We start from the raw sequence: 53990 nt of genomic DNA, 5'->3' as shown, positions 1-53990 counted from the left end.
GTGTTCGGGGCGAGCCCGGTCAGCGTCCTCGAGGTCGCGCCGCCCGGCGCCTCGCCGATCTTGTTGCCGTGTTCGTAGAGGTCGTACGCCGCGACGCCCACGTCGTCGGTCGAAGCGCCCCAGGAAAGGGTCAGGCGGTCCTCGCCGATGTCCGAGCAGGAGGGCTGCCCGGGGCGGGTCGGGGCCTGGGTGTCGCTCGGCGTGCCGAGGCTCATGCGGTCGAGGTTGGGGCCGCCGTTCGCCGTGGTGGCCGTCGCCCGGATCTTGTTGCTGCCCGCCTTCAGGGTGACGTCGACGGACTTGGCCGCCCAGGTGTTCCAGTCCGTCGTGGCCGGGAAGGAGACGGCGGGCGCGACGACGGTGCCGTTGACGGAGAGGTCCATCGGCCGGTCGGCTGGGGTGCCGTTGGCGTACCGCAGGGTCAGGGACGCGGGGCCGGCGGCGGCCGCGCTGACCGTGAACTCCACGTAGGAACCCTTGACGTTGGTGTAGTCGACGAAACCGGTTCCTGTGAAGCCGGTGTGGTTGCCGGCGACTGTGCCCTGGGAGATCAGGGCGTCCTCGGCCTGGTAGTCGGTGGCCGCGGAGGCCGTGCCCTGGCTCAGACCGAACAGGGGCAGTGCGAGGGCCGCGGCGAGGCCGTACGGCAGAACTCTCTTGAGACGCATGGGTGTTTCCCCTTGTTTCCCCTCAGCCCGTGTACTGGGTGAAGACCTTGAGGTAGTCGTAGGGCTGCTGCGGCACGCCGCTGCAGGCGTCGCCGTCGGTGCCGGCGCCGCAGGGGCGGTCGCGGTTGGCGGACCAGTAGGTGAGGCGCGCGATGTGGTGCTGCCGGGCGTAGGAGAGCATCGTCGTGAAGTCGGCGACACGGACCCGTTCACCGGAGTCGTCGGTCCTGCCGTTCATGGAGGACAGGCCGATGTGGGCGCAGGCGGTGGCGGCGCTGTAGCCGTAGGCCGCCTGGACCCGGGCCTTGAGGCCCTCCATGGCCCGGGTGGCGAGGGTGCCCATGTTCGTGGTGCCGCCGCCGAAGTCGAACGGCATGACGCACCAGACGTCGTTGGCCAGACCGGAGGCGGCAGCCCGCTTGATCATGTCGGCGCCGGTCGCGTCGGGGCCGGACGTGGTGGTGCCGAAGGTGATGACCGTCTTCAGGCCGGGGTTGTTCGCCTTCACTGTCTTCAGGGCGTCGACGACGCGCTGGCGGACGGTGGCGTTCGACCATTCGGTGTTCTCGATGTCGATGTCGATCGCGCGGAGACGGTATGCGGTGATCACCTTTTGGTATGCAGTCGCCAGCTTGGCCGCGCTGGAACACTTCTCCCCCAGCTTGGCGCCGCTCCAGCCGCCGACGGAGACGATCACATCGCCGCCCGCGGATCGTATACGGTCGACCGTCGACTGGTCACTGACACCGGTCAGCGGCCGGGTGCCGTCCCACTTGGGGTTGCAGGTGCCGTCGGACAGGACGAAGGCGAGGGTGAACCACGTGACGCCGGTCGCCGACATCACCTTGGCCGGGTCCGGTGGATCGCCCCAGCCCAGGTACTCGTACGGGGCGACGGCCATGCCGGGTGACGCCGCGAGCGCCGTGGCGGAGGCGGTGGGCCTGACCCGGACGAGCCGGCTCTCGCCGGGGCGGAGGGTCGCGCTGTAGGAGCCGGCGACCGTGCCCTGGTGGGAGCCGGACCACAGGTCGGTGACGTCACCGGAGCCGGTGAAGCCGACCTGGGACCAGTTCACGGTGACCGTGGCGCTGCCGGAGGTTCCGGTGTTGAACAGGGCCACCACGTGGTCGCCGTTGCTCTCGCGCTTGCTCCAGACCTGCTTGACCCCGCTGTTCACGATCCGTTTCGCCGCGGCCCCGTCCTGGTCCACGCCGATCAGCCGGTCGTTGGTGAGCATCGCCGTGTCGACCGGGTCGAGGTGGGTCAGGTCGGTGCCCAGCAGCAGCGGTGCCGCCGCCATCGACCACAGCGTGAACTGGGAGCGGCGCTGGTCGGCGGTGAGTCCCGCCTGGTCGCCGTTGCCGATCTCCAGGGAGTCCAGGTCGTTCCAGCCGCCGGGCCCGGCGTACGGCTGCCAGGCGGCGGCCGAGTCGAAGCGGGTGGAGACATGGGACCAGTTCGTGAGCGGGTAACCGCTTCCATTGGGGCCGGGCCCGCAGTAGCACTCGACGTCGCCCTGGGTGCGCCAGCTGTTGGCGAGCGCGCGCCAGGTGGTGGCGTGGTCGAGGGGGAGGTTGTTGGACAGGGCGAAGGTGATGGGCCGCCCGGTGGCACGCAGGGCCTTGTCCCAGGCCTGGACGTCGGGGATGTCCCGGCTGCCCACGCCGTCGATCTTGAGGTAGTCGACTCCCCATGAAGCGAACTGCGAGGCCCACGAGTTGACGAACTCCTGGGCGCCCGGCCGGGAGTAGTCGATGGCGTACATGTTCTTGCAGTTGTAGTTCTTCTCCGTCTTCGAGGTGTCGGCGATGTCCTTCGCGTGGTACGGCGTGCCCTCGATCGGGGTGTTCTTCAGGACGGCGTTCTTCGCGATGCCGGGGGTGACGTAGAAGCCGAACTTCAGGCCCTTGGCGTGGACGTGGTCGGCGAGGGCCTTGATGCCGTCGGGGAACTTGGTTCTGTCCACGGCCCAGCGGCCGTGGGAGTCGACCGTGAAACCGTTTGCATCGCATTTCTGCCAGAAGTCGTCGAGGTTGACCTGGACGAAGCCGTGGTCCTTCAGGCCGCTCGACGCCAGCGCGTCGGCCTGGGCCTCGATCTTCGCCTCGGTGGGCTGGCGGCGTACGAAACTCCAGCTGCTCCAGCCCATGGCGGGCCGCAGGGACTGGCCGTTGTCGGAGGCGGCCGCGGGGTGGGCGGCGCCGGCGAGGGGCACGGCGGCGACGACGAGCAGCCCGGCCGCCGCTGTCGTGAGGGTTCTGAGCCGGGTCATGGGCGTCGTCCCTTCGGGGCGGGTGTGGCGTAGGAGGTGCCGATCCAGGTCTCGTCGATCCGCAGCAGCTGGTAGCGGGTGGTGTCGGTGGAGGCGGCCCAGGTGGTGTCGACCTCGAGGCGGACATAGCGGGCCGTGCTGCCGGGCAGGTCGATGCCCTGGATGCCGCGGGCGCTGGGGAGCTGACCGGTCTTGACCGGGCTGCCCCAGTTCTTGCCGTCGTCGCTGAGGTAGACCTTGTAGGCCTTGATCCGCGCGGACTGTTCGGTGGCGGAGCGGGCGTAGGCGACGGAGTCCTCGCGCTGGTTCAGCCCGATGTACTGCGCCTTCCGCGCCGTGCCGAGGTCGAAGGTGAGGCTGACCGGGAGCGTCTTGCCGTTGTCCCAGTAGGTGAGGTGGTCGCCGTCGCCGGCTGCGGAGCCCGGGTGGCTGCTCGCGGACGCGTCGGCGGTGACCTTGACACCGGTCGCGATGCCCTGGCGGCCGGCGGTGACCACCTTGAAGACGGTGTCGTACGGGTCCCAGCCGCCGAGGCCGGTGAGGGTGAGCACGCCGCCGGACTGCGACCAGGAAACCGGCGCGCCGGTGCGGAGGTTGGTCACGGAGGCGATGCGGTAACCGTTGTCGCGGATGCGCAGGGTGCCGGTGCTCGGCGGGGTCAGGACGTGGAGGTACTGCCGGTTCGGGTCGTCCTTGGCGATGGTGGTGACGCCGTGCGCGCCGTCGTTCCAGAAGCCGGGCTTGAGGCCGCCGTACATGTAGCCGCCGCCCTCGGTGCCGTGCAGAGACTCCCAGATCTTGTCGAGGTAGGAGTTCGCGAAGGTGTTGAAGTTAGCCTGGTTCGCCGGGAACTTCCCGTTGGCCTGGGCGGTCTCCGCCATGAGGGCCTTCACCGAGGAACCGGCGTTGGTGATCAGCCGGCCGAGCGTGAGCATCTTGTCGACGGTCGGGTTGGAGCCGTCGTACCACCAGGCGCCGGTCGACGGCAGTTTGAAGTCGGCCTCGGTCAGGCGGGGTTGGGCGGTGTAGATCGCCTGCGGGTAGTCGTAGGCGGGCGTCATTCCCGTCTTCTGCTCATTGCTGATCATGTCCATGATCGGCGTATCTTCGTTGTTGTTGCTGAGCGTGTAGTCCGGACGCTTCTGATAGATCTGCGCGTAGAGGTTGTGGCTCTCCCAGTACGCGTTGTCGTTGTCGATCCAGAAGCCGCCGAGGTCGGGGTAGCGGTCCATGACCTCGAAGAAGTTGTCGTACGAGAACTGCCCGAAGCCGTCACGCGTGGTCAGGTCGACGTTCTTGCCCTTGTAGGCGGAGTACGCGGCCGAGTCGAGCCACTCGTGGCCGCCCTCGTCGTGCCACTGGGGGTCGTCGGTCATGTAGAGGATGACCTTCATGCCCTTGGCCTTCGCGGCGTTGATCAGCTCACCGAGGAAGTCCCGCTTGGTGGAGCAGGAGCCGGGGATCTTCGACGGCCACGGGCGGGCGTAGCCGAGCCGGCTGTGGAAGGTCGCCAGCACGATGTACTGCGTGTGCAGTTTGCGCGCCTCGTTCACCCAGTAGTCCGGCGTCCAGCCGCCGCTGGTGACGTCCTTCTCCCAGGCGGTGCAGCTGGTGTGGGCGGGGGCGGTGCGCAGGCCCCAGTGCAGGAACAGGCCGCCGACGGAGGCGCGGAGGAAGGCCTGGCGGGGGTTCTCGACGTCGCGCGGGCGGACCGGGGCGGCGCAGTTCTGGCTGGATCCGGTGGCCGAGACGCGGAGGGCGCCGCCGTGGGTGGTGTGGCTGTCACTGACGCAGTAACCGGTGACGGACCGGAAACCGAGGTCGTGAGGCGAGTTGCCGCCCTTCTGCGCTGTGAACCGGGTCAACCGGATTCCGCTCGCCGCGTGGGCGATGAGGGCGGGACGGCCGTCGTCCGCCGCGAACTTCACGGAGCTGTCGGTGAAGGTGACACCGTCGGCATCGTGCAGATACCAGCCGTACGCCGGCCGGGTCCCGATGCTCTTCGGGTTGTAGTCCCTGGGGTCGTTGCTCGGCACCCCGGTGGACATGGTGCCGTTGCCCCCGGGGACGGTGATGTCGACGTGGTTGAAGGTGATGTCGCTGATGCGGTGGCCGTCCTCGCCCCACAGGGTCGGACTGAAGGACGGGCTGTTGCCGGTGGCCGTGACGTTGTCGTAGGTGACGTCGCTGATCGAGCCGACGCCCGGACTGTTTCCACACCGTTTACGAGTGCCGATCTTCTCCATGATCGGCGAGTGCACGTTCGTCATGGTGATGTCGCGGTAGTGGACGTCGGAGATCTTCGCACCGTCCATGGAGACCATGCCGAGTCCGGACTTGTCGGCACCCTCGATACGGATGTTCTCGAACTGGTAGTCGGAGAAGTCGCCGCAGGTCTCGGAGCCGAACATCAGGGCGTTGCAGCAGCGCGCCGACAGCACCGAACCGCTCACGCGCACATGGCCGTTGGGGAGCTTGGCGCCGAGGGCGTAGTCGCTCTTGAAGACCAGGGCGTCGTCGTTGGCGGCGATGTGCGCGTTGGTGATCGTGACGCCGGTGGTGGAGATGACGTTCCAGCCGTCGCGGTCGCTCGCGGTGTCGATGGTCAGGTGGTCGGAGACGACGTTGGTGCAGCCGTTGACCAGGGCGGCGAAGTGGCCGCCGCGGCGCAGGGTGAGACCGTCGCCGAGGCGCAGTCCGTCGCAACGGGTCAGCGAGAGGATCTTGTCGGCCTGCCCGGACTTCGGGTTGCCCGTGATCAGGTTGCCGGCGCCGTCGATGACCCCGCCGCCGGTGAAACCGATGTCGGTCAGCCGGTCGCCGTAGATCATCGCGTTGTGGAAGTGGCTGTGCCCGTAGTCCTGGTACTTGTCGTTCGGGTTGGACTCGGGCGGGTCGTAGGTGCCGGCGGAGGAGCCCTGGAGGGTGGCGCCCTTGTCGAGCTGGAGCGTCACATGGCTCTTCATGTGGATGGTGTTCCTGGACTTGTAGGTGCCGGCCGGGAAGCGGACGGTGCCGCCGCCCGCCGCGTTGGCGGCGGTGATGGCCTTGTCGACGGCGGGGGTGTCGTTGGCCGAGCCGTCGCCCTTGGCGCCGTAGTCGCGCACGTCGTAAACGGTTTCCGGGCGGGGCGTGGCGGGGTGCGGGGCCGCGAGGGCGGCGGGGTGGGTGAGGCCGAGGACGACGGCGAGGACGCACAGCACGATCGCCGCCGCCCGTCTCGGGTCGGCGATGGCGGGTTTCACGAGGACCGCTCCTCTAGGCGAGTTGGTAGCCGCGGAGGTTGGTGAGCAGCAGGTAGGTGTCCTGCAGGGATCCGGAGGTGTCGCCGAGGGAGCGGTAGACGCCCCACTTGGGGCGCACCCGGTCGGCGAGGAAGGTGTCGACACCGGACCTGGACCTGTCGACGACGGTGGTGGAACCGCTCCTGAGGATCCAGCGGACGGAACCGGCCGAACCGTTGCCGATCTCGATCTGGAAGTCGACGTCGGTCCACTTGTCGTGCAGCGGGCCGAGGTTCGTGCGGCCGACGAGGATGTCGTCGACGGCGAGCCGCAGTTCGATGGTCTGCACGCCGTTCACGCGCCGCAGCGACTGCACGACGATCGGCGGGGTGCCGGTGCCGGGCTGCTTCATCTGCATGACGTGGGTGAAGGTGGTGGTCGCCTTGAGCGTGCCCGGGATGTACATCGCGTACGTGAGCCGCCAGGTCTGGCCCTCGGTCCACTTCAGATAGCTGTCGGCGCCGGTGCGCAGCCCGGTGACCTCCTGGCGCTGGCGGTCGGTGGAGGTGTCGCGGTCGACCGTGTGGATGTTGAAGCGCCAGTTGTCGCCGGTGGTGAAGATGTGCGGATGCCCGGCCGGGTGGGAGTGCGCGCGGTCGTCCTCGACGGTCTCGAAGGCGCCGAGCCCGTCGGTGCGTGCCGACGGCGACCACTTCAGCTGCCAGGGGGCGGCGTGGGCCTCGGTGACCGGCAGGCCGGTCACGGCTGCTGCGGCGCCGCCGAGCGCGGCACCGAGCACCCCCCTTCTAGACGTGCTCATGACACCAAATCACCTCGCAGTTGCTCGTTCATGATCAGGAAGGCTCCGAGTCCGTGGAAGTCGTTGGTGGCCCGGGTGCGGCCGGCGTAGTACGCGTAGTCGCCGACGTTGGTGCCGACGGAGATGTCGGCGAGGTTCGTACGGCCGTCCGCTCCGACCGACAGCCGGGCCAGCACGCCCTGGTGGCCGCGCCGGGCGACGGCGTTGAAGTGCGGGTCCAGATAACCCTGTTGGACGCCTCGGGACAGGGCGTAGGCGAACATGCTGGAGCAGGAGGTCTCCGTCCAGTCGTCCGGGCGGGAGCCCTTGTCGATCACCTGGAACCAGCGTCCCGACGCAGGGTCCTGGTACTTCTCCAGCGCGGACGCCAGCGTTCGGAAGATGCCGAGCAGTTGGGGTCGGCGCGCCTGGTTGGCGGGGATCGCGTCGAGGACGTTCACGAGCGCCATGGAGTACCAGCCGACGGCACGGCACCAGTGCTCCGGCGCGAGACCGGTGGCCGGGTCGGCCCAGGTGGCCGACCTCGACTCGTCGTAGGCGTGCCGCAACAGGCCGTTGACGACCTGCAGGTGGCTGCCGTAGACGGACAGCTGCTGGGCGGCCTCGTCGTTCGTGTACGCGCTGTCGGCGAACTCCTTTCCGTACTCGACCAGGAACGGGTTCACCATGTAGGCGCCGTCCGCCCACAGCTGGTGGGCCCGGCTGCTGGTGTCGGCGTGCCAGAAGCCGCCGTCGGAGGTGCGCGGATAGCTGTTCAGGCGGTCGCGGATCTTCTGCGCGGCCTTGCGGTAGCGGTCCTGTCCGGTCTCGTGGTGCAGGATCACCAGCAGCCGGCCCGCCTGCATGCTGTCGAGGCTGTTGAAGGACTGGTCGATCGTGCCGTCGCTGTGCACGAACCGGTCGACGTAGGCCTTGATGTACGACAGAAGGCGCGGCTCGTGGGTGCGCCGGTAGACGAGGTACTGGCCGTAGAGATAGAGGCCCACCGGGTACGACCAGCCGCCGATCGTCGCCGGTGTGTAGCGCGCCATGGTGGAGTCGACGACGGCCGTGGACCAGTCACGGGCGGTGGGAACCCGGGCGGCAGGGAGTGCGAGGGCGGCGCTCGCGGGGGGCACGGCGGCGGGCAGCGCGGCCAGGGTGGCGGTGGCGAGCGCGGCGGCGGTCAGCGCCGCCCGCAGGCGTACGCGTCGGCTTCGGCGTCTCATGCTCCTCCTTCTCGATGGGCGTACGCGGGCCGGTCTGCGGCCCGGGCGGCGCCGCGCACCACCGTCTCGACGAGGTGGTGGTCCGGGGCGTGCCGGCAGGCGGGGTCGGTGCGGGCGGCGTCGCCGGTCAGGGCGTACGCCTGGCAGCGGCAGCCGCCGTGATCGACGGCGCGCAGGGCGCAGCCGCGGCACGGCTCGGGCATCCAGGCCTCGCCCCGGAAGGCGTTGAAGGCTTTCGACTCCCGCCAGATCCATGCCAGTGGGCGGCTCTTCACGTTCGGCGGGTCCAAGCCGGGGAGGGTTCCTGCGGCCGGGCAGGGCAGCACCGTGCCGTCGGGTGCGACGGTGAGCGAGACACCGCCCCAGCCGCCCATGCAGGGTTTCGCGGTGGCGTCCAGCAGATCGGGGGCCACCCACACCAACTCCGGTTTTCCGCCGAGCCGTTCACGCCACCACGCCACTTTGGTGCGAGCCCGCTCGACCTGGGCGGGCGTGGGCAGCAGAACGGCGCGGTTGCGGGCGGCCCAGCCGTGGTACTGGGTGTTCGCCAGCTCGATCCGGTCGGCGCCCCAGCCGAGCGCGAGCCGGATCAGGTCGTCGAGACCGTCCAGGCTGGCGCGGTGCAGGACGGCATTCAGTCCCAGGGGCAGCCCCGCCCCGCGGACGAGCCGCGCGGCGCGCTCCTTCGCCGCGAACGACCGTGCGCCCGCGATGCGTTCCGCGGTGGCGGGGTCCGCGTGCTGCACCGACAGCTGCACACTGCGCAGCCCGGCACCGGCCAGCTCGGCCAGCCTCCGCTCGGCGAGCCCCACTCCGCTCGTGACGAGCTGGGTGTACAGGCCCGCGCCGTCGGCGGCGGCCACCAGGTCGGGCAGGTCGCGCCGCAGCAGCGGTTCGCCTCCGGACAGATGGGTGTGGACGACACCGAGAGCGGCCGCCTGCCGGAAGACCTCCGACCACTGCGCTGTGGTCAACTCCTCCTGACGGTCTACCAGTTCGACGGGATTGGAGCAGTATCCGCAGCGCAGCGGGCAGGCGTGGGTGAGTTCGGCGAGCAGGGCCCAGGGGGGTGCGGCCGTCATCTCAGCCAGCCCTCCTTCCGTAACCGGGCCAGAAATTCAGGGACTTCGACGGCAATGGGGGCGGCGGGGGCGGTGGCGGAATGACGTACGGCCAGTTCGGCGACGACGGCGTCCACGTCCCGGACGCCGTCGCACAGCCGGAGCACCGCGCCCGCGCTGCCGTCGAGCACCACCACCCGCTCCGGCAGCAGCAACAGGTCGGCGCCCCGGACCCGGTCGTGCCGCAGCACCACACCTCGGGCGAGTGCGGGGCGCCATGCGGCGGCGTGGGGCGGGACCGGTGTCATGGGTCGCTCCGGTCCACCGCGTCCAGCAGGGCCCACAGCACTTCGCACTTGAACTCCAGTGCCGCTACCGCCCGTTGCTGCTCCTCGCGGGTGCGGGACCGGTCGAGGACCAGGGCGAGGGCCTGCTCGGCGTCCCGGGCGCCCTGGGTGACGCGGGTGCGGAAGTAGGCGAGGCCGGCCGGGTCGATCCACGGGTAGTGCCGTTCGAAGGCGGTGACGCGGGTACGCATCAGGGCCGGGGCGGACAGCTCGGTCAGGGAGGCCGCGACGGCGTCCAGCACCGGGCGCCGCCGGCAGAAGGTGACGTACGCCTCCACCGCGAACCGCACGCCGGGCGGCACCCGGGAGGCGTCCCACAGCTCCTCGCGGGCGAGGCCGGCCGCCTCACCGAGCCGCAGCCAGCGCTCGATACCGCCCCCTGTGCCGTCGGTACCGTCCTGGTCGTGGATGCGGCGCAGCCAAGCGCGGCGCTCCTCGGGCCGGTCGAGCCCCGCGATGATCAGCGCGTCCTTCACGGGGATGTGCCGCTGGTAGTGGAAGCGGGCGGCGATCCAGCGGCGCAGCTCGGCGGGGGTGAGCTCGCCGCGGTGCATGCGCCGGTTGAAGGGGTGGCGGTCGTGGTAGCGCGTCGTGGTGACCGCGCGCAGCCGCTCGGTGAACTCGGCGGCCGGCCAGGCGTTCCGGCCGTCGAGCACCGGTGGTGCCGCGGTCATGCGGCCGGGGGCGGCTCGGGCGGACGACGGTCGGCGAGCGCGTAGGCGGTCACCTCGAGCGCGGTCTCCACGATGTGATAGCCAGGACTTTGCCAGACGTTTTCATCCGATGTCTCGGGGTCAGAGTGGTGCGTCAGGGCAGACGGCGAAGGGCTCTCGCTCATGGGTGGGTACTCGCTTTCCCGAGGGTGGGGAGTCTCAGAAGGGAGCTGAAGGGGAGGCAGTGGCCATGGTCAGGGCCGGTTCACATGTATGCACCGGGTTCAGCGATACGTCCGGTGGCGCGATACAGAGTTGCGGCGCGGCGCGCTGCGGTCAATGGTCCGGACCGAAAACGTCGGATGCATTTCCGGCCAATCTCCGCTGCGGGCACTGACTGACGGGTCAGTTGCGGCGGAGTGCGCGGCCAGGAATGCATTGCGGCGCGTGATCGTTGACGATGGGAGTACCACCTGTCCACAACCGAAGGATCGAGAGCTCGTGAGCAGCAAGGTCCCCCCGATCATCCTCAACAACGGCGTCGAGATGCCCCAGCTGGGCTACGGCGTCTGGCAGGTGCCGGACGACGAGGCCGAGCAGGCCGTCGCCACGGCGCTGGAGGCCGGGTACCGCAGCATCGACACAGCGGCGATCTACGGCAACGAAGAGGGCACCGGCAAGGCCATCGCCGCCTCCGGCCTGCCCCGCGCGGACGTCTTCGTCACCACCAAGCTCTGGAACAGCGACCACGGGTACGACAGCACGCTGCGCGCCTTCGACGCGTCGCTGCAGAAGCTGGGCCTCGACTACGTCGACCTGTACCTGATCCACTGGCCGCTGCCGTCCCGCGGCGCCTCCACCGAGACGTACAAGGCGTTCGAGAAGCTGCTCGGCGACGGCCGGGTCCGCGCCATCGGCGTCTCGAACTTCCTCCCCGAGCACGTCCAGCGGCTGCTCTCCGAGACCTCGGTCGTCCCTGCGGTCAACCAGATCGAACTGCACCCGCATCTGCAGCAGCACGCCGCCCGCGCGCTCCACGCCGAGCAGGGCATCGCGACCGAGGCCTGGTCGCCGCTCGGCCAGGGCAAGGGCCTGCTGGAGGTGCCGGCGATCGTGGCCATCGCGCAGAAGCACGGCCGTACGCCGGCGCAGGTCGTACTGCGCTGGCACATCCAGCTCGGCAACATCGTGATCCCGAAGTCCGTGACGCCGTCCCGGATCAAGGAGAACATCGAGGTCTTCGACTTCAGCCTGGACGACGAGGACCTGGCGGCGATCAGCGCACTCAACGAGGACCGGCGCCTGGGCCCCGACCCCGCCACGTTCGACATGGCCTGACACTCCCGGCGCCCAGCCCACGCCCGCGGCCGTCCGCCCGCACAGCGGAGCGCACGGCCGTCCGCGGTTGCGGGGCCGGCACCTGCGGGCGCTCGGGCCTGGGCACCCGAGCGGTCCCATGGCCACCCGCCGTGCCGCCCGGCGGCGCCTGCCCGGACCCGTGCCCTCCGGCTCGCGGCCCCACGACCCGGCCACCCCGCAACGCGAACCCAGGCCGCCCCCGCACAGCCCGCCTCAGACCCCGCCGCCGGCACAGACGAGTGACACCCACCGGCACCCATCAGCAGCCCGACCCGGCCGGCACCCCCTGCTCGGCCGCGCGCCCGCCCAGCAGCCCGCGCGGCGGTGGGCCCGCCGCTCAGTCGGCCCGTACGTCCGCGTGCAGGATCTCGAACTCCTCCAGGGCGACCACGGTGACGTGGGCCTTGGCGGTGTTCTCGCGGCGGATCGCGGCATGGGCGGCCCGGGTCGCGGCGAGTGCGGTGCGGTCGGTGACGAGGATGGCGGACATGCCACGGCCCCGCTCGCGGTCCAGGAAGAGGTCCGCCCCGGCGAATCCGGGCAGGACCTCCAGCCGGGGCAGCACACCGGCGTGGAAGGTGTCGGCGGCGAGGTCCGCGTCCGCCGGTTCGAAGTCGAGCCGGGCGACCCGCAGCCCGCCGCCGGAAAGGGTCCGTTGCACGGCGTGGTGGACGGCGGCCTCGTAGTTCTCGACGGCGACCGTCCCGGCGAAGGGCTGCAGCAGTTCCGGCCGCCGCGCGCTCATCACCTCGTCGCTGACGCGGCGCGCGTCCGCGGACTCCCACCAGCTGACCGTGAGCAGTTTGCCGAGGTCACGGTCGACGAAGACACCCGCTCCCCGGTATCCGGGGCGCTCCTCCAGCAGGTCGTGGCCCCGGGTGTTCAGGGCCCGGACGGCCGTGCCCAGCTGTGCCGGATCGCCGGTCGCGTACACCGTGCGTACGAACATGCGCCTCGCCTCCCGGAGCCGTGACCGCGTCTGCCGACAACCGCAGACATCTCCGTAATGGCCCTTTCCTCCAGTCTTGCCACCCTCGTAAATCACCGCAATACGCGCAGGTTTCACCAGTTCGCGGCGCCCGGCTTGACGAGGACATGCACACAGGGCCACCGTGGACGGCACCTGGTAAGGAAACTTTCCTAACAGAAGGGCCCCCACTGTGCGCCTTCGAACCCTGACCCTTGCCGCGACCTCCGCGGCCGCGCTGCTCACCGCCGGAGTGCTTCCCGCACACGCGTCCGCCGGCCCAGCGGCACGTTCCGCCCCGCACTCCGCCCAGGAGGGGTCGGTCAGTGCGGCCGACCTGCTGGCCAAGGTGACGTCCTGTTCGCAGATATCGAACGGCAAGTACAAGACGGACGACGAGACATCGGCCACGGTCCCCGTGTGCGGCAAGAACGGCGCGGTGTTCTGGAAGGCCGACATGGACATCGACTGCGACGGCCAGCGCACCAGCAACTGCAACGAGGACCGCGACCCCTGGTACCAGGACGACACCGCCTTCCACCAGTCCGACGGCAAGCCGCTGAAGGCCGAGTCACTGCCGTACGTCGTGGTACCGAGCTCCAGCAGCATCTGGAACTACTCGAGCGCCGGCATCAAGGGCGGCGGCGTGGTCGCGGTCATCTACAACAACAAGGTGGAGTACGCCGTCGTCGGCGACACCGGCCCCACGAAGATCATCGGCGAGGCGTCGTACGCCACCGCCAAGGCGCTCGGCATCGACCCCGATCCGGCCACCGGCGGGGCCGACTCCGGCGTGACCTACATCCTGTTCAAGAACTCCAAGGTCTCCCCCATCGAGAGCCACAGCGCCACGGTCTCCCTCGGGGACCAGCTGGCCAAGCAGTTCCTCGCGAACAACTGAGCTGCCTCGTATGCCAGTTGGGCTGTCCCAGCGGCGGTACGGCCACGCTCAGACCGGCCGTACCGCCCGGTACACCGTGTGGGCCGCCAGCACGAACACGTCGGGGCGCCGGTGGGCGCCGCCGGGATCGGCGGGGTCGAGGAGACGGTCGAGGGTGGCGAGGTCGTCGGCGTCCAGGACGTCGGCGTGCACCTCCCGGGCCCGGGCCAGCGCGGCGACGACGAAGGCGCGGGCCCGGTCCGGGACCGGGGCGGGCACGTCGAGGAGGAAGCTGCGGGTGCCCGTGTGCTTCAGGCCCGCCGCGGTCAGCAGGGCCGGCCAGTCCTCGGTCCCGGCGACCGCGCCGGGCAGCTCGGCCCGCATCCGGGCGAAGCGGTCCTCCTGCGCCACATCGATACGGGCCTGCAGTCCGGGACGGCCGAAGCCGATGTCGCGGGGCAGGAAGCGGGCGGGCAGACCGCCCTCCAGGATGGCCAGCGTGCCGCCGGGAGCGAGCCGGGCGGCGAACGCGGCGAGCGCGGCCTCCTGGTCGCCGAGGTGGTGCAGGCTGCGGCTGGCCCACAGCAGGTCCGCCGGGTAGTCCAACTCCGCCAGGACTTGCGGAAGTTCACCGACGAGGGTGTCGAACCGGTCGGCGACGCCCTGGCGGGCGGCGCGGGCGCGGGCGCGCTCCAGGAGAGGTGCGGAGCTGTCGGCGGCGACCACCCGCGCGCCCGGGAACGTCTCCGCGATCAGGCAGGCGATCACCCCGGGACCGCTGCCCGCATCCACGACCAGACCGGGTTCGGTCACCTCCTTGGCCAGCCAGGCCAGGGCGCGCGCGTACGCCGGGCCGAACACCTCGGCCTCCGCCTCCAGCTGGGCCGCCATGGCGCCCCAGTCGACGTCGCCGCCATGACCGGGGGCATGGCTGTGAGGGGTGTGGTGGTCGTGTGCCATGGTGGTCAGCCTCTCGCTCGGATGCGGCCAGCGTGCGACGGCGCAAGGGGGCTGTGCCACTTTCGTTGCCGGTGCCGCAAAAACGTGCCGGTGCCGCAAAAAATGGGGTGCGTGGCAGCGGGCCGGGCCACCAGCATGGGGTTCTGTGAACGACGATCTTGTGACACGCTTCCTCGCCGACGGCTTCGTGAAGCTCGAGGGTGCCTTCCCTCCGCGCGTCGCCGCGGACTGCGCCCGGCTGCTGTGGCGGGAGACCGGGTACGACCCGGACGACCCGGGCACCTGGAAGGAGCCGGTGGTCCGGCTGAACGGCATGGCGCAAGGGCCGTTCGCGGCCGCCGCCAACTCCCCCGCTCTGCATGAGGCGTTCGACCTGCTCGTCGGTGCGGGCCGGTGGGAGCCGCGGTATTCGCTGGGGACCTTTCCGCTGCGGTTCCCGCACCCGGTCGAGCCGGACGACGCGGGCTGGCACATCGAGGGCAGCTATCTTCCCGAAGGCGAGCAGTGGTACTTCACCAACCTGCGCTCCAGGGACCGCGCACTGCTGATGCTGTTCCTGTTCAGCGAGGTCACCGAGGCCGACGCCCCGACCCGGATCCGGGTCGGCTCGCACCTGGACGTGCCGCCGCTGCTGGAGCCGTACGGCGAGGCGGGCGTGTCGGGGCTGGAGATCGCACCGCAGCTGGTGCGGGCCTCGGCGCACCGCCCGCTCGCGTACGCCACCGGCCGCCCCGGCGACGTCTACCTCTGTCATCCCTTCCTGGTGCACGCGGCCCAGCCGCACCACGGCACCCGGCCCCGCTTCATGGCGCAGCCGCCGCTGTCTTCGGCCGTGCCCTACGAGCTGGACCGGCCCGACGGGGCGTACTCGCCGGTGGAGCAGGCGATCCGCCGGGGACTCGGCCGCCAGGTGTGTTGATCAGCCAACTGGCGAGGTCGGCCCGGTTGTTGGTGATGCTCACCGAGCCCTGGAACGCGTCCCGGCGGTGACAGGGGACTTCAGGTCACCGTCGAGCAGGCGCCCCACGGCGTCCCGCGGCCATCAGCCCGCCGCCCCCTGCTTCCGGTATGCGCGCAGCGCGAACTCCGGGTCGGGGCGCGGGCGGTCCTGGTCCGGCAGGCGGGAGAGGCGGGCAGCGTACTCCTCCGTGCGCGGCTCTCCCGGTGGGAGCAGGGTGAACCAGCCGCGGCGCAGGTCGGCGATGGTGGTGCGGGGGCTGCGGCCCTGGCCGACTCCGGGGAACGCGGCGCTGCCGGCCGGCCGGAGCCCGTGCCGAACGGCGTGCGCGGTGACGGTGGCGTCGGCGTCCTGGGCGGGGCGGCGCGGGCGGGAGGCGAGGACGGCGTCGATGTCGCTGCCGACGTCGTGCGCCGCGGCCTTGTCGACGGTGGTGACGTAGACCCCGCCGGGGCGCAGCACACGGGCGCACTCGGCGACGATGGCGCGGACGTCCTCGGCGTCCTCCAGCAGGTGCAGCAGCCAGATGCTGGTGACCGTGTGGAAGGTGCCGGTGGGGAAGGGCAGGCGGCGGCTGTCGGCCCGTACGACCGCGCCGGGCAGCCGGGCTCCCGCCATACGGACCATGGCGGGGGTGAGGTCGGCGCCCGTCACCCGCAGCGCGGGGCGCTCGGCGGCGAGCCGGCGGGTGACGATCCCGGTGCCGCAGGCCACGTCGAGGAGCCGGCCCGGGGCGTCGGGGATCAGGCCGAGTATGGCCGCGGTGGCCGCGGCGGCGCGGGCCTCGCCGCCGCGGGACGCGTCGTAGGCGTCGGCCTCGTTCTCGTAGTCGAGCACGTCCGTCAGTGTGCACCGTGACCTGGGGCGATGTCCTCCACCCTGCGGGCGAGATCGAAGTCCTTCGCGGTGACGGCACCGCCCGCGCTGTGCGTGTTCACGCCGAGCGAGACGGTGTTGTAGCCGAGGGCGAGGTCGGAGTGGTGGTCCAGCTCGTCCTGGACGGCGGCGATGTGCATGACCAGCGCCGCCGCCGCCACGTGCGAGCCGAGGCGGTAGGAGCGGGTGAGCCGGCCGGACTCCACCGCCCAGCCGGGCAGCTCGGCGAGCCGGTCCTCGATCTCCTTCTGCGACAGCGGTTCGACGGCCATGGCCGGGGCTCCCTTCGAGGTGACGGGAAGGCGGGACACGATGTCAGCCTGCCACGCGGGCCCCCTGCGTACTCCTCTCGCGCGAGCCGCCTGCGTACCCCTTCGCGTACTCCGTTCGCCCAGGCCGCCCGCGCATGGCCCCGCGTCTGCCGCCCGCGCGCCCCTCCCGGCACTCCGCCGCGTCAGCTCTGGACGCGCCGCTCCGCGTCAGCCCGCGCACTCGGCCGCGAGATCGTCGGCGAGGGCGGCGATCGTGGCCCGGCCCTCCACCCGCGTCACCCAGGCGTGCGGCAGTCCGGTGTCACCGTGCAGGGCGCCCAGCAGATTGCCGCAGATCGATCCGGTGGAATCGCTGTCACCCGAGTGGTTGACGGCCAGCAGCAGCGCTCGTTCGACGTCCGGCTCGGCGAGCGCGCAGTAGACGCCGATCGCGAGGGCCTCCTCGGCGACCCAGCCCGCGCCGAGGGACTCCACCTTCTCCGCCGTCGGTGCCCCGTCGCCGGCGAGGTCGAGGGCGGCGCGCAGGGCGTCCGTGGTCTCGGTGTGGCCGCGGTGCCGTTCCAGCAGCCGCAGCGTGCGCAGCACCGCGCCCTCCAGCGACTCCCCGGCGACCAGGTGGGCCACGATCGCGGCGAGGGCGCCCGCCGCGTAGTAGCCGGTGGGATGGCCGTGGGTGATCTGGGCGCCGCGCGCGGCCATGGCGAACGCCACGTCGGCGGGGTTGACCAGCCCGAAGGGGGCCGAACGCATGACCGTGCCACAGCCCTTGGAGTCGGGGTTGACCTCGCCCGGGGTGCCGTCGAGCGGAAGTGCGGGGTCGGGCGCGTACATCCGGGCGACGCCGGACAGGCAGGCGTTTCCGGGGGCGCGCCGGGCGTACAGCCAGGCCTCGGTGACCAGGCCGCCGGCCGGTGCGCCAGGGTGCGCCGGTGCCGGCTGGTGCGGTGCCGGCTGCCCGGGGCCGTGCAGGGGGGCCGCGGGCTGTGCCGGGCCGGGCTTGGACTGGGTTTCCAGCCAGCGCTCGTACGCCTGGCGCAGCAGCAGTGGCCAGGCGCCGCCGATGCCCTTCTCGCGTTCACGTGCGTGCGCCTGGATGAGGGCCTCGACGGTGAACAGGGTCATCTGGGTGTCGTCGCTGATCAGGCCGATCGCGCCGGCCGCGCCGGGTACGAGACCGGTGACACCGCGCGCTCCGTGCGAGGCGCGGATGCGGTCGAGGGAGGCGAACTCCACGGGGTAGCCGAGGGCGTCACCGAGCGCGCCGCCGAGGAGACAGCCGCGGACCCGCGCCCGGTGGACGGCCGCGGTCGGAAGGGACGGTGTGCGCCACGGCTGCGACCACGGTTCGTTCATGTGCAACGGAAGCAACTCCTCAGCAACTCCTCGACTACGGTCGGACGCATGACCATTGTCGCTTCCGGCCCCTCCGCGTCCGCCACCGCCCCCGCCGCCACCGACGCCGACAGGGGCGTCGGCCCGCTGCTGCGGGCCTGGCGGGAGCGGCGCCGGATCTCCCAGCTGGAGCTGGCGCTGCGCGCCGACTCCTCGGCCCGGCACATCAGTTTCATCGAGACCGGCCGGTCGCGGCCGAGCGAGGAGATGGTGCTGCGGCTCGCCGAGCATCTGGACGTGCCGGTGCGGGAGCGCAACTCCCTGCTGCTGGCCGCCGGTTACGCCCCGCACTATCCGGAGACGCCGCTGGACGACCCGGCGCTGGACGCGCTGCGCGACGGCATGGAGCGCCTGATCCGGGGCTACGAGCCCTACCCCGCGCTGGTGGTGGACGCCGGCTACACGGTCGTCGCCGCGAACCGGGGCATCGCCATGCTGCTGGACGGCGTGCCCGAGAAGCTGCTCGGCCCGGCACCGAACGCGATGCGGCTGACGCTGCACCCGGAGGGAATGGCACCGCGCATCCGCAATCTGCGCGAGTGGCGCGGGCATCTGCTGGCGCAGATGGAACGGCAGATCGCCCTGCAGCGATCGGACCGGCTGCGCGCCCTGTACGAGGAGGTGGCGGCCTACCCGGTGCCGGCGGAGGACGCGCCGGGCGACGAACCGGAGGCGCCGGTCGCGTACTTCGCGCTGCCGCTGCGCGTCGAAATCGGCGGCCGGATCCTGTCGTTCGTGTCGTCGATCTCCACGTTCAACACGCCGATGGACGTCACGGTCGCCGAGCTCGCCATCGAGACGTTCCTGCCGGCCGACCCGGCGACCGCCAAGTACCTGCACACGCTGGCCGGTTGACTCCACCCCGTCCGCACGGATCCGGTCGGACCCGTGTGCGAGAGGGGATCACATGGCAGACTGCCCGGGTACTTCGGCGCGTAAGGGGAGGGCGTGGCGTGAGTGAGCGGCGGGCTGCCCCCACCGTGGGCCAGGTGGTGCTCGGCAAGCGGCTGCAGGAGCTGCGGGAGGCTGCGGGCCTGAGCCGTGAGGAGGCCGCCCGGGTGCTCAGGGTGGCGCCCGCGACCGTACGGCGGATGGAGATGGCCGAGGTCGCGCTGAAGATCCCCTACGTGCAGGTGCTGCTGGACACCTACGGGGTGGCCGAGCAGGAGGCGGCGGCGTTCGTGCGGCTGGCCGAGGAGGCGAACCAGCCCGGCTGGTGGCAGCGGTTCCACGACGTGCTGCCGGACTGGTTCAGCCTGTACGTCAGCCTGGAGGGCGCCGCCCGGATCATCCGCTCCTACGAGCCCCACTTCGTCCCCGGCCTGCTGCAGACCGAGGACTACGCGCGGGCGGTGCTGGAGGCCGGGACGATCGGGCAGACCTCGCCGCAGACCGTGGAACGGCATGTGTCGCTGCGCATGGAACGCCAGCGGCTGCTGGAGCGGGACGATCCGCCCCACCTGTGGGTGATCATGGACGAGACGGTGCTCAGGCGCCCGGTGAGCACGCGCGGCGAGGTGATGCGCGCACAGCTGGACCGGCTGCTGGAGTACGTCGAGCGGGACCGGGTCACGCTGCAGCTCGCCGAGTTCGCGGCGGGACCGCACCCGGGGACGTACGCGCCGTTCACGCTGTTCCGGTTCGCCGAGCCCGAGCTGCCGGACATGGTGTTCACGGAGTACCTGACCGGTGCCCTCTACCTGGACTCCCGTCGTGAGGTCTCCGCGCATCTGGAGGTGCTGGACCACATGACGGCGCGGGCGGCGTCGGCGCAGCGCACCCGGACCCTGCTGCGGGAGTTCCGCAAGACCTTGTGACATCCCGTCCGGAACGACCCTGACCCGCCCCGACCCGACCTGCCCGAACCGGCCGGCCGGCTGACCACCGACCGACTCAACTCGACTGCCCGGCCGGCCGACCACCGACCGACTCAACTCGACTGCCCGACCGACCCGGACCCGACCGGCCGACCGAACCGACCGACCCGGCCATGACCGACCTCAGGGGGAATCAGAAGTATGTCCGCACCCGATGCCGTGCCCGCGCCGATCGACACCAGCCGTCCGCACCCCGCCCGGGTGTACGACTGGTGGCTGGGCGGCAAGGACAACTACCCCGTGGACGAGGAGCTGGCGCGGAGGATCCTGGCCGCGGACGGCACGGCGGTGCGCGGTGCGCGCGCCAACCGCCGGTTCATGCACCGGGCCGTCCGGACCGCCGCCGAGGCCGGTGTACGCCAGTTCCTCGACGTCGGCACGGGCATCCCCACCGAGCCCAATCTGCACCAGGTCGCGCAGCGCGTGGCGCCGGAGTCCAGGGTGGTCTACGCGGACAACGACCCGATCGTGCTCCGGCACGCCGAGGCCCTGCTGCGGAGCTCCGCCGAGGGCCGCACGGACTACCTCCAGGCCGATGTCCGCGACCCCGGCACCATCCTGCGGCTGGCGGGCGAGTCCCTGGACTTCGGCCGCCCCGTCGCGCTGTCCCTGGTGGCGCTCACCCACTACCTGGGTGAGCAGGAGGACGATGTGTTCGGGCTGGTGAAGCGGTACGTCGACGCGCTCGCCCCCGGCAGCTTCCTGATCCTCTCGCAGGTCACCCAGGACCTCAGCCCGCAGGGCGTGGCGACGGCCGCCGAGCTGTTCCGCAGGAGCGGCACACCGTTCCACCCGCGCACGCTGCCCGAGTTCTCCCGGTTCTTCGACGGCCTGGAACTGCTCGGCCCCGGAGTCATCCCGGTGTACGGCTGGCGCCCGGATCCGGAGGACGTGGCGGCCCAGGCGGAGGGGGTCGTGCCAGTGTACGCGGGGGTTGCGGTCAAGCGGTGACGGGTGCGGGTCTGTGAACAGGTGCGCTCCCCTGCCCGGCGCACCCTCGTCCGATCTGCACGGCGTGACGCTGACCGGCGGCCGGGAGGCGGACGCCTTCTGCCGGAACCGGTGGAGCCACGGCGAGGTCGTGCACTCCACCCACGGCGTGAACTGCACCGGGTCCTGCCGGTGGAAGGTAAACGTCAAGGACGGCGTCCTCACAGAACGACCCGGAGCGGCGCCGCCGTTACCAGCGGGCGCGCGGCAAGGGCGGTCCGGTGCGGGCGGGTTGGGACGGGGCGGTGGAGCTCGTCGCCGCGGCCCAGGTGCACACCGTCAGGACCTACGGCCCGGACCGCATCGCCGGGTTCTCGCCGGTCCCGGCGATGTCGATGGTGTCGCACGCCGCCGGCGCCCGCTACCACCGCGCTGATCGGCGCTCCGATGCTCTCGTTGTTCGCCGGCGAGTGGCTGCACCCGCATCCCGGCGCGGACGGCGCGCCGGCGCTCGCGATGGGCCGTGTCGCGCGCCGGTGCCGTACCTGTTCCGGCCGTACATCGTCTACCGCCCACGGGATCGGCGGCAGTCGGGTCCCCGGCCGGAGCGGCGCGGCCGGGGAGTCAGGGGAGGCCGGGGAACGTCAGGCCGCGCCTCCCTTGCTGTCCCTGTCCTCGTCCACGATCTCGGCGTCCACCACGCCCTCGTCGTCCTGCGGTGAGGCGTGCTGTCCGGTGCCGCCGTCGCCCGGGGTCTGGCCGGCCTGGGCGTACATGGCCTGGCCCACCTTCTGGCTGACGGTGGCGAGTTTGTCGACACCGGCGCGGAGTTCTCCGGTGTCGGCGTTGCGGTCCAGGAGTCCCTTCAGTTCCGTGGCCGCTTCCTGGACCTCGGTCCTGGTGTCGGCGGGGACGCGGTCCTCGTTGTCGCGGAGGAACTTCTCTGTCTGGTACACGAGTTGCTCGGCCTGGTTGCGGGTCTCGGCGGCCTCGCGGCGTTTGCGGTCCTCCTCGGCGTACTGTTCCGCCTCCCGCATCATGCGGTCGATGTCGTCCTTGGGCAGGGCGGAGCCGCCGGTGACGGTCATCTTCTGCTCCCGCCCGGTGGCGAGGTCCTTGGCGGAGACGTGCATGATCCCGTTGGCGTCGATGTCGAAGGCGACCTCGATCTGCGGCACACCGCGCGGGGCGGGCGGCAGTCCGGTGAGGTCGAAGACGCCGAGCTTCTTGTTGTAGGCGGCGATCTCGCGTTCACCCTGGTAGACCTGGATGCCGACCGAGGGCTGGTTGTCGGTGGCGGTGGTGAAGATCTCCGAACGGCGGGTGGGGATCGTGGTGTTGCGTTCGATCAGCTTGGTCATGATGCCGCCCTTGGTCTCGATGCCGAGGGACAGCGGGGTGACGTCGAGCAGCAGCACGTCCTTGACGTCGCCGCGCAGGACGCCGGCCTGGAGGGCTGCGCCGACGGCGACCACCTCGTCGGGGTTGACGCCCTTGTGCGGGTCCTTGCCGGTGAGGTCGCGGACCAGATCGGTCACGGCGGGCATCCGGGTGGAGCCGCCGACGAGGATGACGTGGTCGATCGCGGACAGCTCGATCCCGGCGTCCTGGACGGCCTGGTGGAAGGGCTTCTTGCAGCGGTCGAGCAGATCGGCGGTGAGCTCCTGGAACTGGGCCCGGGTCAGCTTCTCGTCCAGGTGCAGCGGGCCCTCGGCGGACGCGGTGATGTACGGCAGGTTGACCGAGGTCTCCGAGGACGAGGACAGCTCGATCTTGGCCTTCTCGGCGGCCTCGCGCAGCCGTTGCACCGCCATCTTGTCGGCGGCCAGGTCGATGCCGTAACTGCCTTTGAACCGCTTCACCAGGTGTTCGACGATCCGCTGGTCCCAGTCGTCGCCGCCGAGGTGGGTGTCGCCGTTTGTGGCCTTCACCTCGATGACGCCGTCGCCGATCTCCAGCAGGGACACGTCGAAGGTGCCGCCGCCGAGGTCGAAGACCAGCACCGTCTGCTCCTCGCCGCGGTCCAGGCCGTAGGCGAGGGCGGCGGCGGTCGGCTCGTTGATGATCCGGAGCACCTTCAGGCCCGCGATCTCCCCGGCCTCCTTGGTGGCCTGCCGCTGGCTGTCGTCGAAGTACGCGGGCACGGTGATCACGGCGTCCGTGACGTCCTCGCCGAGATAGGCCTCCGCGTCCCGCTTCAGTTTCTGCAGCACCCGCGCGGACAGCTCCTGCGCGCGCAGGCGGGTGCCGTCGATGGAACCGCTTTCCGGGAAGCGCCAGCCGGCGTCGCCCATGTGCCGTTTCACCGAGCGGGCGGTGCGCTCCACGTTCGTCACGGCCTGCCGCTTGGCGACCTCGCCGACCAGCACCTCGCCGTTCTTCGCGAACGCCACCACCGACGGTGTGGTGCGCGCACCCTCCGCGTTGGTGACGACGGTGGGCTCGCCGCCCTCCAGGACGGCCACCACCGAGTTCGTCGTCCCGAGATCGATCCCGACCGCACGTGTCATGGTCCGTCCCCTTCCGCCCGGGCGCCTGCCGCTCTCCCAGCACATGACGTGCCTGCGGCGCTGTCAATGCCCGGGTTCCCGGGAACGGCGATGCCGCGCCCCCTGGAGCGGGGACGCGGCATCCGGGACGTACGGGCCTCAGGCCAGCTCGGCCGTCAGGGTGATGGTCGTGCCGGTCAGGGCCTGGCTGACCGGGCAGTTCTTCTTGGCGTCCTCGGCGGCCGAGGCGAAGCCCTCGGCGTCCAGGCCCGGCACCTCGCCGCGCACGGTGAGGTGGATGCCGGTGATGCCCTCGCCCGGCTGGAAGGTCACGTCGGCCTTGGTCTCCAGCCGGGTGGGCGGGGTGCCGGCACCGGCCAGGGCGTGCGAGAGGGCCATGGAGAAGCAGCTGGAGTGAGCACCGGCGATCAGCTCCTCGGGGCTGGTCCTGCCGTTCGCGTCCTGGGAGCGCGAGGCCCACGTGACCGGCTGCTCGCCGATGCCGGAGGAGTCGAAGGTGACGACGCCGTTGCCCTCGAGAAGGTTGCCTTCCCAGACCGTGTGCGCGGTGCGCGTGGTGGCCACGATGATTCCCTTTCCGTCGGATCCCGTTACGGGGGTTTTCCGTAGCCCTATCCGATCACATCCGGGCCCCTCGCACCCTGAAGACCGGTCCGCACGGGATGAACGGGAGGTGACGTCCCTACGGGACCGTACGGCCGGGTTTCAGGCGGCCTGCTCGTCCTCGGTGACGTCGGTGAGCGGGATCTGGGGGCCGTTCAGCTCCTCCAGCCAGCGGCGCAGTACCCGGTGCACCTGTTCGGCACCGGTCAGTTCCGCCCCGTCGCCCGCCGGTGCCGACAACTCCAGCGGGGAGAGCAGGAACGGGTGGGACTGGGCGCCGCCGAGACCGCCGTGGGAGCCGATCTGCTCCTCGAAGGCGAGGACCTCGCCGTCGGCGGTGTCGAGGGCGGAGTTCACCATGATGTCGGCGGTGTGCGGGAAGGTGTGGGTGCGGCGGACGGCGTCGGCGGCCGAAGGACCGAAGGGGGCCAGCGGGCCGGGCTCGTCGTCGAGCCGGGCGAGCGGGATCTCGGCGCCGTGGGCGCCCAGCACCACACCGTCGTGCTCCTCGCTGCGCACCAGCAGGAAGCCGATGCCGGGGTGGTTGGCGAGGGTGGTCAGCAGGGCGGGGTGACGGGCGTCGATCTCCTCCTTGGTCATGCGGTGGGGGACGTCCGGGAAGGAGATCAGGCCGAGGTTGCCCGATGCCAGCACGAGCGGCTCGGAGCCGGGGGTGGGGCGGCGCTGCTCGCTCTTCTCCTCCACGGGCCGGCGCAATGCGGCACGGACGGCGGCGCGGGCCTCGGCGCCGCTGTGGGTGCGTTCGGCGCGGCGCGGCACGTGCAGTCCGCAGCCGGCCCGGACGAGGTCGCCGAGGGTGAGGCCGTAGCGGGAACGGAAGGTCTCTCCGGGGCTCTGCCCGTGGTCGGAGAGGACGACGAGGTGGTACGGGCGCGGGGCGTGCTCGGCGACCCGCTGCAGGAGGGCGAGGGACCGGTCGAGGCGCTGCAGGACCTTCTCGGCATCCCTGCTGCACGGCCCGGAGTGGTGGGCGACTTCGTCGTAGGCGACGAGGTCGGCGTAGACGGCGGTGCGGCCGGCGAGCATGTCGCCCATCACCGCGGCGACGACGACGTCCCGTTCGACGACGGTGGCGAAGGCGCGGACGAGCGGGTACAGGCCGCCGCGGCTGACCCGGGGGCGTTTCTTCCGCATCCGGGCCCGGGTCGACTGGCCGATCTCGCGGGCCACCTCGGCGACGAAGGAGAGGGCGGTGCGGACGGCGCCCGCGGGATCGGAGAAGTAGGCGAAGTACCCGGCGCGGGAACGGTTCTCCCGGCTGCGGCGGCGGGCCGCGATGGACAGGACGAGCGCCTGTTCGCCGGCGCCGCCGCTGAAGAGGTTGCCGCGGCTGGCACCGTCCACGGTGAGCAGTCCGCCGTCGCCCGTGCGCAGCACGGCGCGGCGCTGCAGTTCGGCGGCGCTCGTCGGTCGATTGCTCACCATCACCTCGCCGCGGTCCTTCTCGTACCAGCGGAAGGCCGGCACGTCGAAGGTGCTGCCGTGGAGGATGCCGAGCTGGCTGGCGCCGGTCTGGCTGGACCAGTCGGTGCGCCAGGGGGTGAGGCGGTGGGTCGGGCGTGGTCCGTCGTCGGACGGCCGGTCGTCGGTCGGCTGTATACCGTCTGCGCTCGACAGGATGCCGTCCACCTTCGACTGTATGCGGTCGACCGCCCGCGGCCCGCCAACGGTCGACTGCATACCGTCGCCCGTCGACAGCCAGCGCCCGACCGTGGGCATCAGGCCCTTGCGGACCGCGTCCATGAGGACGCCGTGGCCGACGCCGTCGAGCTGGACGAAGACCAGGCCGGGCGTGGCGGGACAGGGCGGGTCGGATCTGCGGCGGCGTGCGGCGAGGCGGTGCAGGCGGCGCCGGTACGTCTCGTCGTCGCGGACGGCGAGGGCCGCACCGGTGGCCGAGGCGACGGCGGACATCACCGCAGCCACGATGACGGCGGTCTCGGGTGCGGCCTCACCTCGGCCGGACGGGTTGATGCGCAGGGCGAGCAGCAGCAGGGAGCCGTTGAGGAAGAAGACCAGCAGGCCGAGCACGAGGGCGGGGACGAGCAGCAGGAGCCGGACCAGGAGCGGCCAGACCACGGCCGACAGGACACCGAAGGCACCGGCCCCGCAGGCGGCGGTGATGGCGATGCGGGTGGCGCTGTCGCCGTCGGCGGACTGGAGCCGGAAGTCGGGCAGGAGCGCGGCGAGGACCAGCATGGTGAGGGTGGAGGCCGCCCATACGACGACGCTCCGGCCGATCTGACTGGCGATCCGTCGCCACCGCACTGCGCGCACGCCCCGTAACACCTCACGTCCCGGCCCGCTCGGCGCCTGGGCCACGCTCCACCCTGTCACGGGGTGCGGGGCCTGTGACGACCGGGTGCGGGCCTGTGCCCCGGCCGCCCCCTGACGGGCCGTCGAGACCGTCCGGCCCCTGGCGGCCGTCGTAACCGGCCGGCCCCTAGCGGCCGTCGTAGCCGGCCGTCGGCATGGACAGGCGGCGGTGCACGCGGGCCTTCATCTGGGCGTCGTACGACGGCTCGGCCCGCCCCACCGTCTCCACGCGCACGCCGCGCCGGGCGCACTCGGCGGTGAACGCCTCGACCGAGGACACCGCGCGCCGGAGCACGCGCAGGCTGGGCGCGACGAAGACGTCCACGCCGGGCCGGACGCCGTCCCACAGGGCGCAGTGGTCGAAGCGCAGCCCGCCGACGAGGAGTTCGCGGGCGATGACGTATCCGCGTTCGGCGGCCCAGCGGGCGCACATGGCGTGCTGGCTGCGGGAGTCGACGAGGAAGGGGTCCGCTTCCAGTTCTTCCAGGGGGGTCAGGCTGGCGATGGCGGTGACCCGCACCACCGCCGCGAGCGGGTCGGGAGAACCCCGCAGCTGTCCCATGGCGTCCCCCTCACCTCCGGGTTTCGTCGCCGACCCTACTCCTGCCCGTAGGCTTCGGGGAGTCGCGTGAAGGAGGCGAAGAAGGTGGCGGTGGAGATCACCTGGTGGGGTCACGCCACCTGCACGGTCCAGGACGCGGACACACGGCTGCTCACCGATCCCCTGTTCGCCCACCGGCTGGCGCATCTGCGGCGGCGCCGGGGCGCCCCGCCGCCGCCCGAGGCCCGTCGCGCGGACGTGGCGCTCGTCTCGCATCTGCACGCCGACCATCTGCATCTGCCCTCGCTGGCGGCTCTCGCCCCGGGCACGCGCCTGCTCGTGCCCCAGGGCGCACCACGGGCGGTGCCCGGCCTGCGCCGGCTGCGGCAGCTGCGGGTGACGGAGGTGGTGCCCGGGGACGTGGTGCGGATCGGTGAGCTGCTGGTGCGGGTGGTGCCGGCGCTGCATGACGGGCGGCGGCTGCCGGTGGGTCCGCAGCGCTCGCCCGCGCTCGGTTTCGTGGTGGAGGGTGAGGCGCGGACGTATTTCGCCGGGGACACGGGGCTGTTCGACGCGATGGCCGAGCGGGTCGGGCCGGTGGACGTGGCGCTGCTGCCGGTCGGCGGCTGGGGGCCGTATCTCGGGTCGGGGCATCTGGACGCGGGGCGGGCGGCGCGGGCGCTGGCGCGGCTGGCGCCGCGCGCGGCGGTGCCGGTGCACTACGGGACGTACTGGCCGATCGGGATGGACGCGGTGCGCCCGCACGAGTTCCATGCGCCGGGCGACGAGTTCGTGCGGCTGGCGGCCGTGGCGGCGCCGGGGGTGGCGGTGCACAAGCTGGGCCACGGGGAGAGTGTGCGGCTGAAGGTCGCGCGGTGACGTGGCTCGCCGATGCGTCGAGGGCCGTGGCGCCCGTGTCCACGCAGCAGGCGATCGGCTGTCCGACGCTGTTCCTGCTGGTGTTTCTCGGGGCGTTGGTGCCGGTCGTGCCGACCGGGGCGCTGGTGAGTTCCGCGGCGGTGGTGGCGTTTCATCAGACGGCGCCGTTCTCCTTGGCGTTGGTGTTCGTGACGGCTTCAGCGGCTGCGTTCCTCGGGGACGTCGTCCTGTACTGGCTGGGGCGGCGCGGGATGGGGTCGAAGAACGGGTCGCGGTGGCTGGAGGCGATCCGGTCCCGTGCGCCGAAGGAGCGGCTGGCGCAGGCGCGGGGGAAGCTGGCGGAGCACGGGGTGGCCGTGCTGGTGTTGTCCCGGCTGGTCCCCGCGGGGCGGATACCGGTGATGCTGGCGTGTCTGATGGCGGAGTGGCCGCTGCGGAGGTTCGCGCGGGGAAACCTGCCGGCTTGCCTCGCGTGGGCGGCCACGTATCAGGTGGTCGGCATCCTGGGCGGTTCGTTGTTCAAGGAGCCGTGGGAGGGTGTGGTGGTGGCGGTCGCCCTGACCGTGGTGATCAGTGCGGCGCCCGGTGTGTGGCGGCGGAGCCGGGCTGCCGGGTGAGGTTCACTCCAGCACCTTTGACGCACCGACCGGAAGGTCCCACAGGTCCTCCCGCTCCAGCCCCGCCTTCTCCCATGCCGCCCGCACCCTCGTCAGCGGTTCCAGGACCGGCTCGGCCGAGAGGACGAAGGTGCCCCAGTGCATGGGGGCCATGCGGCGGGCGCCTGTGTCGAGGGTGGCCTGGACGGCTTCCTCGGGGTCGCAGTGGACGTCGCTGAGCCACCAGCGGGGGTCGTAGGCGCCGATGGGCATGAGGGCGAGGTCGATGCCGGGGTAGCGGCGGCCGATGCGGGAGAACCAGTGGCCGTACCCGGTGTCGCCGGCGAAGTACAGGCGCTGTCCGTCGGTGTCGGTGAGGACCCAGCCGCCCCAGAGGCTGTGACAGGTGTCGGTGAGGGTGCGCTTGGACCAGTGGTGGGCGGGCACGAAGTCGAAGCGGACACCGTCCAGTTGGGCGCCCTCCCACCAGTCCAGCTCGGTGACGCGGGTGAAGCGGCGGCGGAGGAACCAGCGGCCGAGTCCGGCCGGTACGAACACCGGGGTGTCGCGCGGGAGTCGGCGCAGGGTGGGGGCGTCGAGGTGGTCGTAGTGGTTGTGGCTGATGACGACGGCGTCGATGCGCGGCAGGCTCTCCCAGGGGAGGCCGACGGGGGTGATGCGGGCCGGGGTGCCGAGGATGCGCTGGGACCAGACGGGGTCGGTGAGGACGGTCAGGCCGCCGATCCGGACGATCCAGCTGGCGTGTCCGGCCCAGGTGACGGCGAGGGTGCGGGAGTCGACGCGGGGCAGCGGGGCGGGGGCGCAGGGGACCCGGGACACGTCGGCGAGGCCCTCGCGGCCGGGGCGTACGGCGCCTTCGCGGGCGAAGCGGGCGAGGGCCCCCAGGCCGGGCAGCGGGGCGGTGAGCCGGTCGTGGAAGGTGCGGGGCCACACCCGGTGTTCGCCGAGGGGGCGGGGCTCGGCCAGGGGCGGGAACGGGGGTGCCGAGGGGGCGGGCGTGAGAGGGGGGCGGCGCGGTGCGAGAGTCGTGGGCGGGGCGGTCGTCGTGGTCGGTGCGGTCGTCGTGACCGATCCGGGTTCGGTCGTCTCGGGTTCGTGCGTCTCGGTCTCATGCGTCTGCTGCGTCATCGAGGAGGCTCCCATCGCTGAGCGTCGTCGCGGAGATCGTCGAGGACCGACGTCAAGGAGATCAACGCGCGTTGCACGTGTGGCAGTTCCAACGGTGCGGGTGAGGTGAGGCATTCCGTGCGCTCCTCGTCGGTGCCGCCCAGCAGGGCACCCGTGGCGAGTCGCACGCGCAGCGCCCCGAGGTCGTCGCCGAAACGGTGGCCGCCGGGGGCGGGCATGCCGAGGCGGGCGGTGAGGAGGTCCTCCAACTCCTGGGCGTCGCCGACGCCTTGTGCGGCGAGGGGTTCACGCAGGGGGCCCAGGTCGGCGTACAGGTGGCGGCCGGCCTGCGGGGGGCGGGCGAGGCCGCCGGCGGCGACGACGGCGGAGTGCGCGGCGGCGGCCACGCGGGCGTGCAGGCGTACGGCGGCCTCGCGGCGCTCGGTGACGGGCGGGGGTTCGTCGAGGGCGTAGCCGGCGGCCGCGGCGACGGGTGCGGCGACGCGGGCGCCGAGCGCGGTGAGGATGTCGAGCACGCGCGCGTGGAGGTGCGCGCCGGGTTCGGTGGCCGGGAACCGGGCGACGGCGGCGGGCCAGCCGGGCGGCAGCAGGGATCCGGCGAGGTCGGTGACGACGGTGACCTGGTCGGGCCGCATCTCGGCGGGGCTGAGCAGGACGGTGTCGTGCGGGTGGTGCAGGGTGTCGCGCCAGGTCTCGTCGCTGACCAGGTGCAGCCCTTCGGCGGTGGCGGCCTCGACGGTCTCGTGGAGCAGTTCGGGCGGGGCGACGGTGGCCGTCGGATCGTCGGCGACGGACAGGACGAGCAGCCGGGGGTCGCCGCCCTCGGCGCGGACCCGGCGCACGGTCTCCAGCAGGGCGTAGGGGTCGGGGACGCCGCCGCTCTCGGCGGGTGTGGGCACGTGGTAGGCGGGCCGGCCGAGGATACGGGCGTACGGGGCCCACCAGGCGGCGCAGGGGCGGGGCACGAGGACGTCGGAGCCGTCCGAGGCGAGCGCGGCGGTGAGGGCGAGCAGCAGCGCGGGGGCACCGGGGCCGGCGGCCACCTGGTCGGGGACGGTGGGCAGGCCGCGCCGGGTCCAGTAGCCGCAGGCCGCTTCGAGGAGGGCGGGGGCGCCGCCGACGGGCTGGGCGTCGGAGCGGCTCGCCGCGGCGGCGAGTACGGCGGTGAGTTCGGGCAGTACGGGCAGTCCGTCGCCGGGCAGGGGTGGCCCGTAGCGGACGGGGCCGTGCCCCTCGGGATCCGTCCGCCGCATGTCCGCCTCCGCGCACTCCGGGTGCCGTGTGCCGCCCGGGCGGGTGTCGTACGGCCGGGGCGGGCTGTGTCGTCGTGGGCTGTCAGGTGGTGTGTCTCGTGGGTGGTCCGGTGGTGCGTCCCCGCGGACGGGGGTGTCCGTGGCCCGTGGTGTCGGCTGGTGTGGGCGCCGCTTGCCGGTGTCCTCGTGAGGGTGTGTACCCGCCGGGCGGCCGTCCATGGGGGTGCCGGGCGTCGCGCCGGTCACACGTCCGTGGGCCGGTCCGCGGGTGCGCGGCGGCGGCCGTACAGCCGGTAGCCGGCTCCGCCGCAGGCCACGGCGATGAGGGCGGCGCCCGAGGCGAGCGCGGGGACCGAGTCGGTGAAGCTGCCGCCCCGGCCGGCCTCGACTCCGTGCTGCGCGCCGACGGGAGCGCATCCGTCGGTGTCGTGGGCCTGCCGGTCGTCGGGGCTGCCGCAGCTGTGGCCGTCGTCGGCGCAGTCGCCGCCGGCGTCGCACCCCTCACTGCCGACGTCGCCGTCGCACCGGCCTCCGTCACGGCACGGGTTCCGCCCGGAGCACGCCTCCCCGGCCTTGCAGTCCGCACCGCCCTGGCAGTCCTCCCCGGCCTTGCACGCGGCACCACCGCCCCCGCAGTCCGCTCCTTCTCCTCCCCCTCCTCCCCCACCTCCCTCTGCTCCTCCTCCCGTCTTGCACCCGGTGCCGTCCGAGCCCAGGCAGGACTCCGGACCGCACGGGCCGGTGTCGCCGCCCCGGGCGACGGCCCCGGTGGGGGACACGGGGCCGGCGGTCCGGGACGGGGACGCGGTTCCGGGGCCGGCATCGGCGGCGGGCGCGGCGTGGCCGGCCAGGGCGAACGCGGCACCGGCTATGAGGGCTGTGGACAGGGCACGGGCGGTGCGGCGCATGGTGCGGCTCCTCGGCGGGCACGGCGGGGCGGTCGGCGGCGGTGGTACGCCGGACACCGGGCAGGCGGTGCATCCGGGGTACCGGTACGCCAGGGCGTCCGGCACAGGAACGCCGGTACGTCCGGCACCGGGACCGGCGTGCGGTGGTGGCACTGCCCGGCGGTGTCGCGGCGGTACGGGGCACGGGGCGTGCCCCCGCTGCCATCACAGCGCCCGCGGCGGCGCGGCGCGCGCGGCCGGCCCCCATTCGCGGGACGGGCACGGCCGGCCGGGTGACAGACCGCGGCCGCCGGTGCGGTGGCCGGGGTCCGGCGGGGTTTCCGAGGTTTTCCGTCCCTTGCGCAGGTGACTCGGTATCTGCTGACCGGATCGTCCGCTTCGCACCTCACCGGGAGGTTCCTCCATGAGTACCAAGGTCTCCGACCACATCCTCGAGCGCCTGCGCGCTTGGGGCGTGGAACAGGTCTTCGGCTATCCGGGCGACGGCATCAACGGGCTGCTCGCCGCCTGGGGCCGTGCCGAGGACAGGCCGCGGTTCATCCAGTCCCGGCACGAGGAGATGTCCGCCTTCGAGGCGGTGGGGTACGCGAAGTTCGGCGGCCGCCTCGGGGTGTGCGCGGCGACCTCGGGGCCGGGTGCCATCCATCTGCTCAACGGCCTCTACGACGCGAAGCTGGACCATGTGCCGGTGCTGGCGATCGTCGGCCAGACCAACCGGACCGCGATGGGTGGCTCGTACCAGCAGGAAGTCGATCTGCACACGCTGTACAAGGACGTCGCGTCCGAGTTCGTGGAGACGGTGACGGTGCCCGAGCAGCTGCCGAACGTGCTGGACCGGGCGATCCGTACCGCGTACGCGCGGCGCTGCCCGACGGCGCTGATCATCCCGGCCGACGTGCAGGAGCTGGACTACTCGCCGCCGACGCACGAGTTCAAGATGGTGCCGTCCAGCCTGGGCATGAGTGACTACACGGCGACCCCGACGGACGAGGCGCTGCGCCGCGCGGCGGACGTGCTGAACGAGGGCGACAAGGTGGCGATCCTCGTCGGGCAGGGTGCGGCCGGGGCGGTCGCGGAGGTGCAGGAGATCGCCGAGCTGCTCGGCGCGGGGGTCGCCAAGGCGCTGCTCGGCAAGGACGTGCTCAGTGACGAACTGCCGTACGTCACCGGGCCGATCGGGCTGCTGGGCAGCAGGCCGTCGTACGAGCTGATGCGGGACTGCGACACGCTGCTGACGATCGGTTCGTCGTTCCCGTACACGCAGTTCATGCCGGACTTCGGCAAGGCGCGGGGCGTGCAGATCGACATCGACGCGCACATGATCGGCATGCGTTTCCCGTACGAGGTGAACCTCGTCGGTGACGCGAAGGCGACGCTGCGGCGGCTGATCCCGTTGCTGGACAGCGACCGGGGCGGGCGCGAGTGGTACGACACGGTGTGCGCCGAAGTGAAGCGCTGGCACGAGGTGATGGAGCGGCGGGCCGGCCTGTCGGCCGATCCGATCAACCCGGAGTACGTGGCCCGGGCGCTGGATCCGCTGCTGCCGGACAACGCGATCCTGACCTCGGACTCCGGGTCGGTGGCCAACTGGTACGCGCGGCACATCACGATGCGGCCGGGCATGCGCGGTTCGCTGTCCGGGACGCTGGCGACGATGGGGCCGGGTGTGCCGTACGCGATCGGCGCGAAGTTCGCGCATCCGGACCGGCCGGTGTTCGCGCTGGTCGGCGATGGCGCCATGCAGATGAACGGCCTGGCGGAGATGATCACGGCTGCGAAGTACCGGGACCGCTGGTCGGATCCGCGGCTGGTGGTGGGCGTGTGGAACAACCAGGACCTGAACCAGGTGACGTGGGAGATGCGGGCGATGGAGGGCGCGCCGTCGTTCCTGCCGTCGCAGTCGATCCCGGACGTGCAGTACGCGGCGTTCGCCCGGTCGCTGGGTCTGACGGGGATCCGGGTGGAGAAGCCGGAGGACGTCGAGGCGGGCTGGCGGGCGGCTCTGGAGGCCGACGGGCCCGCGGTGGTCGAGTTCCTCACCGACCCGGCCGTACCGCCGATCCCGCCGCACGCCACCTGGGAGCAGATGGAGGCGACGGCCACGTCGATCCTGAAGGGCGACGCCGACCGCGGCTCCATGGTCAAGCAGGGGCTGAAGGCAAAGGTGCAGGAGTTCCTGCCCGGCAAGGACAAGCGCTAGCCCCCTGGAGGGAAAGATGCAGCGAGGCAGTGACCGGCTGAGCGTCCACCGGGACGACGAGATGAAACACGAACTGCAGGGCCTGCTGAGGTCCGGCCATCCGACGCGTGTGGAGGAGTGGCACGATCCGGAACCGGCCGCGGACGACGACCCGGAGGTGTGGAGCGGCCCCGTGGGTGGCCTCGGGTCTCCGGCGTCGCTGGAGCGGGTGCGTACCGAGCTGGCGAGGACGCTGAGCCGCAGCTGCTTCCCGGCGACCGGGCGGGACCTGGCTCGGATGCTGCGCCGGCGCAACGCGCCGGCCGGGCTGGTCGACGCGGTGGGGGGGCTGCCGCACTCGGCCCGTTACGCGAACGTCCAGCAGCTGGCCGAGGCGCTGGCGGGCGGCGCATGAGGCGGGGCCAGGCGGCCGAGATCGCAAGCGGTGCCGGCGTCGACGTCGACGTCGCGACCACCCGGTTCCTGCTGTACGGGCTGCTGCCCGGCTGGTTCGTGCCGGGGCTCGCCGACTGGATGATGCACCGGCGGACCCGGATCGAGGACACGGCGGGGACGAAGGAGTCGCTGATCCACGCGCTGATGATGGCGGAGATCGGTCTGCCGATCGCGCTGACCCTGCGCTACCGGGTCAATCCGCTGCTGCTGAGCGGGCAGCTCGGGGCGGCGGCCGTGCACGAGGCGACGGCGCTGTGGGACGTGCGTACGGCCGTCGACAGCGACCGGGACGTCAGGCCCGTCGAGCAGCACATCCACAGCTTTCTGGAGGCGCTGCCGCTCGGCGCTCTCGTCTCGCTGATGTGCCTGCACGCCGATCAGGTGCGGTCGTTGCTGCGGGGCGGGCGCGGGGATCCGGACGCCTGGCGGCTGCTGCCGCGCCGGCGCCCGCTGTCGCCCGGCTATCTCGCGGGCATCGGCGTGGCGATCGGCGCCTTCGTGCTGCTGCCGTACGGCGAGGAGCTGTTGCGCTGCCGGCGGGCCGCCAAGGCGCGGAAGGGGCGTGCCCGCGCCCACAGGTCCGCGCTGAGGAAACTGAAAGGGAACTGATCATCATGCGTATCGCGTTTCTCGTGGCGCCCGAGGGCGTCGAGCAGATCGAGCTGACCGAGCCGTGGAAGGCGGCCTCCGATGCCGGGCACGAGCCGGTGCTGGTGTCGACGGAGCCGGGGAAGATCCAGGCGTTCAACCATCTCGACAAGGCCGACACGTTCGACGTGGACGAGGTGGTCGGCGAGGCGTCGGCGGGGTCGTTCGGGGGTCTGGTGCTGCCCGGCGGCGTGGCCAACCCCGACTTTCTCCGCATGGACGACAAGGCCGTGGCGTTCGTGAAGGGCTTCTTCGACCAGGGCCGTCCGGTCGCGGCGATCTGCCACGCGCCGTGGACGCTGGTGGAGGCGGACGTCGTACGGGGCCGGGTGCTGACGTCCTGGCCGAGCCTTGCGACGGACATCCGCAACGCGGGCGGCACCTGGGTGGACGAGCAGGTGAAGATCTGCGACCACGGCTCCAACCAGCTGGTGACCAGCCGCAAGCCGGACGATCTGAAGGCGTTCTGCGACGCGTTCCTGCACGTGTTCGCCGGGGAGCCCGGCTGACCCGGGCATCTCACCGACCGGGGCATCTCGTGGAGGGCCGGCCCGCGCGGGCCGGCCCTCGCGTGTGCCCGCCCCTGGTCCGGCCGGGCCGGGTCAGGTGCCGGACGCGTCCGGAGTCGCCGCCTCGGCGCAGTGGCGGTCACGGGCGCCCTCGCGGGTGCGGCCCGCGCTGACCGTGCGGCGCGGGTTGCGGCGCAGATACTCGCCCTCCAGCTGCGCCATGCGCTCGTTGTGGGTGCGCAGGGCGTCGTTGGAGCCGTAGAGGAGGGTGTCGTGGCGCGTGCGGTGGATCGTCTCCAGCTCCTTCATGAGCTGCTGGTCGTCCAGCCGGCTGGGGTCGACTCCGGTCATGTGGTGCCCCGCTCGTCGTGTCCGTGTCCGTGGGTCCCGGCCGGGTCCCGCCCGGCGTGCACCGCCCCCGAGCGGTTTCCGGGAGGAATCCGTGGAGCTCGCGTTCCTGAGTCCACTGTACGAACATCCGGGGACCCGGGCCTCCGCATGCGCGTGCCGCCCTTGCTCGCCCCTGAGCCGGCCCGGTCCGCCGGACGGGCCCTAGCGGACGCGTGACACGCGGCGCTCGTCCCAGACCGGTTCCGGGGTCTCGCGGACGTGGCCGTCGCTGCCGAAGACCAGGTAGCGGTCGAAGGAGCGGGCGAACCAGCGGTCGTGGGTGACGGCGAGCACCGTGCCCTCGAAGGCCTCCAGGCCCTCCTGGAGGGCTTCGGCCGACTCCAGGTCGAGGTTGTCGGTCGGCTCGTCCAGCAGGAGTGCGGTGACGCCCGCCAGTTCCAGCAGCAGGATCTGGAAGCGGGCCTGCTGGCCGCCGGAGAGCCGGTCGAAGGACTGCTCGGCCTGCTGGGTCAGTTCGTAGCGGCGCAGCCTCGACATGGCCGCGCCCCGGTCCTGGGCGTGGTCCTTCCACAGGATGTCGAGCAGGGTGCGGCCCTGGAGTTCGGGGTGCGCGTGGGTCTGCGCGAAGTGGCCGGGCACGACGCGTGCGCCGAGCTTCCACTCGCCCGTGTGGGTGACGTCCTCGCCGGCCAGCAGGCGCAGGAAGTGCGACTTGCCGGAGCCGTTGGAGCCGAGGACGGCAACCCGTTCGCCGTAGAAGACCTCCAGGTCGAAGGGTTTCATCAGGCCGGTCAGTTCGAGTCGCTCGCAGGTGACGGCCCGGACTCCGGTACGGCCGCCCTTCAGGCGCATGGTGATGTCCTGCTCGCGCGGCGGCTCCGGGGGCGGTCCGGCCTCCTCGAACTTGCGCAGGCGGGTCTGGGCGGCCGCGTACCGGGAGGCCAGCTCGTGGCTGACGGCCGCGGCCTGCCGAAGGCTCAGAACCAGCTTCTTCAGCTGGGCGTGTTTCTCGTCCCAGCGGCGGCGCAGTTCCTCGAAGCGGGCGAAGCGTTCCCGGCGGGCCTCGTGGTAGGTGGCGAAGCCGCCGCCGTGCACCCAGGCGTCGGCGCCGGCCGGTCCCGGCTCCACGGAGACGATCTTCTCGGCGGCGCGGGCGAGGAGTTCCCGGTCGTGGGAGACGAACAGGACCGTCTTGCGGGTCTCCCTCAGCTGCTCCTCCAGCCACCGCTTGCCGGGCACGTCCAGGTAGTTGTCCGGCTCGTCCAGCAGCAGCACCTCGTCGGTGCCGCGCAGCAGTGCCTCCAGCACGAGGCGCTTCTGCTCACCGCCGGAGAGGGTGCGGACCAGGCGCCACTGTGCCTTCTCGTAGGGCACGCCGAGGGCGGCGGTGGTGCACATGTCCCACAGGGTCTCGGCCTCGTAGCCGCGCGCCTCGGCCCAGTCGGCGAGGGCCTGCGCGTAGGCCAGCTGGGCGGCCTCGTCGTCGACGGTCATGAGGGCGTGCTCGGCCCTGTCGACCGCCTGGGCGGCCTCGCGGATGCGGGGCGGGGCGACGGACACGAGCAGGTCGCGTACGGTCGTCTCGTCGCGGACGGAGCCCACGAACTGGCGCATGACGCCGAGGCCGCCGCTGACGGTGACGGTGCCGGCGTGCGGCTTCAGCTCGCCGGAGATCAGCCGGAGCAGGGTCGTCTTGCCGGCGCCGTTCGGCCCGACCAGTGCGACGGCGGCGCCTTCGCCGACCCGGAAGGACACGTCCCCGAGCAGGGTCCTCCCGTCGGGGAGGTGGTACTCGAGGTGCGCGGCTTCCAGATGTCCCATGGGGCGGCATTCTCCGGGGTGGCCTCCCCCGCGGGCAAACCGTTATCCGGCGACTGCTGTCCGGCGCCTATCGGGTGGCGCGGGCGCCCGCGTGCTGTGATCATCGGCGGATGCTCACTCTCCTTGATGACCGCGGTCACCTTTCCTACGACGTGGCGGGCGACGGACCTCCCGTCGTCCTCGTGCACGCGGGCGTCGCCGACCACCGCATGTGGGACGCCGTCGTGCCGGCCCTCGCCGAGCGGCACACCGTCATCCGCTACGACCTGCGCGGCTTCGGTGAGTCCGCGGTCCCGACCGGCCCGTTCGACGACGCCGACGACCTGCGCCGGCTGCTGGACCACCTGGGTCACGAACGGGTCGGGCTCGTCGGCGCCTCCTGGGGCGGCCGCGTGGCCGTGGACCTCGCTCTCACCGCCCCGGACCGGGTGCGGTCGCTGGCGGTGCTCGCACCGCCGTGGCCGGGATACCACTGGTCCGCGGAGATGGTCGCCTACGACGAGGCGGAGACGGCCGCCCTCGCGTCGGGCGACCTGGACGCGGCCGTCCGGATCAACCTGGACATGTGGCTGCGCGGGCCCGCCCGGAGCTGGGAGGACGTCGCCGCCGGCCTGGCCGACCGGCTCCGCGAGCCGATGCGGACGTCACTGGCGAACCAGGAGAGGGTGGCGGAGCACTCCCGGGGGCCTGCGACCGGGGACCTGGCCGCCGTCTCCGTCCCCACGCTGGTCGGCGTCGGCAAGCTGGACATCGCCGACTTCCAGGACATCGCACGGCGCTACGCCGCCGAGATTCCCGGTGCCGCCCTGGTCGAGTTCCCCACCGCCGGTCACCTGATCGCGCTGGACGCGCCCGCCGACCTCGTCGCGGTACTGATCCCGTTCCTGGAGCGTTAGGGCCTGCCCACCCGACGCGAGCGCCTCATCCGGCCGCGTCCACCGGCACCCCCGCCGGACCGCCCGCTCCCGCCGGCTCCACCGTGGCGCCCTCCCAGGACAGGGCCTTCCAGCCGTCGGACGGGGAGCCCTCGAGGATCACCACGCCGGTGTTCTTCAGGGGGCGGGCGGCGGCGAAGGCGATGTCGACGTTGTCGGCGCGGGCCGCGGTCCACATGCGGATCGCGGCACCGTGGCTGACCAGGGCGACCGTGTCCGCACCGCTCGCGGCGGCCTCGGCGACGACCGCGTCGTACCGGGCGAGGGCCTCGTCGCCGCTCTCCCCGCCGGGGATGCGCATCGCGGTCTCGCCGGCGGCCCAGGCGAACACCGTGCGCATGTACTCCCGGCCCTCGGGGGATTCGCCGGGCAGCATCTCCAGGTCTCCCGCGGACACCTCGCGGATGCCGTCGCGGACGGTCACGGCGAGGCTCCGGGCGGCGGCCAGCGGTGCGGCGGTGAGCCGGGTGCGCAGCAGCGTGGAGGCGTAGAGGGCCTCGATGTCCTCGTCGGCGAGCGCTTCGGGCAGGGCGGCGGCCTGCGCCCGGCCGAGCGGGGTCAGTCCCGGTCCGGGCACGGCGGTGTCCAGCAGATGGTGCACGTTGGACGGGGTCTCACCGTGGCGGACGAGGAGCAGGCGCATCCGGGGGAACTCCTTACGCGCCGGTCGGCCGCCCGGCGCAGGCAGGCACAAGAAACGGGCACTTCAGGGTAACCGCACCCCATGAGCCCAGACCTGGACCTGACTGCCCGTACGACCGGCCGCAGCCCTCTGTGCCGGCTGCTCGATCTGGACGGCCGGCTGTTCGAGGCGGCCGCCGCCTGGCACTGGCCCGGCGCCGAGCAGGTGCTGCCCCGTCTCAGCCGCGGCGCGAACCACGGGGTGCTGTGGTTCGCGACGGCCGCCGCGATGGCCGCGAGCCGCACCCCGAGGGCCCGCCGGGCGGCCGCCCGGGGCCTGGCCTCGCTCAGCGTGGCCTCGCTGGCCATCAACACGATCGGCAAACGCTCGGTGCGCCGGGCTCGGCCGGTGCTGGACCCGGTGCCGCTGGTGCGGCAGCTGAAGCGGCAGCCGATCACCACGTCCTTCCCGTCCGGGCACGCCGCGTCGGCCGCCGCGTTCGCGACCGGGGTCGCGCTGGAGTCCCCGGCGTGGGGCGCGGCGGTGGCGCCGGTGGCGTTCTCGGTGGCGGCCTCCCGGGTGTACACGGGGGTGCACTTCCCGAGCGACGTGCTGGCCGGGGCGGTGCTCGGCGCGGGCGCGGCCTTCCTGGTACGGCGGCTGGTGCCGACCCGCGCCCAGATGCGGCGGCCGGCCCGGCCGCGTGCCGAGGCGCCCGCGCTGCCGGAGGGCGACGGTCTGGTGATGGTCGCCAACCGGGGCTCGGGTACCGCGGACCGGGTCCGGGCGCTGCGGGCGGCGCTGCCGAGGGCGGAGATCGTCGAGTGTGCGCCCGAGGACGTCGGTGACGAGCTGGCGAAGGCGGCGGCACGCGCCCGGGCGCTGGGCGTGTGCGGCGGCGACGGCACGGTGAACACGGCAGCCGGGATCGCCCTGCGGCACGGCCTGCCGCTCGCGGTGCTGCCCGGCGGCACCCTCAACCACTTCGCCTACGACCTGGGCGTGGAGGACGAACGGGCTCTGGCTCGTGCGGTCCGGCACGGCGAGGCGGTGCGGGTGGACGCGGCCCGGTACGGCACCGGCGACGGCGGGGGCCTGTTCCTGAACACGCTGAGCCTGGGCGTCTACCCGGAGCTGGTGCGGGTGCGGGACCGCTGGTCGCACCGGATCGGCGGATGGCCGGCCGGACTGCTGGGCGCGCTGCGGGTGCTGCGCGCGGACCGGCATCCGCTGGAGGTGGAGCTCGGCGGTCGGCGGCGGCCGCTGTGGCTGCTGTTCGTCGGCAACGGCGTCTACCACCGCATGGGGCTCGCGCCGGGCCGGCGTACCGATCTCGCGGACGGGCTGCTGGACGTCCGGGTGGTGCACGGCAGCCGCCGGCCGGCGCTGCGGCTGCTGGCCGCCGCCGCGGCGGGCCCGCTGACCCGGTCCCCGGCCCATGCGGCGGTGCAGGTGAACCGGCTCCGGCTGACCGGGATCGCGCCGGGCACCCCGCTGGCCTACGACGGCGAGGTGACGTCGGTGTCGGGCGAGGTGACCCTGGAGAAGCTGCCGGAGGCCCTGACGGTGTACCGCCCGCTGCGCACCCGCATCTGACAGTACGTCAGTCCATATCGCGAAACCTGGATCTCATTATTCGGGGTGCGCGCGTACGGTGCTGCGTACCGGCCCGCCCTGCCGCGGGCGACGAGGGTGAAGGGGAGCCGTCATGCCGAAAGCGCAGGAGACCGCCGTCTACACGCACGGGCACCACGAGTCGGTGCTGCGGTCGCACACCTGGCGGACCGCCGAGAACTCCGCGGCCTATCTGCTCGGCTCCCTGAAGCCCCACATGAAGATCCTGGACATCGGCTGCGGGCCCGGGACCATCACCGCCGACCTGGCGGAGCGGGTTCCCGACGGCCATGTCACCGGCGTCGACCACGCGCCGGGCATCCTGGAGCAGGCCCGGGCCACCGCCGCCGCGCGCGGCCTGGGCAACGTGGACTTCGCGGTCGCCGACGTGCACGCCCTGGACCACCCGGACGACACCTTCTGCGTGGTCCACGCCCACCAGGTGCTGCAGCACGTCGGCGACCCGGTGCAGGCGCTGCGTGAGATGCACCGGGTGACGAGGCCGGGCGGGTTCATCGCCGTACGCGACGCGGACTACGCGGCGATGACCTGGTATCCGGCGGTGCCGGGGCTGGAGGACTGGCTGGACCTGTACGGGCGGGTGGCGCGCGCGAACGGCGGTGAGCCCGACGCCGGGCGCCGGCTGAAGGCGTGGGCGCTGGCCGCCGGGCTGCGGGACGTCACGGCCACCTCCAGCACCTGGACGTTCGCCACGCCCGAGGAGCGGTCCTGGTGGAGCGGCCTGTGGGCGGACCGCACGCTGGCCTCCGCGTACGCGGACCGGGCCACCCGGGGCGGGCACGCGACCGAGGAGCAGCTGCGGGCCGTGTCCGAGGCCTGGCGGGAGTGGGGGCGGCGGGAGGACGGCTGGTTCGCCGTCCTGCACGGAGAGATTCTGTGCCGTAAAGACGCCTGACGGAAGAAGTCTGATTCCCGGATTTCGGGAAACCCGGATTGCAGGAGGTCAAAACTATGGTTCCCATCCTGCTGGTACTGCTTCTGGCGCTCGTCCTTTTCGGGGTCGGATTCGCGGTGAAGATACTCTGGTGGATCGCCCTGGCCGTACTGGTCATCTGGCTGCTGGGGTTCCTGGTCCGCAGCACGGACGCCGGTGGCGGCCGGAGCCGCTGGTACCGATGGTGACATGAGGTCAGTCGCGCGGCAGCAGCGGCCCGAGGTCCAGATTCAGGTCCTCGGGCCGCAGTCCGTAGCGCTCGCACAGCTCGGCCATCCGCTCCTCCAGGAGCATCAGGGTGAGCCCGATCCGTTCCTCCTGCTCCTCGCTGAGGTCACCGGTGTCGAAGCGGCGCACGGCCTGCCGCTCCATGAGCTGACGCAGCAGTTCCACCACGGTGAGCACCAGCTTCACCAGGTCGCGCTCGACCGTGTCGGGTTCCAGGTCGAGCCGGTTGCGCGGGGTCACATGACCTCCTCGGAGGATGGGACGACCAGTTCGAAGGGTGAGGGGACCGACTCGTTCACCGAGCTGATCAGGGCGTTCAGGTCGATGCGGACCAGGTCGACGTCCGCGATCCTGAGGGTGATGTCGCCGGTGATGACGACTCCGCCGGCCAGCAGCCGGTCGAGCAGGTCGACGAGTGCGATCTCGCGCCGTTCCACGACGGTCACGACTGAGCCTCCCCCGTGAACGAATAGGCGGCCCAGGGTCCGGTGAGTTCCACTCGGATTCCGGGCGCCTCGTCCTTTGTCCGGTCCACCATTTCCACGAATTCCTCGGAATGCATACGGGGCACCAGATAAGCGGCGTTGAGAACGTTATGTCCGGGAGTCGTGGAAAGCGCGGAATTCTGTGGGGGGTGCAGCCGGGATTCCTCGGCGAGCCGGGAAAGGCGTTCGTGCAGCGACCGGGCGAACACCTCGGCGTGCTGCCATTTCGCCTCCTGGGCGTGGGTGCTCTCGCGCCGCCGGCGCAGATAGTCCCGGCCGCTGCCGGGCTTCGCGGCGACGGCGGGCGCGGGCTCGGCGGGCTCCGGCTCCAGGTACACCTTCACGCCCCACTCGACGCGGCCCTCCAGCCGCTCGAGGATGCGCCGGAAGTCGTCCTCGCGGGCCTCGATCATCGAGCGCACCCCGCTGCAGTCCCGGAAGACGGTGCCGAGCCTGAGCGGCAGCGGGGTGGTGACCGTGGTGAGGGCGTCGATCACGCCCTGGTGGGCGCGGGCGGTCGCGGCCAGCCAGTCCAGGTCCTCCAGGTGGGCCTTGAGGGCCTCCTCGCTGAAGTCGGCCTCCGGAACCTGGCTGACCACCGCGACCAGCCCGTGGTGGTGCAGCAGCCCCGGCGGAGCGCCCCCGACTCCCGTGAGCTGGGACTGCAGGGGCGTCCCGAAGGGGCGGCAGACGGCGTAGACGTAGCGCAGTCCGGTCATGGGGCCTCCTTCGGCACATGGCCAGGCTCCAGCTCCTCCAGCCGGGCCAGCCGCTCTCTCAGCTCGGCGTTCTCCCGGGTCAGCTCGTCGCGGCGGGCCCGCGACGAGAGGGCCGGGTCGCTCTCCCACCAGTCGATCCCCATCTCCTTGGCCTTGTCGACCGAGGCGACGATGAGCCTCAGCTTGACGGTCAGCAGTTCGATGTCGAGCAGATTGATCCGGATGTCACCCGCGATCACCACACCCTTGTCGAGCACGCGCTCCAGGATGTCGGCGAGGTTGGCTCCGCTGCTGTGGCCGTACGGCTCGGGGAACCGGCTGGGCGTCGTCATCGACGGCTCCCGCGCTCGGCGTACTCGGGCTCCTCTTCCTCGTCTTCCTCACCCTCCTCGTCTTCTTCCTCGTACTCGCCCTCGTACGGCTCCTCGTCCTCGCCCTCCTGATCCTCCTCGTCCTCCTCCGGTTCCTCCTCGTTCTCCTCCTCGTTCTCGTACTCCTCGGGCTCCCCCTCTTCCTCTTCTTCCTCGTCCTCGGCGCGGGGCTCCTCGGGCTCTTCCTCCTCTTCCGCCACCGCGTCCTCGTGGCTGCGGACCACGTCGCCGTCGCGGATCTCGCCGCGCCAGCCGTCCTCCGCCTCTCCCTTCATGGTGATGAAACGGGCGAAGTTCTTCAGGTCCAGCCTGGCCCGGCGGCCCTGGGCGCGCCAGATGTTGCCCGTCTTCTCGAACAGGCCGGTCGGGTAGTACTCGATGAGGAGCAGGACGCGGGTGAGGTTCTCCTCCAGCCGGTGGAAGGAGACCACGCCCTTGGTGGTGCCCTTGGCGCCCTCCGACGTCCACTGGATGCGGTAGTCGGGTATCTGTTCGGTGGTCTTCGCCTTCCAGCTGCGGCTGGACCAGAAGATCTTCGCCTGCCAGTCGGAGTGGGTGTCGTCGGCGCGGTTCGCACTCTTGACGCCCTTGGCGAAGCTGCTGAAGTCCTTGTACTGGGTCCACTGGTCGTAGGCGGTGCGCAGGGGCACGCCGACGTCGATGGACTCCATGATCACGGTGGGCTTCTTGCCCGCGCTGCCCTTCTTGCCCTTGCTGCCGCCCAGGTTTCCGACCGCGTTCATCAGATTCTCCTTGACGCGGGAACCGCCCAGCTCCAGAGCGGAGCGCAGAGGCCCCTTGCCCTCGGCGAGCTTGCGACCGCCGTCGAGTGCCAGCTTGGCGAAGCCGGGGCTGTTGCCCTCGGCGATGTCGTTGAGCTTGACGGTGGTCTCGCCGAGCTTGCGGCCGAGGCCGCTGAGCAGCCGCTGGGCCTGGGCCGAAAGGTACTCCTGGGCCTCGGCCTTGAGCCGGTCGGCGGCCTCGCTGTGGGCGAGGTCGGCGAGCGGGTTGTCCTTGGCCGCGCCCGTGGCCTTGCCGGCCGCGGACGTGGCCGACCCCAGGGTCTCGGTCATCGCTCCTCACCACCCTTGGACTGCCGGGTGCCGGCCGCCTTCTTCCCCGCCGTCTTGCGGGCGCCGCCGGTCTTCCTGGCCGCCGCCTTCTTCGCGGGGGCCGTCTTGTTCGCCACGGCCTTCTTGGCGGCGGCCGTCTTCGGCGGAGCTTTCCTGGCCGCCTTCTTGCCGGACGGCCCGTCCTCCCGCTCCTCGCGGTCGGCGTCCTGCGGCGCCTCGCGATCGTTCTCCTTGCGCGCCTCGCGGTCGCCGTTCTCCTCCTGCTCGCCCTGCTCCTCCTGTTCCTCGTGGGAACCGCCGGCCGGCAGTGCCCCGGAGAGCTGGTCGTGCACCTGGGAGGTGCGGTCGTGCAACCGGTCGGCGAGCGCGCTCATCTGCCGCTCCACCATGGCCCCGGACGCGGCTTTGCCGACGCCCCTGAGGTCCTCGCGCAGCTGATCGCCGATCTCCTTGAACTGCGGGTTGTCGCGCAGCTGCTGCCGCGCCATCGCCGCGAGCGCCCCGGGACCGAGGTTCAGCTTCTTGCCCGCGACCAGGGAGCCGACCGCGAGCGCCATTTTCAGTTTCTTGGTCCGTCCGAGCATGTAGCCGGCCCCTACGGCGAGGCCCAGTGCCGTGCGGTTCATCATCACGTCCCGTCGCCAGTGGTGTAGCCGGAGCGCAGGGCGGTCTCCAGCCGGTCGAGCAGTTCGTCCTCCCGCCGGTCGAACTCCTCCTCGCTGATCTCCCCCGCCTCCAGCTGCTCTTCGAGTCGGGCGAGTTCGGCCCGTACGGTGGCGGGGTCGTAGTAGATCCGTTCCGCCTCACGGAGCACCTGGCCGATCGCCCATCCGCTGCCGCGTACCGGTGCGAACGGCAGCAGCAGCACTTCCTTGATCAGTCCCATGGACTCCTCCCTCCGTCCGGGCCGCCCCGTCGTCTACGCCCCGGTGTCCGCGGCCGCGGGGTCGGCCGCAGGCTGGGCGGGGCCGGGTTCGACGAAGCTGTACGGCGGCAGCGGGCCGTTGACGCGCAGTTCGAGATGGGGGTGGCCGGCGCGCACCCGTTCGGCGGCGGCCAGGAAGTCCTCGGCGGCGTCCCGGGACACCAGGAACGAGACGTTGAGCAGCCAGCCGGTGGACTGCGGGCCGGCGCTGACCGCGGCGGCGGACGGCTCCAGCTCGGTCTGCACCGCGGCGGCGTCCTCGGCCTCCTTGGCCTTGACGGCGGCCGCGACCATCTCGCCGAGGCGCAGCTTGTCGTCGTAACCGCCGCCACCCGCACGCCGGTTGGCCTCGGCGAGGGTGCGGATCTCCGCGTCCTCGGCCATCACCCGGTGCAGGACGGCCTCTTCGACGTGGTTGGCCTTGACGTTGTACTCGACCTTGCCGTCCAGGGCCTTCAGCCGCTCCAGGTAGTGCTCCGCGCGTTCGCCGAGCACCTGGACGACGCTGTCGTCGTCGGGGGCCAGGTTCCCGAACCGCATGGGCAGCACGCATCCGGCCGCGCCGGTCTCGGCGAGCACGTTCTGGTGCGCGAGCAGGTCCCGGCGCTTGGGCCGCAGCCCTTCGGGGGCGTCGCTGACCACGGCGGCCAGCTCGCCGGCCGTGAGGACCCGTACCGGCCGGGCCGGCTCGCCCACGCCGGCCATCCCCTCGGGCAGGGCCGGGTGCGAGCGGGCGGTGATCCCGTAGACGTAGGTGCTCACTCCTGTTCCTCCTTCCGGCGGGCCGTGGACTTACGGGGGCGGGGCCGGGCCTCGCGGGCCTCGCCGCCCTCCTCGCGGGCCTGCTTGAAGGCGTCCGAGATGGTCTCCGCGGCTCCGGACAGCGCGCCCTTGGACTTGCCGCGAGCACCGGATTCGGTGACCTCGCCGACCAGGTCGGGCAGTCCGGGGCTCTTGTGGGGACCCGCCTCCAGGTCGAGGCGGTTGCACGCCTCGGCGAACCGCAGGTAGGTGTCGACGCTGGCCACCACGACCCGGACGTCGATCTTCAGGATCTCGATGCCGACCAGGGAGACACGCACGAAGGCATCGATGACCAGTCCCCTGTCCAGGACCAGTTCGAGTACGTCGTAGAGGCCGCTGCTGCCGCCTCCGCCTCCGGTCTGCTGTGCCGGGACTACGGTCATGCCGGCCGTTCCTCCTCGTGAGTAGTCGGTGCCACGGTGGCTGCGCGGACGCGGCAGGCGGGGCGGCCTACCGGCCGCCCGGTCGGCGCGCGTCGGCGCGCCCGCGTTCGTATCGGCGAACGCGCCGGTAGCCGGTGAGCTGCCCGTCCTGGTCGAGATCGACCTGGTAGCTCGCCATCAGGCTCATCGTGTCCGGCACCCTCGCGAGTTCGAGGACCTCCACCTCGAGCGCCCATCCGTCCTCGGTCTGCTCGAAGGAGGTCACCGACTCAGGGGCGAGCCCGGTGAGTTCGGCGAGCTGGGTACGTGCCTGGCGCAGCACCTCGATGGGCGCCGGCCGTCGCTCGTCCGCCTTGCTCCGCGTGTCGTTCTGTGACTCCTGTGAGTCTTGGGTTTCCTGTGAACTCTGTGATTGGGATGTGTCTTTTGTGTTCGACATGGCCACCTCTCTCTGCGGGTGGCCTCTCATCCCATGGCCAAACCTTCGGGAATCTTCAGGACCGGATGTCCGCGAGGCGCCGCCGGGCCGGACCCAGGGCGCGCCCGCGGCTCGGCAGCCCGGCCCAGGGGTCGGTGCGGGCCTGGTCTACGGCGTCGGCGATCGTCCACCGGCGGGCGTCGAGCCCGGGGTCGTCCAGCTGCTCCCAGGCGAGGGGTACGGCGACGGGGGCGCCGGGGCGGGCCCGGACGGTGTAGGGGGCGACGGCGGTCTGTGCGTAGGCGTTGCGCTGCACGTCGAGGTAGAGACGGTCGCCGCGGCTCTGCTTGCGGGCCGCGGTGGTGAGCCGGTCCGGATGCCGGGACTCGGCCAACTCGGCCACAGCGTGGGCGAATTCGCGTACCTCGTCGAAGTCGTGACGGCCGTTCAGGGGGACGACCAGATGGAGACCGCGCGAGCCGGTGGTCATGGGCGCGGCGGGCAGCCCCAGCTCGTCCAGCAGCTCCCTCAGCCAGCCTGCCGCCTCGCGGACCCGGGCGAAGTCGTCGCCGGACGGATCGAGGTCGAAGACCAGCCGGTCGGGGTGATCGGCGCCGCCCGCCCGGTCGGTGCGCGAGAGCCAGCGGTGCAGGGTGAGACAGGCCTGGTCGGCGAGGTGCAGGAGAGTGGCGGTGTCGTCGCACACGACGTGTGTGACCGTGCCGCCCTCCTTGGCGACCTCGACCCGCTTGATCCAGTCCGGATAGTGCTCCGGGGCGTTCTTCTGCATGAACCGCGGTCCGTCGACGCCGTCCGGATACCGCTCCAGCATCAGCGGCCGGCCCCGCAGGTGCGGCAGCAGGAAGGGGGCGATGCTCCGGTAGTAGTCGGCGAGGTCGCCCTTGGTGTACTCCTTCGCGCCCCCGCGGCCCGGGAAGAGCACCTTCCCGGGCCGCTGGATCGCGACCGACCGGCGGCCCGCCCACAGGGTCCGCGCGTCGGGGTCACTCATCGCACGACCGCCTCCTCCACCAGCAGCTTGGCGGCGGCCGCGATGCCCACGGCGTCGATGCCGGCCGCGTGCAGCTGCTCGTCGGGCGCGGCCGAGCCAGGCATGGTCCGCACCGCGAGCCGCACCAGCCGGGGCACGGGCCGGCCGTCCCCGAAGGCCTCCGCGACCGCGTCGCCGAGGCCGCCCTCGGCATGGTGGTCCTCCACGGTGAGCAGACAGCCGGTCTCCTCGGCGGCCCGGCGCAGCGTGTCCACGTCGACCGGCTTGACCGAGTACAGGTCGATCACCCGCACCCGGATGCCGTCCTCGGCGAGCCGGTCGGCCGCGGCCAGCGCCTCGGGCACGGTGACACCGGCCGCGACGACCGTCAGCCGGTCCTCCTCGCTGGTCAGGAGCGTCTTGCTGCCGCCCACCGGGAACTCCTCGTCGGGGCCGTAGATCACCGGTGTCTTGCCGCGCGAGGTGCGCAGGTAGCGGATGCCGTCGAGGCCGGCCATGGCTGTGACCAGCCGGGCGGTCTGGTTGGCGTCGCACGGGTACAGCACGGTCGAGCCGTACACGGCCCGGAACATCGCCAGGTCCTCCAGACCCATCTGGGAGGGCCCGTCCTGTCCGATCGCGACACCGGCGTGCGAGCCGACCAGGTTGATGCCGGAGCCGCTGATGGACGCCATCCGCACGAAGTCGTGGGCGCGGGTGAGGAACGCGGCGAACGTGGAGGCGTACGGCAGCCAGCCCCGCGTGGCCATGCCGACGGCCGCGGCGACCAGCTGCTGCTCGGCGATGTAGCACTCGAAGAACCGCTCGGGGTGCGCCTTGGCGAACTCCCCGGTGCGGGTGGAGTCGCCGACCTCGCCGTCCAGGGCGACGACGTCGCCCCGCGCGGTGCCGAGCGCGGTGAGGGCCGCGCCGAAGGCGTCCCGGGTCGCGACCTGGTCGCCCTCCTCGTAGCGCGGGAGCTGGAGCACCTCGGTGGTCAGGTCGCGCAGCGCGGCGGCGGCCGGCGGCTCGCTCACCCGGACGTGCACCTCGCGCGGGCCGCCGAGTTCGGCGATGGCCTCCTCGGCGTCCGGCAGCGGCTTGCCGTGGTGGCCCTCGAGGTCCTCGACGGCGGCGACGCCCTTGCCCTTCAGGGTGCGGGCGAGGATCACGACGGGCTGCCCGGTCGTGGACAGCGCCTCGCCGTAGGCCCGGTCGATCTTGTCGACGTCATGGCCGTCGATCTCGACGGTGTGCCAGCCGAAGGCCTGGAAGCGGCGGGCGTAGGCGTCCAGGTCGTGGCCGTGCCGGGTGGGGCCACGCTGGCCGAGCCGGTTGACGTCCACGATCGCGATCAGGTTGTCCAGGTGCTCGTGGCCGGCGTGTTCGGCGGCCTCCCACACCGAGCCCTCCGCCAGCTCGCTGTCGCCGCACAGCACCCACACCCGGTAGCCCGTGCGGTCCAGGCGCTTTCCGGCGAGGGCGATACCGACGCCGACGGGCAGGCCCTGGCCGAGGGATCCGGTGGCCGTCTCCACCCAGGGCAGCCGCCGGGGTGTCGGGTGCCCTTCGAGCCGGCTGCCGATCCTGCGGAAGGTGAGCAGCTCGCCGTCCTCGACGGCACCGGCCGCCTTGTACGCGGCGTACAGCAGGGGCGAGGCGTGTCCCTTGGACAGCACGAAGCGGTCGTTGGCCGGGTGTTCGGGGCGTTCGAAGTCGTAGCGCAGGTGGTTCGCGAGGAGGACGGCCATCAGGTCGGCGGCGGACATCGAGGACGTGGGGTGCCCGGATCCCGCGGCGGCGGACGCCCGCACGCTGTCCACGCGCAACTGCTGTCCCAGTTCGGCGAGTTCGGCGGTGTTCATGAGTCTCCTTGCACAGAGTCGAGTGAGGTCCGAGGGGCGGCGCGGCCCGAAGAACGCCGTTCGGCGATCCCGGCCGACCGATCACCGACCAGCGGAGCCCGAAGGACCGGCACGCTTTACGGGGCCGGGGGCGGGACGGCCCGGAGCGTCGGCGCGACGGACGGGGCCGGGGGCGGGATGGTCCGGCGGACCGGCACGCCGGACGGGGCCCGGGGCGGGATGATCGGGGACATCGGCACGCCTGACCGGCCCCGGGGCAGGGTGATCCGGGACATCAGCACGCCGAACCGGCCCTGGGGCGGGGTGATCCGGCGGGTCGGTGCGCCGGACCGGCCCCGGCGCAGGATGATCCGGCGGGTCGGTGCGCCGGACCGGCCCCGGGGCAGGATGATCCGGCGGGTCGGTGCGCCGGACCGGGCCCGGGGCAGGATGATCCGGCGGGTCGGTGCGCCGGACCGGGCCCGGTGCAGGGTGGTCCCTGCGCTCCGCGGGTGTCGGGTCGCCCGCCGGTGCGGGGCCGCGCGCGTGGTTCGGGCCCTGCGGGTGCTGCGCTCCTCCCGGCACGCCCGGCACCTCCGCCTGGCCCGGGCGGCCCGGCCGCGCCTGCCCGCCCGCTCGATCCGGTGCGCCCGGCCCTCCTGGGTCCTCCGCCCGGCCGGGTCCGCCGGGTACGCGGGCCAGCTCCGGGGAGGCTGTGTCCAGGGGGACCGACCAGGAGCGGACGAGGCCCAACTGGACTGCCTGGCGCGGCAGTACGGCGTCCAGCAGCCAGTCGGCGGCCACCCGGACACGGTTCGCGGGCAGCGCGGCGAGGTGGTAGCCGCGGGTCACCGCGCCGGCCGCCGGGCCGGACAGCGGGATGCCGAACGGGTTGGCGGCGGCCCGGACGCCGCCGAGGTCGACCGCGAACCCCAGGTCGTGATGCCGGTAGGGCCGCCGGCGCCGGCCGAGACCGAGCGAGGCGGCCACGTTCTCGCCCGCCACCCTGCCCTGCCGCCACGCGTGCTGGGCCGTCATCGGCGTGAACTCCCCGGGACGCTCCAGGTCCGGTACGGCGGCCGCGTCCCCGCAGCCGAACACCTCGGGCCGGCCCGGCACCCGCAGATGCGGGTCGACGATCAGCCGCCCCCGCTCCAGCGGCTGCCCGACGCCCTCCACCAGCGGATCCGGGCGGACGCCCACGCACCACACGAGGGTCCGGGACGGGACGAACTCCCCGTCGGTGAGCAGCACCCCGTCATGGGTGGCCTCCTTCACCGACGTACCCATGCGCACCTCCACACCCCGCGCCCGCAGCACCCGGTCGGCGGTGCGGGACAGCCGCCGGTCCATCTCCGGCAGCACGCGCTCCGCGACGTCCAGCAGCAGCCAGCGGGGCCGCACACCGCCGGGCGGCGGGCTCCGGCGCGCCAGCCGGTCCGTGAGCAGCTGCATGTGGGCGGCCACCTCGGTGCCGGTGTAGCCGGCGCCCACCACCACGAACGTGCACCGGGCGGCGCAGGCCCTCGCGTCGTCCTCCGCGGCGGCCAGCTCCATCTGCCGGGTCACGTGGTCGCGCAGGTACAGCGCCTCCGGCAGCCCGCGGAACCCGTGCGCGTGCTCGGCGACCCCTGGAATGGGCAGCAGTTTGTTGACGCTGCCGACGCACAGCAGCAGCCGGTCGTACCCGAGGGTGCCGGCGCCGCCCTCGGGGCCGGTGTAGTGGACGGTGCACCCGTCCAGGTCGACGCGGTCCGCCTCGCCGAGGACGAGCCGCACCCCGCGCAGGGTGCCGGGCAGCGACACGGTGACCCTGCGGGCCTCCAGGACCCCGGCGGCCACCTGGGGCAGCAGCGGCAGGTACAGGAAGTAGTCGGTCGGGTTCAGCAGCGTGACGTCGGCCCGGTTCCGGGTGAGGCGGGCCAGTGTGCGGGCAGCCCGGTACCCGGCGAAACCGGCGCCGACGATCACGACGTGAGGTCGGCTCACGGTGCGCCTCCGGCGGTGTGGCTCGTCCGAGGCTTTCCGCGTAACCGGGGCCCGGGCACCCAAACGCCGGGTGGGTCACCCGTACGCCGGTCACGGCACCCCGAACGCGCACCGCCCCGCGTTTCACCCCCCGGGCCCCGGTTACCCGGGCCCGGAACCGGATCACTCGAGGACCGGCCTCGCCGACACGGAGGTAACGTCCCATGCCCGAGTACGGCTATTTCCTGGCGAGCGAGGAGCACGATCCCGCCGCGCTGGTCGAGCAGGCCCGGATGGCCGAGCAGGCCGGCTTCCAGGCGCTGTGGATCTCCGACCACTTCCACCCGTGGAACGACGCACAGGGGCAGAGCGCGTTCGTGTGGTCGGTGATCGGCGCCCTGTCCGAGGCGGTGTCGCTGCCGATCGAGACGGCGGTGACCTGTCCGACCGTGCGGATGCATCCGGCGGTGACGGCGCAGGCCGCGGCGACGTCCGCGGTGATGACCGAGGGCCGGTTCCGGCTCGGTGTCGGTACGGGCGAGGCGCTCAACGAGCACATCTTCGGCGACCGCTGGCCTCCGGTGCACGTCCGCCTGGAGATGCTGGAGGAGGCCATCCAGGTGATGCGCCGGCTGTTCACCGGCGAGGAGGTCAACCACCGCGGCACGCACTACACCGTGGAGAACGCCCGCCTCTACACCGTTCCCGACGAGCCCGTCCCGATCGACATCTCCGGGTTCGGCCCGAAGGCGACATCACTGGCCGCGCGGGTGGGCGACGGCTACATCACGATGATGCCGCAGGAGGAGATGGTCACCCGGTTCCGCAAGGGCGGGGGCGGCGCGAAACCGGTCAGCGGCGGGACGAAGGTCTGTTACGGCACCGATCGTGAGGAGTGCGTCCGTACGGTGCACTCCCTCTGGTACAACGAGCTGCTGCCCGGCGAGATGGGGCAGGTGCTGCCGTCGCCGCGGCACTTCGAGCAGCTGCGCGAGCTGGTCACCGAGGACATGGTCCGCGAGAAGGTGGTGTGCGGGGACGACGTCGAGCAGCACGTGTCCGCGCTGAGGGCGTTCGCGGACGCCGGGTTCGACCGGGTGTACGTGAACCAGATCGGGGCGGACCAGAGGGGGTTCTTCGACTTCTACCGGACGAAGGTGCTGCCGCAGCTCGGCGGGTGAGCACCCCCGGCGCTCGGGGTGCTCAGGCCCTGTGGTGGCCCGGCTCCGGGGGCTCCGTGGGCATCGGCGGGTACGGCACGCCCAGGCCGGCCGGTGGGCCGCCCCGGGCGGTGCCGCCGACGGTGGGGACCGGAGCCGACGGGTGGCCGTGCCTCGGGTGGGCCGCGCCGCGCAGGACGTAGGCCACCGCGGCCAGCATCGCCGCCGTGATCAGGGCGGCCGCCCAGCCGGGCAGAACCGTCGCCAGGGCGAGACCGGCGGCCAGGGCCACGGCGGCGCCCGCGTACAGGGCGGCGGCACCTGACGCGGCGTAGAGCAGGGCGGTGCGGCGCTGCTTGCGGCTCTGCTCGCGCAGCTCGTCGCGTACCGTCTCGCGTGCCACCTGTGCCAGCTCTTCGACGAGGTGCTTGTCCAGGTGTTCCAGGTGATCCAAACGGTCCATACCCTGCGGGTACCCGGCGGCCACAGCGGGTAACGCGGGCGCCCTGCACGGCCCGGGCCGCCCCAACTAGGCTCGGACGCATGGAGATTCTGGGCGCCTCACTGCGCATCTGCGTCGACGACCTCGAGACCGCGGTCCCCTTCTACGAGCGTCTGGCGGGCGGCAGAGCCCTGCGCTTCGAGCGCGGCGGGGTCCAGGTCGCCGCGATCGGCTCCTTCCTGCTGATGAGCGGGCCGGAGGCGGAACTGGAGGTGCTGCGCAAGGTGGCGGCCACCATCGCCGTCAAGGACGTGGACGAGGCGCACCGGCTGCTGACCGGCCTCGGCGCCCGGATCATCGCGGGGCCGGTGCCGACGCCGGTGGGCCGGAACCTGATCGCGATGCATCCGGACGGCTCGGTGTTCGAGTACGTCGACCAGCGGAGCTGAGCCGGCCGGAACGCAAGCCGGTCAGCCGGTGTCGGGCCGCATCCCGAAGTCGTACCGGGCCGGGAGGGGTTCGTCGGTGAGCCGGGCCCACAGCCGGCCGATCGTCTCCTCTCCCTCCCGCAGGTCTGCGACCTCGAAGC

At 72.4% G+C, this 53990-nt stretch carries 56 protein-coding genes and 2 pseudogenes (2 of these 58 running past the window's edge); 19 read left to right on the top strand and 39 right to left on the bottom strand.

Annotation, left to right across the window (positions count from 1 at the left end; translation table 11 throughout):
- The 9 genes in view from ACZ7HQ_RS10150 to pqqA are tightly spaced (at most 22 nt apart) and all read right to left on the bottom strand, a layout consistent with a single transcriptional unit that may run on beyond the window.
- Window positions 1–668 carry the beginning of a PQQ-dependent sugar dehydrogenase gene (locus tag ACZ7HQ_RS10150; protein WP_470986961.1) on the bottom strand. The gene continues 1363 nt to the left of window position 1, outside the view, so the window shows 668 of its 2031 coding nt (coding positions 1–668); its start codon is at window positions 666–668; its stop codon lies beyond the left edge, outside the window.
- A gap of 22 nt (window positions 669–690) precedes the next feature.
- Entirely contained in the window at window positions 691–2940 is a 2250-nt protein-coding gene (locus ACZ7HQ_RS10145; RefSeq protein WP_470986959.1) for an alpha-galactosidase, read from the bottom strand.
- A complete protein-coding gene (locus ACZ7HQ_RS10140) occupies window positions 2937–6185 on the bottom strand; it encodes a glycosyl hydrolase family 28 protein (RefSeq protein WP_470986958.1) in 3249 nt (1082 codons plus the stop codon). The genes ACZ7HQ_RS10145 and ACZ7HQ_RS10140 overlap by 4 nt, the downstream gene beginning before the upstream one ends.
- Window positions 6186–6198: 13 nt before the next feature.
- Entirely contained in the window at window positions 6199–6984 is a 786-nt protein-coding gene (locus ACZ7HQ_RS10135) for a Tat pathway signal sequence domain protein (RefSeq protein ID WP_470986956.1), read from the bottom strand.
- Window positions 6981–8192 carry a glycoside hydrolase family 88/105 protein gene (locus tag ACZ7HQ_RS10130; protein ID WP_470986955.1) on the bottom strand — a complete coding sequence of 404 codons (1212 nt, stop codon included), beginning with the start codon at window positions 8190–8192 and terminating at the stop codon, window positions 6981–6983. Before ACZ7HQ_RS10130 ends, ACZ7HQ_RS10135 begins: the two co-directional genes overlap by 4 nt.
- On the bottom strand, window positions 8189–9274 hold the full coding sequence (pqqE, locus tag ACZ7HQ_RS10125; RefSeq protein WP_470986954.1) for a pyrroloquinoline quinone biosynthesis protein PqqE: 1086 nt from the start codon (window positions 9272–9274) through the stop codon (window positions 8189–8191). The genes ACZ7HQ_RS10130 and pqqE overlap by 4 nt, the downstream gene beginning before the upstream one ends.
- The gene (gene pqqD, locus ACZ7HQ_RS10120) at window positions 9271–9561 is read right to left on the bottom strand and encodes a pyrroloquinoline quinone biosynthesis peptide chaperone PqqD (RefSeq protein WP_470986953.1); all 291 of its coding nucleotides are present in this window, start codon (window positions 9559–9561) and stop codon (window positions 9271–9273) included. The genes pqqE and pqqD overlap by 4 nt, the downstream gene beginning before the upstream one ends.
- Window positions 9558–10274, bottom strand: coding sequence for a pyrroloquinoline-quinone synthase PqqC (pqqC, locus tag ACZ7HQ_RS10115; RefSeq protein WP_470986952.1), 717 nt, complete (start codon window positions 10272–10274; stop codon window positions 9558–9560). Before pqqC ends, pqqD begins: the two co-directional genes overlap by 4 nt.
- Window positions 10271–10438 (bottom strand): pyrroloquinoline quinone precursor peptide PqqA, encoded by a 168-nt coding sequence (gene pqqA, locus ACZ7HQ_RS10110; protein WP_470986950.1) that lies wholly within the window; start codon window positions 10436–10438, stop codon window positions 10271–10273. The genes pqqC and pqqA overlap by 4 nt, the downstream gene beginning before the upstream one ends.
- A gap of 316 nt (window positions 10439–10754) precedes the next feature.
- On the opposite strand from pqqA, the gene ACZ7HQ_RS10105 reads away from it, so the two are divergent.
- Window positions 10755–11591: an aldo/keto reductase gene (locus tag ACZ7HQ_RS10105; protein ID WP_470986949.1), complete on the top strand. Its 837-nt coding sequence runs from the start codon at window positions 10755–10757 to the stop codon at window positions 11589–11591.
- Between the two features lie 358 nt (window positions 11592–11949).
- On the opposite strand, the gene ACZ7HQ_RS10100 is transcribed toward ACZ7HQ_RS10105, so the two are convergent.
- Window positions 11950–12561, bottom strand: coding sequence for a hypothetical protein (locus tag ACZ7HQ_RS10100; protein WP_470986948.1), 612 nt, complete (start codon window positions 12559–12561; stop codon window positions 11950–11952).
- Window positions 12562–12772: 211 nt separating this feature from the next.
- On the opposite strand from ACZ7HQ_RS10100, the gene ACZ7HQ_RS10095 reads away from it, so the two are divergent.
- Window positions 12773–13480 (top strand): glycoside hydrolase family 75 protein, encoded by a 708-nt coding sequence (locus tag ACZ7HQ_RS10095; protein WP_470986947.1) that lies wholly within the window; start codon window positions 12773–12775, stop codon window positions 13478–13480.
- A gap of 48 nt (window positions 13481–13528) precedes the next feature.
- Here the strand turns inward: ACZ7HQ_RS10095 and ACZ7HQ_RS10090 are convergent, their stop codons facing one another.
- Window positions 13529–14419, bottom strand: coding sequence for a methyltransferase domain-containing protein (locus ACZ7HQ_RS10090; RefSeq protein WP_470986945.1), 891 nt, complete (start codon window positions 14417–14419; stop codon window positions 13529–13531).
- 145 nt (window positions 14420–14564) lie between these two features.
- On the opposite strand from ACZ7HQ_RS10090, the gene ACZ7HQ_RS10085 reads away from it, so the two are divergent.
- Window positions 14565–15338, top strand: coding sequence for a phytanoyl-CoA dioxygenase family protein (locus ACZ7HQ_RS10085; protein WP_470986944.1), 774 nt, complete (start codon window positions 14565–14567; stop codon window positions 15336–15338).
- Window positions 15339–15461: 123 nt separating this feature from the next.
- On the opposite strand, the gene ACZ7HQ_RS10080 is transcribed toward ACZ7HQ_RS10085, so the two are convergent.
- From ACZ7HQ_RS10080 to ACZ7HQ_RS10070, 3 genes are all read right to left on the bottom strand, one after another.
- Window positions 15462–16214 (bottom strand): class I SAM-dependent methyltransferase, encoded by a 753-nt coding sequence (locus ACZ7HQ_RS10080; RefSeq protein WP_470986942.1) that lies wholly within the window; start codon window positions 16212–16214, stop codon window positions 15462–15464.
- Between the two features lie 5 nt (window positions 16215–16219).
- Window positions 16220–16525 (bottom strand): 4a-hydroxytetrahydrobiopterin dehydratase, encoded by a 306-nt coding sequence (locus ACZ7HQ_RS10075; RefSeq protein WP_470987148.1) that lies wholly within the window; start codon window positions 16523–16525, stop codon window positions 16220–16222.
- Between the two features lie 207 nt (window positions 16526–16732).
- Window positions 16733–17878 carry an ADP-ribosylglycohydrolase family protein gene (locus ACZ7HQ_RS10070; protein WP_470987147.1) on the bottom strand — a complete coding sequence of 382 codons (1146 nt, stop codon included), beginning with the start codon at window positions 17876–17878 and terminating at the stop codon, window positions 16733–16735.
- A gap of 48 nt (window positions 17879–17926) precedes the next feature.
- Here ACZ7HQ_RS10070 and ACZ7HQ_RS10065 point away from each other — a divergent pair, with 48 nt between their 5' ends.
- From ACZ7HQ_RS10065 to ACZ7HQ_RS10050, 4 genes and pseudogenes are all read left to right on the top strand, one after another.
- Entirely contained in the window at window positions 17927–18772 is an 846-nt protein-coding gene (locus ACZ7HQ_RS10065; RefSeq protein ID WP_470986940.1) for a helix-turn-helix domain-containing protein, read from the top strand.
- A gap of 98 nt (window positions 18773–18870) precedes the next feature.
- Window positions 18871–19734 (top strand): helix-turn-helix domain-containing protein, encoded by an 864-nt coding sequence (locus ACZ7HQ_RS10060; RefSeq protein ID WP_470986938.1) that lies wholly within the window; start codon window positions 18871–18873, stop codon window positions 19732–19734.
- Between the two features lie 201 nt (window positions 19735–19935).
- Window positions 19936–20745 (top strand): SAM-dependent methyltransferase, encoded by an 810-nt coding sequence (locus ACZ7HQ_RS10055; RefSeq protein ID WP_470986936.1) that lies wholly within the window; start codon window positions 19936–19938, stop codon window positions 20743–20745.
- Window positions 20746–20776: 31 nt separating this feature from the next.
- Window positions 20777–21252 (top strand): annotated as a pseudogene (locus ACZ7HQ_RS10050) (nitrate reductase subunit alpha); the annotation flags it as partial.
- Window positions 21253–21368: 116 nt separating this feature from the next.
- Here ACZ7HQ_RS10050 and dnaK read toward each other — a convergent pair.
- The 4 genes from dnaK to ACZ7HQ_RS10030 all read right to left on the bottom strand — a co-directional run bounded on the left by dnaK (window position 21369) and on the right by ACZ7HQ_RS10030 (window position 26736).
- Complete coding sequence (gene dnaK / locus ACZ7HQ_RS10045) at window positions 21369–23234, bottom strand: molecular chaperone DnaK (protein ID WP_470986934.1); 1866 nt, start codon at window positions 23232–23234, stop codon at window positions 21369–21371.
- Window positions 23235–23372: 138 nt separating this feature from the next.
- Window positions 23373–23798: an OsmC family protein gene (locus tag ACZ7HQ_RS10040; protein ID WP_360082656.1), complete on the bottom strand. Its 426-nt coding sequence runs from the start codon at window positions 23796–23798 to the stop codon at window positions 23373–23375.
- Window positions 23799–23939: 141 nt separating this feature from the next.
- The gene (locus tag ACZ7HQ_RS10035; RefSeq protein ID WP_470986932.1) at window positions 23940–26135 is read right to left on the bottom strand and encodes a phage holin family protein; all 2196 of its coding nucleotides are present in this window, start codon (window positions 26133–26135) and stop codon (window positions 23940–23942) included.
- 166 nt (window positions 26136–26301) lie between these two features.
- The gene (locus tag ACZ7HQ_RS10030) at window positions 26302–26736 is read right to left on the bottom strand and encodes a hypothetical protein (protein WP_470986930.1); all 435 of its coding nucleotides are present in this window, start codon (window positions 26734–26736) and stop codon (window positions 26302–26304) included.
- A gap of 84 nt (window positions 26737–26820) precedes the next feature.
- On the opposite strand from ACZ7HQ_RS10030, the gene ACZ7HQ_RS10025 reads away from it, so the two are divergent.
- Both ACZ7HQ_RS10025 and ACZ7HQ_RS10020 read left to right on the top strand, forming a co-directional pair.
- A complete protein-coding gene (locus tag ACZ7HQ_RS10025) occupies window positions 26821–27594 on the top strand; it encodes an MBL fold metallo-hydrolase (protein WP_470987146.1) in 774 nt (257 codons plus the stop codon).
- Window positions 27591–28211, top strand: a complete 621-nt coding sequence (locus ACZ7HQ_RS10020; protein ID WP_470986929.1) for a DedA family protein — start codon at window positions 27591–27593, stop codon at window positions 28209–28211. The genes ACZ7HQ_RS10025 and ACZ7HQ_RS10020 overlap by 4 nt, the downstream gene beginning before the upstream one ends.
- Before the next feature lie 3 nt (window positions 28212–28214).
- Here ACZ7HQ_RS10020 and ACZ7HQ_RS10015 read toward each other — a convergent pair whose 3' ends face one another.
- From ACZ7HQ_RS10015 to ACZ7HQ_RS10005, 3 genes are all read right to left on the bottom strand, one after another.
- Window positions 28215–29339: an MBL fold metallo-hydrolase gene (locus tag ACZ7HQ_RS10015; protein WP_470986927.1), complete on the bottom strand. Its 1125-nt coding sequence runs from the start codon at window positions 29337–29339 to the stop codon at window positions 28215–28217.
- Window positions 29336–30592: an aminotransferase class I/II-fold pyridoxal phosphate-dependent enzyme gene (locus ACZ7HQ_RS10010; RefSeq protein WP_470986925.1), complete on the bottom strand. Its 1257-nt coding sequence runs from the start codon at window positions 30590–30592 to the stop codon at window positions 29336–29338. The genes ACZ7HQ_RS10015 and ACZ7HQ_RS10010 overlap by 4 nt, the downstream gene beginning before the upstream one ends.
- 242 nt (window positions 30593–30834) lie before the next feature.
- Window positions 30835–31500: a hypothetical protein gene (locus ACZ7HQ_RS10005; protein WP_470986923.1), complete on the bottom strand. Its 666-nt coding sequence runs from the start codon at window positions 31498–31500 to the stop codon at window positions 30835–30837.
- 403 nt (window positions 31501–31903) lie between these two features.
- Between ACZ7HQ_RS10005 and ACZ7HQ_RS10000 the strand changes: the two genes are divergently transcribed.
- Genes ACZ7HQ_RS10000 through ACZ7HQ_RS09985 form a run of 4 tightly spaced genes read left to right on the top strand, consistent with a single transcriptional unit; the run spans window position 31904 to window position 35292 of the window.
- Window positions 31904–33700, top strand: a complete 1797-nt coding sequence (locus tag ACZ7HQ_RS10000; RefSeq protein WP_470986922.1) for a thiamine pyrophosphate-requiring protein — start codon at window positions 31904–31906, stop codon at window positions 33698–33700.
- Between the two features lie 16 nt (window positions 33701–33716).
- Window positions 33717–34094 carry a DUF2795 domain-containing protein gene (locus ACZ7HQ_RS09995; RefSeq protein ID WP_470986920.1) on the top strand — a complete coding sequence of 126 codons (378 nt, stop codon included), beginning with the start codon at window positions 33717–33719 and terminating at the stop codon, window positions 34092–34094.
- Complete coding sequence (locus ACZ7HQ_RS09990) at window positions 34091–34744, top strand: diguanylate cyclase (protein WP_470986918.1); 654 nt, start codon at window positions 34091–34093, stop codon at window positions 34742–34744. The genes ACZ7HQ_RS09995 and ACZ7HQ_RS09990 overlap by 4 nt, the downstream gene beginning before the upstream one ends.
- Before the next feature lie 5 nt (window positions 34745–34749).
- On the top strand, window positions 34750–35292 hold the full coding sequence (locus tag ACZ7HQ_RS09985; RefSeq protein ID WP_470986916.1) for a type 1 glutamine amidotransferase domain-containing protein: 543 nt from the start codon (window positions 34750–34752) through the stop codon (window positions 35290–35292).
- 93 nt (window positions 35293–35385) lie between these two features.
- Here ACZ7HQ_RS09985 and ACZ7HQ_RS09980 read toward each other — a convergent pair.
- Both ACZ7HQ_RS09980 and ACZ7HQ_RS09975 read right to left on the bottom strand, forming a co-directional pair.
- Window positions 35386–35705: pseudogene (locus tag ACZ7HQ_RS09980) on the bottom strand (DUF6158 family protein).
- A gap of 139 nt (window positions 35706–35844) precedes the next feature.
- Window positions 35845–37464, bottom strand: coding sequence for an ABC-F family ATP-binding cassette domain-containing protein (locus ACZ7HQ_RS09975; RefSeq protein ID WP_470986914.1), 1620 nt, complete (start codon window positions 37462–37464; stop codon window positions 35845–35847).
- Between the two features lie 110 nt (window positions 37465–37574).
- Here ACZ7HQ_RS09975 and ACZ7HQ_RS09970 point away from each other — a divergent pair, with 110 nt between their 5' ends.
- Window positions 37575–38360: an alpha/beta fold hydrolase gene (locus ACZ7HQ_RS09970; protein ID WP_470986913.1), complete on the top strand. Its 786-nt coding sequence runs from the start codon at window positions 37575–37577 to the stop codon at window positions 38358–38360.
- Window positions 38361–38385: 25 nt separating this feature from the next.
- Here ACZ7HQ_RS09970 and ACZ7HQ_RS09965 read toward each other — a convergent pair whose 3' ends face one another.
- Window positions 38386–39042 carry a histidine phosphatase family protein gene (locus ACZ7HQ_RS09965; protein WP_470986911.1) on the bottom strand — a complete coding sequence of 219 codons (657 nt, stop codon included), beginning with the start codon at window positions 39040–39042 and terminating at the stop codon, window positions 38386–38388.
- Window positions 39043–39123: 81 nt separating this feature from the next.
- On the opposite strand from ACZ7HQ_RS09965, the gene ACZ7HQ_RS09960 reads away from it, so the two are divergent.
- From ACZ7HQ_RS09960 to ACZ7HQ_RS09950, 3 genes are all read left to right on the top strand, one after another.
- A complete protein-coding gene (locus tag ACZ7HQ_RS09960; RefSeq protein ID WP_470986909.1) occupies window positions 39124–40617 on the top strand; it encodes a phosphatase PAP2 family protein in 1494 nt (497 codons plus the stop codon).
- Window positions 40618–40729: 112 nt separating this feature from the next.
- On the top strand, window positions 40730–41551 hold the full coding sequence (locus ACZ7HQ_RS09955) for a class I SAM-dependent methyltransferase (RefSeq protein ID WP_470986907.1): 822 nt from the start codon (window positions 40730–40732) through the stop codon (window positions 41549–41551).
- Between the two features lie 56 nt (window positions 41552–41607).
- A complete protein-coding gene (locus ACZ7HQ_RS09950; RefSeq protein WP_470986906.1) occupies window positions 41608–41778 on the top strand; it encodes a hydrophobic protein in 171 nt (56 codons plus the stop codon).
- Window positions 41779–41785: 7 nt separating this feature from the next.
- Here ACZ7HQ_RS09950 and ACZ7HQ_RS09945 read toward each other — a convergent pair whose 3' ends face one another.
- The 13 genes from ACZ7HQ_RS09945 to ACZ7HQ_RS09885 form a co-directional block, all read right to left on the bottom strand.
- Window positions 41786–42058 (bottom strand): gas vesicle protein K, encoded by a 273-nt coding sequence (locus tag ACZ7HQ_RS09945; RefSeq protein WP_470986904.1) that lies wholly within the window; start codon window positions 42056–42058, stop codon window positions 41786–41788.
- Entirely contained in the window at window positions 42055–42264 is a 210-nt protein-coding gene (locus tag ACZ7HQ_RS09940; RefSeq protein ID WP_470986902.1) for a gas vesicle protein, read from the bottom strand. The genes ACZ7HQ_RS09945 and ACZ7HQ_RS09940 overlap by 4 nt, the downstream gene beginning before the upstream one ends.
- Complete coding sequence (locus ACZ7HQ_RS09935; RefSeq protein WP_470986900.1) at window positions 42261–43022, bottom strand: GvpL/GvpF family gas vesicle protein; 762 nt, start codon at window positions 43020–43022, stop codon at window positions 42261–42263. Before ACZ7HQ_RS09935 ends, ACZ7HQ_RS09940 begins: the two co-directional genes overlap by 4 nt.
- The gene (locus ACZ7HQ_RS09930; protein WP_351244477.1) at window positions 43019–43354 is read right to left on the bottom strand and encodes a gas vesicle protein; all 336 of its coding nucleotides are present in this window, start codon (window positions 43352–43354) and stop codon (window positions 43019–43021) included. Before ACZ7HQ_RS09930 ends, ACZ7HQ_RS09935 begins: the two co-directional genes overlap by 4 nt.
- Window positions 43351–44466, bottom strand: coding sequence for an SRPBCC family protein (locus ACZ7HQ_RS09925; protein ID WP_470986898.1), 1116 nt, complete (start codon window positions 44464–44466; stop codon window positions 43351–43353). The genes ACZ7HQ_RS09930 and ACZ7HQ_RS09925 overlap by 4 nt, the downstream gene beginning before the upstream one ends.
- The gene (locus ACZ7HQ_RS09920; protein ID WP_470986896.1) at window positions 44463–45092 is read right to left on the bottom strand and encodes a DNA primase; all 630 of its coding nucleotides are present in this window, start codon (window positions 45090–45092) and stop codon (window positions 44463–44465) included. The genes ACZ7HQ_RS09925 and ACZ7HQ_RS09920 overlap by 4 nt, the downstream gene beginning before the upstream one ends.
- Window positions 45093–45094: 2 nt before the next feature.
- Window positions 45095–45352 (bottom strand): gas vesicle protein GvpG, encoded by a 258-nt coding sequence (locus tag ACZ7HQ_RS09915; RefSeq protein ID WP_470986894.1) that lies wholly within the window; start codon window positions 45350–45352, stop codon window positions 45095–45097.
- A gap of 33 nt (window positions 45353–45385) precedes the next feature.
- Window positions 45386–46153, bottom strand: coding sequence for a GvpL/GvpF family gas vesicle protein (locus tag ACZ7HQ_RS09910; RefSeq protein ID WP_470986892.1), 768 nt, complete (start codon window positions 46151–46153; stop codon window positions 45386–45388).
- Window positions 46150–46578, bottom strand: coding sequence for a gas vesicle structural protein GvpA (locus ACZ7HQ_RS09905; protein WP_470986891.1), 429 nt, complete (start codon window positions 46576–46578; stop codon window positions 46150–46152). The genes ACZ7HQ_RS09910 and ACZ7HQ_RS09905 overlap by 4 nt, the downstream gene beginning before the upstream one ends.
- A 67-nt stretch (window positions 46579–46645) precedes the next feature.
- Window positions 46646–47017, bottom strand: a complete 372-nt coding sequence (locus ACZ7HQ_RS09900; RefSeq protein WP_470987145.1) for a gas vesicle protein GvpO — start codon at window positions 47015–47017, stop codon at window positions 46646–46648.
- Window positions 47018–47072: 55 nt separating this feature from the next.
- Window positions 47073–48008 carry a non-homologous end-joining DNA ligase gene (gene ligD, locus ACZ7HQ_RS09895; RefSeq protein WP_470986890.1) on the bottom strand — a complete coding sequence of 312 codons (936 nt, stop codon included), beginning with the start codon at window positions 48006–48008 and terminating at the stop codon, window positions 47073–47075.
- Window positions 48005–49852 (bottom strand): transketolase, encoded by a 1848-nt coding sequence (locus ACZ7HQ_RS09890; RefSeq protein WP_470986888.1) that lies wholly within the window; start codon window positions 49850–49852, stop codon window positions 48005–48007. The genes ligD and ACZ7HQ_RS09890 overlap by 4 nt, the downstream gene beginning before the upstream one ends.
- An 81-nt stretch (window positions 49853–49933) precedes the next feature.
- Entirely contained in the window at window positions 49934–51802 is a 1869-nt protein-coding gene (locus ACZ7HQ_RS09885) for an NAD(P)/FAD-dependent oxidoreductase (RefSeq protein ID WP_470987143.1), read from the bottom strand.
- A 221-nt stretch (window positions 51803–52023) separates the two neighbouring features.
- Between ACZ7HQ_RS09885 and ACZ7HQ_RS09880 the strand changes: the two genes are divergently transcribed.
- Window positions 52024–52980, top strand: a complete 957-nt coding sequence (locus ACZ7HQ_RS09880) for an LLM class F420-dependent oxidoreductase (RefSeq protein ID WP_470986886.1) — start codon at window positions 52024–52026, stop codon at window positions 52978–52980.
- Between the two features lie 22 nt (window positions 52981–53002).
- Here ACZ7HQ_RS09880 and ACZ7HQ_RS09875 read toward each other — a convergent pair whose 3' ends face one another.
- Entirely contained in the window at window positions 53003–53422 is a 420-nt protein-coding gene (locus ACZ7HQ_RS09875; RefSeq protein ID WP_470986885.1) for a phage holin family protein, read from the bottom strand.
- A gap of 80 nt (window positions 53423–53502) precedes the next feature.
- Between ACZ7HQ_RS09875 and ACZ7HQ_RS09870 the strand changes: the two genes are divergently transcribed.
- On the top strand, window positions 53503–53850 hold the full coding sequence (locus ACZ7HQ_RS09870; RefSeq protein WP_470986883.1) for a VOC family protein: 348 nt from the start codon (window positions 53503–53505) through the stop codon (window positions 53848–53850).
- A gap of 21 nt (window positions 53851–53871) precedes the next feature.
- Here the strand turns inward: ACZ7HQ_RS09870 and ACZ7HQ_RS09865 are convergent, their stop codons facing one another.
- Window positions 53872–53990 carry the 3' portion of a DUF5107 domain-containing protein gene (locus ACZ7HQ_RS09865; RefSeq protein WP_470986882.1) on the bottom strand. Its footprint extends 1843 nt past the window's final position, so the window shows 119 of its 1962 coding nt (coding positions 1844–1962); its start codon lies beyond the right edge, outside the window; it ends in the stop codon at window positions 53872–53874.

The sequence above is a fragment of the Streptomyces sp. NPDC037290 genome (assembly GCF_055603245.1).
The sequence above is the reverse complement of the archived record's forward strand: the minus strand, read 5'-3'. Positions and strand labels throughout refer to the sequence as shown.

Excerpts from the sequence above, each read along its gene's own strand:
- ACZ7HQ_RS09960 (WP_470986909.1), top strand. The coding sequence starts at position 39,124 with ATGAGCCCAGACCTGGACCTGACTGCCCGTACGACCGGCCGCAGCCCT.
- ACZ7HQ_RS10130 (WP_470986955.1), bottom strand. The coding sequence starts at position 8,192 with ATGAGACGCCGAAGCCGACGCGTACGCCTGCGGGCGGCGCTGACCGCC.
- pqqC (WP_470986952.1), bottom strand. The coding sequence starts at position 10,274 with ATGACCGCGGCACCACCGGTGCTCGACGGCCGGAACGCCTGGCCGGCC.
- ACZ7HQ_RS09870 (WP_470986883.1), top strand. The coding sequence starts at position 53,503 with ATGGAGATTCTGGGCGCCTCACTGCGCATCTGCGTCGACGACCTCGAG.
- ACZ7HQ_RS10135 (WP_470986956.1), bottom strand. The coding sequence starts at position 6,984 with ATGAGCACGTCTAGAAGGGGGGTGCTCGGTGCCGCGCTCGGCGGCGCC.
- ACZ7HQ_RS09985 (WP_470986916.1), top strand. The coding sequence starts at position 34,750 with ATGCGTATCGCGTTTCTCGTGGCGCCCGAGGGCGTCGAGCAGATCGAG.
- ACZ7HQ_RS10055 (WP_470986936.1), top strand. The coding sequence starts at position 19,936 with ATGTCCGCACCCGATGCCGTGCCCGCGCCGATCGACACCAGCCGTCCG.
- ACZ7HQ_RS10100 (WP_470986948.1), bottom strand. The coding sequence starts at position 12,561 with ATGTTCGTACGCACGGTGTACGCGACCGGCGATCCGGCACAGCTGGGC.
- ACZ7HQ_RS09995 (WP_470986920.1), top strand. The coding sequence starts at position 33,717 with ATGCAGCGAGGCAGTGACCGGCTGAGCGTCCACCGGGACGACGAGATG.
- pqqA (WP_470986950.1), bottom strand. The coding sequence starts at position 10,438 with ATGAGCGAGAGCCCTTCGCCGTCTGCCCTGACGCACCACTCTGACCCC.
- ACZ7HQ_RS10145 (WP_470986959.1), bottom strand. The coding sequence starts at position 2,940 with ATGACCCGGCTCAGAACCCTCACGACAGCGGCGGCCGGGCTGCTCGTC.
- ACZ7HQ_RS09905 (WP_470986891.1), bottom strand. The coding sequence starts at position 46,578 with ATGACCGTAGTCCCGGCACAGCAGACCGGAGGCGGAGGCGGCAGCAGC.
- dnaK (WP_470986934.1), bottom strand. The coding sequence starts at position 23,234 with ATGACACGTGCGGTCGGGATCGATCTCGGGACGACGAACTCGGTGGTG.
- ACZ7HQ_RS09880 (WP_470986886.1), top strand. The coding sequence starts at position 52,024 with ATGCCCGAGTACGGCTATTTCCTGGCGAGCGAGGAGCACGATCCCGCC.
- ACZ7HQ_RS09975 (WP_470986914.1), bottom strand. The coding sequence starts at position 37,464 with ATGGGACATCTGGAAGCCGCGCACCTCGAGTACCACCTCCCCGACGGG.
- ACZ7HQ_RS09930 (WP_351244477.1), bottom strand. The coding sequence starts at position 43,354 with ATGACGACGCCCAGCCGGTTCCCCGAGCCGTACGGCCACAGCAGCGGA.
- ACZ7HQ_RS10015 (WP_470986927.1), bottom strand. The coding sequence starts at position 29,339 with ATGACGCAGCAGACGCATGAGACCGAGACGCACGAACCCGAGACGACC.
- ACZ7HQ_RS09890 (WP_470986888.1), bottom strand. The coding sequence starts at position 49,852 with ATGAACACCGCCGAACTCGCCGAACTGGGACAGCAGTTGCGCGTGGAC.
- ACZ7HQ_RS10000 (WP_470986922.1), top strand. The coding sequence starts at position 31,904 with ATGAGTACCAAGGTCTCCGACCACATCCTCGAGCGCCTGCGCGCTTGG.
- ACZ7HQ_RS09935 (WP_470986900.1), bottom strand. The coding sequence starts at position 43,022 with ATGACCGGACTGCGCTACGTCTACGCCGTCTGCCGCCCCTTCGGGACG.
- ACZ7HQ_RS09925 (WP_470986898.1), bottom strand. The coding sequence starts at position 44,466 with ATGACCGAGACCCTGGGGTCGGCCACGTCCGCGGCCGGCAAGGCCACG.
- ACZ7HQ_RS09970 (WP_470986913.1), top strand. The coding sequence starts at position 37,575 with ATGCTCACTCTCCTTGATGACCGCGGTCACCTTTCCTACGACGTGGCG.
- ligD (WP_470986890.1), bottom strand. The coding sequence starts at position 48,008 with ATGAGTGACCCCGACGCGCGGACCCTGTGGGCGGGCCGCCGGTCGGTC.
- ACZ7HQ_RS10005 (WP_470986923.1), bottom strand. The coding sequence starts at position 31,500 with ATGCGCCGCACCGCCCGTGCCCTGTCCACAGCCCTCATAGCCGGTGCC.
- ACZ7HQ_RS10030 (WP_470986930.1), bottom strand. The coding sequence starts at position 26,736 with ATGGGACAGCTGCGGGGTTCTCCCGACCCGCTCGCGGCGGTGGTGCGG.
- pqqD (WP_470986953.1), bottom strand. The coding sequence starts at position 9,561 with ATGACACCGGTCCCGCCCCACGCCGCCGCATGGCGCCCCGCACTCGCC.
- ACZ7HQ_RS09900 (WP_470987145.1), bottom strand. The coding sequence starts at position 47,017 with ATGTCGAACACAAAAGACACATCCCAATCACAGAGTTCACAGGAAACC.
- pqqE (WP_470986954.1), bottom strand. The coding sequence starts at position 9,274 with ATGACGGCCGCACCCCCCTGGGCCCTGCTCGCCGAACTCACCCACGCC.
- ACZ7HQ_RS09915 (WP_470986894.1), bottom strand. The coding sequence starts at position 45,352 with ATGGGACTGATCAAGGAAGTGCTGCTGCTGCCGTTCGCACCGGTACGC.
- ACZ7HQ_RS09955 (WP_470986907.1), top strand. The coding sequence starts at position 40,730 with ATGCCGAAAGCGCAGGAGACCGCCGTCTACACGCACGGGCACCACGAG.
- ACZ7HQ_RS09920 (WP_470986896.1), bottom strand. The coding sequence starts at position 45,092 with ATGAACCGCACGGCACTGGGCCTCGCCGTAGGGGCCGGCTACATGCTC.
- ACZ7HQ_RS09875 (WP_470986885.1), bottom strand. The coding sequence starts at position 53,422 with ATGGACCGTTTGGATCACCTGGAACACCTGGACAAGCACCTCGTCGAA.
- ACZ7HQ_RS10075 (WP_470987148.1), bottom strand. The coding sequence starts at position 16,525 with ATGGCCGTCGAACCGCTGTCGCAGAAGGAGATCGAGGACCGGCTCGCC.
- ACZ7HQ_RS10070 (WP_470987147.1), bottom strand. The coding sequence starts at position 17,878 with ATGAACGAACCGTGGTCGCAGCCGTGGCGCACACCGTCCCTTCCGACC.
- ACZ7HQ_RS10010 (WP_470986925.1), bottom strand. The coding sequence starts at position 30,592 with ATGCGGCGGACGGATCCCGAGGGGCACGGCCCCGTCCGCTACGGGCCA.
- ACZ7HQ_RS09990 (WP_470986918.1), top strand. The coding sequence starts at position 34,091 with ATGAGGCGGGGCCAGGCGGCCGAGATCGCAAGCGGTGCCGGCGTCGAC.
- ACZ7HQ_RS09950 (WP_470986906.1), top strand. The coding sequence starts at position 41,608 with ATGGTTCCCATCCTGCTGGTACTGCTTCTGGCGCTCGTCCTTTTCGGG.
- ACZ7HQ_RS10065 (WP_470986940.1), top strand. The coding sequence starts at position 17,927 with ATGACCATTGTCGCTTCCGGCCCCTCCGCGTCCGCCACCGCCCCCGCC.
- ACZ7HQ_RS10090 (WP_470986945.1), bottom strand. The coding sequence starts at position 14,419 with ATGGCACACGACCACCACACCCCTCACAGCCATGCCCCCGGTCATGGC.
- ACZ7HQ_RS09965 (WP_470986911.1), bottom strand. The coding sequence starts at position 39,042 with ATGCGCCTGCTCCTCGTCCGCCACGGTGAGACCCCGTCCAACGTGCAC.